56 protein-coding genes, 5 tRNA genes and 1 pseudogene (1 of these 62 running past the window's edge) are annotated in these 54,883 nt (G+C 72.3%); 38 read left to right on the top strand and 24 right to left on the bottom strand.

The features are described 5' to 3' along the window. Both OG247_RS09795 and OG247_RS09790 read left to right on the top strand, forming a co-directional pair. Positions 1-806, top strand: the 3' portion of a protein-coding gene (locus OG247_RS09795) for a transcriptional regulator (RefSeq protein ID WP_327251869.1). 532 nt of this gene lie to the left of the window's left edge; 806 of the gene's 1,338 nt are visible here — the last part of the coding sequence; its start codon lies off the left edge, out of view; it ends in the stop codon at positions 804-806. 109 nt (positions 807-915) lie between these two features. Then, positions 916-1,437 carry an NUDIX hydrolase gene (locus OG247_RS09790; protein WP_388503884.1) on the top strand — a complete coding sequence of 174 codons (522 nt, stop codon included), beginning with the start codon at positions 916-918 and terminating at the stop codon, positions 1,435-1,437. A gap of 24 nt (positions 1,438-1,461) precedes the next feature. Here the strand turns inward: OG247_RS09790 and OG247_RS09785 are convergent, their stop codons facing one another. After that, positions 1,462-2,358 (bottom strand): 3-hydroxybutyryl-CoA dehydrogenase, encoded by an 897-nt coding sequence (locus tag OG247_RS09785; RefSeq protein ID WP_327251867.1) that lies wholly within the window; start codon positions 2,356-2,358, stop codon positions 1,462-1,464. A gap of 151 nt (positions 2,359-2,509) precedes the next feature. On the opposite strand from OG247_RS09785, the gene OG247_RS09780 reads away from it, so the two are divergent. Then, positions 2,510-3,769, top strand: coding sequence for a glycoside hydrolase family 10 protein (locus tag OG247_RS09780; protein ID WP_327251866.1), 1,260 nt, complete (start codon positions 2,510-2,512; stop codon positions 3,767-3,769). Positions 3,770-3,860: 91 nt separating this feature from the next. Here OG247_RS09780 and OG247_RS09775 read toward each other — a convergent pair whose 3' ends face one another. Beyond that, positions 3,861-4,058, bottom strand: a complete 198-nt coding sequence (locus OG247_RS09775; protein ID WP_250744647.1) for a DUF1918 domain-containing protein — start codon at positions 4,056-4,058, stop codon at positions 3,861-3,863. 40 nt (positions 4,059-4,098) lie between these two features. Then, complete coding sequence (locus OG247_RS09770; RefSeq protein WP_327251865.1) at positions 4,099-5,049, bottom strand: DMT family transporter; 951 nt, start codon at positions 5,047-5,049, stop codon at positions 4,099-4,101. Here OG247_RS09770 and OG247_RS09765 point away from each other — a divergent pair. The 3 genes from OG247_RS09765 to OG247_RS09755 all read left to right on the top strand — a co-directional run bounded on the left by OG247_RS09765 (position 5,048) and on the right by OG247_RS09755 (position 7,962). After that, positions 5,048-6,481 carry an aminotransferase-like domain-containing protein gene (locus tag OG247_RS09765; RefSeq protein WP_327251864.1) on the top strand — a complete coding sequence of 478 codons (1,434 nt, stop codon included), beginning with the start codon at positions 5,048-5,050 and terminating at the stop codon, positions 6,479-6,481. The two genes, OG247_RS09770 and OG247_RS09765, sit on opposite strands and share 2 nt — an antisense overlap. 31 nt (positions 6,482-6,512) lie before the next feature. Then, entirely contained in the window at positions 6,513-7,088 is a 576-nt protein-coding gene (locus OG247_RS09760; protein ID WP_327251863.1) for a histidine phosphatase family protein, read from the top strand. A 169-nt stretch (positions 7,089-7,257) separates the two neighbouring features. After that, positions 7,258-7,962, top strand: coding sequence for an N-acetyltransferase (locus OG247_RS09755; RefSeq protein WP_327257402.1), 705 nt, complete (start codon positions 7,258-7,260; stop codon positions 7,960-7,962). On the opposite strand, the gene OG247_RS09750 is transcribed toward OG247_RS09755, so the two are convergent. Together OG247_RS09750 and OG247_RS09745 are read right to left on the bottom strand one after the other, a co-directional pair. Beyond that, positions 7,963-8,544, bottom strand: a complete 582-nt coding sequence (locus OG247_RS09750) for a carbohydrate-binding module family 14 protein (RefSeq protein WP_327251862.1) — start codon at positions 8,542-8,544, stop codon at positions 7,963-7,965. Between the two features lie 224 nt (positions 8,545-8,768). Then, positions 8,769-9,548 (bottom strand): LysR family substrate-binding domain-containing protein, encoded by a 780-nt coding sequence (locus OG247_RS09745; protein WP_327251861.1) that lies wholly within the window; start codon positions 9,546-9,548, stop codon positions 8,769-8,771. A 37-nt stretch (positions 9,549-9,585) separates the two neighbouring features. Between OG247_RS09745 and OG247_RS09740 the strand changes: the two genes are divergently transcribed. The 3 genes from OG247_RS09740 to OG247_RS09730 are packed head-to-tail and all read left to right on the top strand — an operon-like array spanning position 9,586 to position 10,915. Next, positions 9,586-10,011, top strand: coding sequence for a DUF5997 family protein (locus tag OG247_RS09740; RefSeq protein ID WP_442813244.1), 426 nt, complete (start codon positions 9,586-9,588; stop codon positions 10,009-10,011). 43 nt (positions 10,012-10,054) lie between these two features. Beyond that, positions 10,055-10,486 (top strand): helix-turn-helix transcriptional regulator, encoded by a 432-nt coding sequence (locus OG247_RS09735; protein WP_327251859.1) that lies wholly within the window; start codon positions 10,055-10,057, stop codon positions 10,484-10,486. 9 nt (positions 10,487-10,495) lie between these two features. Continuing rightward, positions 10,496-10,915: a VOC family protein gene (locus OG247_RS09730; protein WP_327251858.1), complete on the top strand. Its 420-nt coding sequence runs from the start codon at positions 10,496-10,498 to the stop codon at positions 10,913-10,915. A gap of 37 nt (positions 10,916-10,952) precedes the next feature. Here the strand turns inward: OG247_RS09730 and OG247_RS09725 are convergent, their stop codons facing one another. Beyond that, the gene (locus OG247_RS09725; RefSeq protein WP_327251857.1) at positions 10,953-11,663 is read right to left on the bottom strand and encodes a DUF6215 domain-containing protein; all 711 of its coding nucleotides are present in this window, start codon (positions 11,661-11,663) and stop codon (positions 10,953-10,955) included. 158 nt (positions 11,664-11,821) lie between these two features. On the opposite strand from OG247_RS09725, the gene argC reads away from it, so the two are divergent. From argC to OG247_RS09700, 5 genes are all read left to right on the top strand, one after another. Beyond that, the gene (argC, locus tag OG247_RS09720; RefSeq protein WP_327251856.1) at positions 11,822-12,850 is read left to right on the top strand and encodes an N-acetyl-gamma-glutamyl-phosphate reductase; all 1,029 of its coding nucleotides are present in this window, start codon (positions 11,822-11,824) and stop codon (positions 12,848-12,850) included. A 115-nt stretch (positions 12,851-12,965) separates the two neighbouring features. Continuing rightward, on the top strand, positions 12,966-14,138 hold the full coding sequence (argJ, locus tag OG247_RS09715) for a bifunctional glutamate N-acetyltransferase/amino-acid acetyltransferase ArgJ (RefSeq protein ID WP_327251855.1): 1,173 nt from the start codon (positions 12,966-12,968) through the stop codon (positions 14,136-14,138). Further along, positions 14,135-15,058 carry an acetylglutamate kinase gene (gene argB / locus OG247_RS09710; RefSeq protein ID WP_327251854.1) on the top strand — a complete coding sequence of 308 codons (924 nt, stop codon included), beginning with the start codon at positions 14,135-14,137 and terminating at the stop codon, positions 15,056-15,058. Before argJ ends, argB begins: the two co-directional genes overlap by 4 nt. Continuing rightward, positions 15,055-16,254, top strand: a complete 1,200-nt coding sequence (locus tag OG247_RS09705) for an acetylornithine transaminase (protein WP_327251853.1) — start codon at positions 15,055-15,057, stop codon at positions 16,252-16,254. Before argB ends, OG247_RS09705 begins: the two co-directional genes overlap by 4 nt. Before the next feature lie 22 nt (positions 16,255-16,276). Beyond that, positions 16,277-16,840: an arginine repressor gene (locus OG247_RS09700; RefSeq protein ID WP_327251852.1), complete on the top strand. Its 564-nt coding sequence runs from the start codon at positions 16,277-16,279 to the stop codon at positions 16,838-16,840. 40 nt (positions 16,841-16,880) lie between these two features. Here the strand turns inward: OG247_RS09700 and OG247_RS09695 are convergent, their stop codons facing one another. The 3 genes from OG247_RS09695 to OG247_RS09685 are packed head-to-tail and all read right to left on the bottom strand — an operon-like array spanning position 16,881 to position 19,176. Beyond that, positions 16,881-17,579, bottom strand: a complete 699-nt coding sequence (locus OG247_RS09695) for a L,D-transpeptidase family protein (protein WP_442813243.1) — start codon at positions 17,577-17,579, stop codon at positions 16,881-16,883. 3 nt (positions 17,580-17,582) lie between these two features. After that, positions 17,583-18,164: a pyridoxamine 5'-phosphate oxidase family protein gene (locus tag OG247_RS09690; protein WP_327251851.1), complete on the bottom strand. Its 582-nt coding sequence runs from the start codon at positions 18,162-18,164 to the stop codon at positions 17,583-17,585. Positions 18,165-18,207: 43 nt separating this feature from the next. Then, on the bottom strand, positions 18,208-19,176 hold the full coding sequence (locus OG247_RS09685) for a HEAT repeat domain-containing protein (RefSeq protein WP_327251850.1): 969 nt from the start codon (positions 19,174-19,176) through the stop codon (positions 18,208-18,210). Between the two features lie 133 nt (positions 19,177-19,309). Between OG247_RS09685 and OG247_RS09680 the strand changes: the two genes are divergently transcribed. Continuing rightward, complete coding sequence (locus OG247_RS09680) at positions 19,310-20,503, top strand: argininosuccinate synthase (protein ID WP_327251849.1); 1,194 nt, start codon at positions 19,310-19,312, stop codon at positions 20,501-20,503. Positions 20,504-20,637: 134 nt separating this feature from the next. After that, entirely contained in the window at positions 20,638-22,068 is a 1,431-nt protein-coding gene (gene argH, locus OG247_RS09675; RefSeq protein WP_327251848.1) for an argininosuccinate lyase, read from the top strand. Between the two features lie 65 nt (positions 22,069-22,133). Here the strand turns inward: argH and OG247_RS09670 are convergent, their stop codons facing one another. Then, positions 22,134-22,547, bottom strand: coding sequence for a hypothetical protein (locus tag OG247_RS09670; protein ID WP_327251847.1), 414 nt, complete (start codon positions 22,545-22,547; stop codon positions 22,134-22,136). A gap of 244 nt (positions 22,548-22,791) precedes the next feature. Further along, positions 22,792-23,307 carry an HAD domain-containing protein gene (locus tag OG247_RS09665; RefSeq protein ID WP_327251846.1) on the bottom strand — a complete coding sequence of 172 codons (516 nt, stop codon included), beginning with the start codon at positions 23,305-23,307 and terminating at the stop codon, positions 22,792-22,794. A gap of 97 nt (positions 23,308-23,404) precedes the next feature. Here OG247_RS09665 and OG247_RS09660 point away from each other — a divergent pair, with 97 nt between their 5' ends. The 3 genes from OG247_RS09660 to OG247_RS09650 all read left to right on the top strand — a co-directional run bounded on the left by OG247_RS09660 (position 23,405) and on the right by OG247_RS09650 (position 27,055). Beyond that, positions 23,405-23,956: a TetR/AcrR family transcriptional regulator gene (locus OG247_RS09660; protein ID WP_327251845.1), complete on the top strand. Its 552-nt coding sequence runs from the start codon at positions 23,405-23,407 to the stop codon at positions 23,954-23,956. After that, positions 23,953-25,497 carry an MFS transporter gene (locus OG247_RS09655; RefSeq protein ID WP_327251844.1) on the top strand — a complete coding sequence of 515 codons (1,545 nt, stop codon included), beginning with the start codon at positions 23,953-23,955 and terminating at the stop codon, positions 25,495-25,497. Before OG247_RS09660 ends, OG247_RS09655 begins: the two co-directional genes overlap by 4 nt. A gap of 79 nt (positions 25,498-25,576) precedes the next feature. After that, positions 25,577-27,055: a membrane-associated oxidoreductase gene (locus OG247_RS09650; protein ID WP_327251843.1), complete on the top strand. Its 1,479-nt coding sequence runs from the start codon at positions 25,577-25,579 to the stop codon at positions 27,053-27,055. 8 nt (positions 27,056-27,063) lie between these two features. Here OG247_RS09650 and OG247_RS09645 read toward each other — a convergent pair whose 3' ends face one another. Next, on the bottom strand, positions 27,064-27,693 hold the full coding sequence (locus OG247_RS09645) for a lysophospholipid acyltransferase family protein (RefSeq protein ID WP_250744673.1): 630 nt from the start codon (positions 27,691-27,693) through the stop codon (positions 27,064-27,066). Between the two features lie 306 nt (positions 27,694-27,999). Between OG247_RS09645 and OG247_RS09640 the strand changes: the two genes are divergently transcribed. The 3 genes from OG247_RS09640 (at position 28,000) to OG247_RS09630 (ending at position 30,362) form a co-directional block, all read left to right on the top strand. After that, positions 28,000-29,187: a glycerophosphodiester phosphodiesterase gene (locus OG247_RS09640; RefSeq protein ID WP_327251842.1), complete on the top strand. Its 1,188-nt coding sequence runs from the start codon at positions 28,000-28,002 to the stop codon at positions 29,185-29,187. A gap of 73 nt (positions 29,188-29,260) precedes the next feature. Next, entirely contained in the window at positions 29,261-29,818 is a 558-nt protein-coding gene (locus OG247_RS09635) for a sigma-70 family RNA polymerase sigma factor (RefSeq protein ID WP_327257400.1), read from the top strand. A 37-nt stretch (positions 29,819-29,855) separates the two neighbouring features. Next, a complete protein-coding gene (locus OG247_RS09630) occupies positions 29,856-30,362 on the top strand; it encodes a GNAT family N-acetyltransferase (protein ID WP_327251841.1) in 507 nt (168 codons plus the stop codon). A 52-nt stretch (positions 30,363-30,414) separates the two neighbouring features. On the opposite strand, the gene OG247_RS09625 is transcribed toward OG247_RS09630, so the two are convergent. Further along, positions 30,415-30,849, bottom strand: a complete 435-nt coding sequence (locus OG247_RS09625) for a hypothetical protein (protein WP_327251840.1) — start codon at positions 30,847-30,849, stop codon at positions 30,415-30,417. Further along, positions 30,842-31,210, bottom strand: a complete 369-nt coding sequence (locus OG247_RS09620) for a hypothetical protein (protein ID WP_327251839.1) — start codon at positions 31,208-31,210, stop codon at positions 30,842-30,844. The genes OG247_RS09625 and OG247_RS09620 overlap by 8 nt, the downstream gene beginning before the upstream one ends. Before the next feature lie 68 nt (positions 31,211-31,278). Between OG247_RS09620 and OG247_RS09615 the strand changes: the two are divergent. The 9 genes and pseudogenes from OG247_RS09615 to OG247_RS09575 all read left to right on the top strand — a co-directional run bounded on the left by OG247_RS09615 (position 31,279) and on the right by OG247_RS09575 (position 43,557). Continuing rightward, a pseudogene (locus OG247_RS09615) lies at positions 31,279-32,023 on the top strand (HAD-IA family hydrolase). A 374-nt stretch (positions 32,024-32,397) separates the two neighbouring features. Continuing rightward, entirely contained in the window at positions 32,398-33,453 is a 1,056-nt protein-coding gene (locus OG247_RS09610; RefSeq protein ID WP_327257399.1) for a methionine ABC transporter ATP-binding protein, read from the top strand. Next, positions 33,450-34,118, top strand: a complete 669-nt coding sequence (locus tag OG247_RS09605; RefSeq protein WP_327251838.1) for a methionine ABC transporter permease — start codon at positions 33,450-33,452, stop codon at positions 34,116-34,118. Before OG247_RS09610 ends, OG247_RS09605 begins: the two co-directional genes overlap by 4 nt. Positions 34,119-34,221: 103 nt before the next feature. Next, a complete protein-coding gene (locus tag OG247_RS09600; RefSeq protein ID WP_327251837.1) occupies positions 34,222-35,085 on the top strand; it encodes a MetQ/NlpA family ABC transporter substrate-binding protein in 864 nt (287 codons plus the stop codon). 242 nt (positions 35,086-35,327) lie between these two features. After that, entirely contained in the window at positions 35,328-36,077 is a 750-nt protein-coding gene (locus tag OG247_RS09595; protein WP_327251836.1) for a GNAT family N-acetyltransferase, read from the top strand. Positions 36,078-36,183: 106 nt separating this feature from the next. Next, positions 36,184-37,401 carry a precorrin-6y C5,15-methyltransferase (decarboxylating) subunit CbiE gene (cbiE, locus tag OG247_RS09590; RefSeq protein ID WP_327251835.1) on the top strand — a complete coding sequence of 406 codons (1,218 nt, stop codon included), beginning with the start codon at positions 36,184-36,186 and terminating at the stop codon, positions 37,399-37,401. A gap of 228 nt (positions 37,402-37,629) precedes the next feature. Then, the gene (gene cobT, locus OG247_RS09585) at positions 37,630-40,872 is read left to right on the top strand and encodes a nicotinate-nucleotide--dimethylbenzimidazole phosphoribosyltransferase (RefSeq protein ID WP_327251834.1); all 3,243 of its coding nucleotides are present in this window, start codon (positions 37,630-37,632) and stop codon (positions 40,870-40,872) included. A gap of 585 nt (positions 40,873-41,457) precedes the next feature. Beyond that, a complete protein-coding gene (cobA, locus tag OG247_RS09580) occupies positions 41,458-42,678 on the top strand; it encodes a uroporphyrinogen-III C-methyltransferase (RefSeq protein ID WP_327251833.1) in 1,221 nt (406 codons plus the stop codon). Between the two features lie 66 nt (positions 42,679-42,744). Beyond that, positions 42,745-43,557, top strand: coding sequence for a TrmH family RNA methyltransferase (locus OG247_RS09575; RefSeq protein ID WP_327251832.1), 813 nt, complete (start codon positions 42,745-42,747; stop codon positions 43,555-43,557). A 3-nt stretch (positions 43,558-43,560) separates the two neighbouring features. Here OG247_RS09575 and OG247_RS09570 read toward each other — a convergent pair whose 3' ends face one another. Next, positions 43,561-44,517 carry an IS481 family transposase gene (locus OG247_RS09570; RefSeq protein ID WP_327251831.1) on the bottom strand — a complete coding sequence of 319 codons (957 nt, stop codon included), beginning with the start codon at positions 44,515-44,517 and terminating at the stop codon, positions 43,561-43,563. Between the two features lie 106 nt (positions 44,518-44,623). Beyond that, positions 44,624-45,862, bottom strand: a complete 1,239-nt coding sequence (locus OG247_RS09565; RefSeq protein ID WP_327251830.1) for a serine/threonine-protein kinase — start codon at positions 45,860-45,862, stop codon at positions 44,624-44,626. Between the two features lie 554 nt (positions 45,863-46,416). Between OG247_RS09565 and OG247_RS09560 the strand changes: the two genes are divergently transcribed. The 3 genes from OG247_RS09560 to OG247_RS09550 all read left to right on the top strand — a co-directional run bounded on the left by OG247_RS09560 (position 46,417) and on the right by OG247_RS09550 (position 48,430). Next, positions 46,417-46,602 (top strand): hypothetical protein, encoded by a 186-nt coding sequence (locus OG247_RS09560; protein ID WP_266876567.1) that lies wholly within the window; start codon positions 46,417-46,419, stop codon positions 46,600-46,602. Positions 46,603-47,096: 494 nt separating this feature from the next. Beyond that, positions 47,097-48,050: a phosphotransferase family protein gene (locus OG247_RS09555; protein ID WP_442813593.1), complete on the top strand. Its 954-nt coding sequence runs from the start codon at positions 47,097-47,099 to the stop codon at positions 48,048-48,050. 65 nt (positions 48,051-48,115) lie between these two features. Then, a complete protein-coding gene (locus tag OG247_RS09550) occupies positions 48,116-48,430 on the top strand; it encodes a TFIIB-type zinc ribbon-containing protein (protein ID WP_327251828.1) in 315 nt (104 codons plus the stop codon). A gap of 56 nt (positions 48,431-48,486) precedes the next feature. Here the strand turns inward: OG247_RS09550 and OG247_RS09545 are convergent. The 5 genes from OG247_RS09545 to OG247_RS09525 form a co-directional block, all read right to left on the bottom strand. Continuing rightward, positions 48,487-48,561 (bottom strand) — tRNA-Val (locus OG247_RS09545). Between the two features lie 54 nt (positions 48,562-48,615). Then, positions 48,616-48,687 (bottom strand) — tRNA-Val (locus tag OG247_RS09540). Between the two features lie 19 nt (positions 48,688-48,706). Continuing rightward, positions 48,707-48,778 (bottom strand) — tRNA-Val (locus OG247_RS09535). 1 nt (position 48,779) lies between these two features. After that, positions 48,780-48,853: transfer RNA gene (locus OG247_RS09530), tRNA-Cys, on the bottom strand. A 46-nt stretch (positions 48,854-48,899) separates the two neighbouring features. Further along, positions 48,900-48,972, bottom strand: a tRNA-Gly gene (locus tag OG247_RS09525). Positions 48,973-49,152: 180 nt separating this feature from the next. Here OG247_RS09525 and OG247_RS09520 point away from each other — a divergent pair. From OG247_RS09520 to OG247_RS09510, 3 genes are read left to right on the top strand one after another with little or no spacing between them, the layout of a single operon-like run. Further along, entirely contained in the window at positions 49,153-50,292 is a 1,140-nt protein-coding gene (locus OG247_RS09520) for a chorismate-binding protein (protein ID WP_327251827.1), read from the top strand. Continuing rightward, on the top strand, positions 50,289-51,116 hold the full coding sequence (locus OG247_RS09515) for an aminotransferase class IV (protein WP_327251826.1): 828 nt from the start codon (positions 50,289-50,291) through the stop codon (positions 51,114-51,116). The genes OG247_RS09520 and OG247_RS09515 overlap by 4 nt, the downstream gene beginning before the upstream one ends. A gap of 56 nt (positions 51,117-51,172) precedes the next feature. Further along, positions 51,173-51,997 (top strand): GNAT family N-acetyltransferase, encoded by an 825-nt coding sequence (locus tag OG247_RS09510; protein ID WP_327251825.1) that lies wholly within the window; start codon positions 51,173-51,175, stop codon positions 51,995-51,997. 22 nt (positions 51,998-52,019) lie between these two features. Here OG247_RS09510 and OG247_RS09505 read toward each other — a convergent pair whose 3' ends face one another. Next, on the bottom strand, positions 52,020-52,520 hold the full coding sequence (locus OG247_RS09505) for a DsbA family protein (protein WP_327251824.1): 501 nt from the start codon (positions 52,518-52,520) through the stop codon (positions 52,020-52,022). 200 nt (positions 52,521-52,720) lie between these two features. On the opposite strand from OG247_RS09505, the gene OG247_RS09500 reads away from it, so the two are divergent. Next, a complete protein-coding gene (locus tag OG247_RS09500) occupies positions 52,721-53,170 on the top strand; it encodes a hypothetical protein (protein ID WP_327251823.1) in 450 nt (149 codons plus the stop codon). A gap of 337 nt (positions 53,171-53,507) precedes the next feature. On the opposite strand, the gene OG247_RS09495 is transcribed toward OG247_RS09500, so the two are convergent. Then, on the bottom strand, positions 53,508-54,134 hold the full coding sequence (locus OG247_RS09495; RefSeq protein ID WP_327251822.1) for a CGNR zinc finger domain-containing protein: 627 nt from the start codon (positions 54,132-54,134) through the stop codon (positions 53,508-53,510). Between the two features lie 231 nt (positions 54,135-54,365). After that, entirely contained in the window at positions 54,366-54,779 is a 414-nt protein-coding gene (locus tag OG247_RS09490; RefSeq protein WP_030011909.1) for an SsgA family sporulation/cell division regulator, read from the bottom strand. Between the last annotated feature and the right edge of the window lie 104 nt (positions 54,780-54,883).

Here is a 54,883-nt window from a genome sequence, read left to right as displayed (position 1 = left end):
GGGTCGTCCGCTTCCTCGGCACCGAGACCGCCCCGATGCTGCGCGGCAGTTACTCCGACGGACTCGGCCGCAGCCTGCACCGGGCCGGCGGCTCCCTGGTGGCCGTGGCGGGGATCTGCGCGTACGACTCGGACGCGCACGGGCTGGCCCAGCGGTACTTCCACCAGGCCCTGCGCCTCGCCAAGGCGAGCGGGGACCGGGGGCTGGGGGCCTACGTGATCGCGCTGATCGTCAACCAGTCCCTGCACCTACGGGAGTTCCGCCAGGCCGTGGCCTTCGCCGAGGCCGCCCTGCGCGCGGCCGGTCGGCACACGACCCCGGCGCTGGCCGCCGACCTGTACGCCATGCAGGCCAAGGCGTACGCCCAACTCGGAGATACAGGAGCCGCGTTGGCCTGCATCCGCAAGGCCGAGGCGGCGGCGGAGCGGATCCGTCCCGGCACGGAGCCGGACGAGACGGGGTACGTACAGCCCGGGCTGGTCAACGTACAGGTGGCGGAGGCGCTGCTCGGTCTGGGCGATCTGCGGGCTGCCCGGGAGCAGGCTTCGGCCGCCGTCGGCACCCCCGCGCACGACCGGGGCCGGGTGCACCGGCTCGCGATGCTGTGCGAGATCCAGCTGCGCCAGGGCGAGGCCGATCAGGCGGTGGCCTCGGCGGCCGAAATGGCCGAGCGGGCCAAGGGGATGGAGTCCCTGCGCCTGCGCGACCGGCTGCGCGCGGTCCGGGAACAGCTGCTGACCAGCGGTTGTTCGGGGGCCGGGGAGACGGCCGAGCTCATCGACGGGGCGCTGCGCGTTCCGCTGTGACATCCCCGTGGCGTTCTCTGCGCCGCCCTCTGCGCGTTCCCCTGAGGCGGGGTGAACTGCTGCCATGTTGCCACCTACTCGATCGGAAGGTGGCAGAACCGTGCAGTGGATGAACTTGAGTGAGCAAACCGTGTACACGAACCGCTGGTTCGATGTGAATCTCGCCGATGTGGAGCTCCCCGACGGCCGGCACCTGGACCACTTCGTCATCCGGCTGCGCCCGGTCGCCGTGGCCACGGCGGTGAACGAGGCCAACGAGGTGCTGCTGCTGTGGCGCCACCGCTTCATCACCGACAGCTGGGGCTGGGAACTGCCCGCCGGGGTCGTCGAGGACGGGGAGTCCGTGGAGCGGGCGGCCGCCCGGGAGATGGAGGAGGAGTCGGGCTGGCGGCCCGGCCCCCTGCACCACCTGATGACCGTCGAGCCGTCCAACGGGCTGACCGACGCCCGCCACCACCTCTACTGGGCGGAGGGGGCCACCTACACGGGTCACCCCGAGGACGACTTCGAGTCCTCGCGCCGCGAGTGGGTCCCGCTCAAGCTGGTCCCCGACATGATCGCGCGCGGCGAGATCCCGGCCGCCAACATGGCGGCCGGGCTCTTGCTGCTGCACCACCTGCGGCTCGGCTGAGCCGCGGTTGGCCGGCCGCAAGCGTCAGCTGTACGGGTAGAAGCCCGAGCCGGTCTTGCGGCCGAGGCGGCCGGCGTCGACCATGCGCTGGAGCAGCGGGGGAGCCGCGTACAGGGGCTCCTTGAACTCCGCGTACATCGAGTCGGCCACCGAGGCCACCGTGTCCAGACCGATGAGGTCCGCGAGCTTCAGCGGGCCCATCGGGTGGGCGCAGCCCAGCTCCATGCCGTTGTCGATGTCCTCGCGGCTCGCGATACCCGACTCGAACATCCGGATCGCGGACAGCAGGTACGGGATGAGGAGCGCGTTGACGACGAAGCCGGAGCGGTCCTGGGCGCGGATGGCGTGCTTGCCCAGCGCGCCCCCGACCAGGGCCTCGGCGCGCTTGATGGTCTCGTCGCTGGTGGTCAGCGCCGGGATCAGCTCGACGAGCTGCTGCACCGGGGCCGGGTTGAAGAAGTGGATGCCGATGACCTGGTCGGGACGGGAGGTCGCGACGGCCAGCTTGACCAGCGGAATCGAGGAGGTGTTGGAGGCGAGGATCGCGTCCGGGCGGGTGACCACCTGGTCGAGGACCTGGAAGATCTCCGTCTTGACCTGCTCGTTCTCGACGACCGCCTCGATGACGAGGTCGCGGTCGGCGAACTCGCCGAGATCGGTGGTGAACGACAGGCGGGCCAGGGTCGCGTCCCGCTCCTCCTCGCTGATCTTGCCGCGTTCGGCGGCCCTGGTCAGGGAGGTGTGCAGCCGGGTCCGCCCGAGTTCGAGGGCCTCGCCGGTGGTTTCGGCGACCATCACCTCGAGCCCGCTCCGGGCGAACACCTCCGCGATGCCCGCGCCCATCTGGCCACAGCCCACTACGCCGACGCGTGCGATGTCGTCTGGGAGGTCCGTCACATCGTGCCTTTCGCTGCTCTCCATCGCGGGTCCCCCGTACTCGTGCAGTGGTAACTGCGTTCCGGCGCCCGCCACGCCCCCCGACGTTACCCCCGTCCTTGCCCGGCGTGTCGGGCCGGGGCGGGCATGCTGGGCGGACACGAGGCAATGTCACGCAGCGGAACGGAGTCGTCACATGGCGTCCATTGGGAGGCGAGGGGTACTGGCCGCGGCGGCGGGGGTGCTGGCCGCCGTGGCGGCTGCCCCCGCGCGAGCGGTCGGGCCGGCGGAGGCGGGCGGGGCGCGGCGGGGGCGCGCAGCGGGCGAGGCCGCGTTCCGGGGGATGTGGGTCGCCTCCGTGCAGAACGTGGACTGGCCGTCGCAGAGCGGGCTTTCCGCGCGGGAGCAGCGCGCCGAACTGCTGGCCCTCCTCGACACGGCCGTCGCCCGCCGCCTCAACGCGGTGATCCTCCAGGTCCGGCCGACCGCCGACGCGATGTGGCCCTCGGCGCGCGAGCCCTGGTCGCAGTGGCTGACCGGGGAGCAGGGCGTCGACCCCGGCTGGGACCCGCTCGGCACGGCGGTCGCCGAAGCGCACGCCCGGGGGCTGGAACTGCACGCCTGGTTCAACCCGTACCGGGTGGCCAACCACACCGACCTGAGCCTCCTCGTCCCCGAGCACCCGGCCCGGCGCAACCGGGGCTGGACCGTGCCCTACGGCGGCAAGCTGTACTACAACCCCGGACTTCCGGAAGTCCGCCGGTTCGTGCAGGACGCCATGCTCGACGCCGTCGCCCGCTACCCCCTGGACGGGGTGCACTGGGACGACTACTTCTACCCGTACCCCGTCGAGGGCCGCGATTTCGACGACGACGCCGCCTACGAGCAGTACGGCCGGGCCTTCGCGACCCGCGCCGACTGGCGCCGCCACAACACCGACACCCTGGTCCGCGAGATGTCCGAGCGGCTGCGGGCGCTGCGCCCCGCGACGCGCTTCGGCATCAGCCCCTTCGCCGTCTGGCGCAACTCCGACCGCGATCCGCTCGGTTCGCCGACGCAGGCGGGCGTCGCCACGTACGACGACCTGTACGCGGACACCCGCAAGTGGGTGCGCGAGGGCTGGATCGACTACATCGTGCCGCAGGCCTACTGGCAGCTCGGCCACCCGGCGGCCGACTACGCCGCCATCGTCCCCTGGTGGGCGCGGACCGTCGCCGGCACCCGCGTCCAGCTCTACGTGGGGGAGGCGCTGTACCGCTGCGACGCGCAGAGCTCCACCGCCGCCTGGCGCGATCCGCGCGAGCTGTCCCGGCACCTGCGGTTCGCCGCCGGATACCCGGAGGTCCGCGGCCACGCCTACTTCTCCGCGAAGCAGGTGGTCGCGGACCCCAACGGGGCGATGGCCCGGGTGGTCGCCGACCACTACCCGACGGCGGTGGCCGTGCCACCGCGCTGACCCGGCCGTCTTCGGGGGCCCAGGGCCTGTCGTCAAACTCCCGTCTGCCTCGGGGCTACGACGGGAGTTTGACGCCTGGCCCTAGGCGGCCTCAGTGGTCGTGGTCGGCGGGGTGCTTCACGACGCAGTCGGGGCCGGGGGACATGACGGCCTCGTGTCCGTCCGTGAAGCGGACGCGGTAGGGAGGGGTGCCGTTCTCTCCCAGGACCTGGGTGATCTCTCCGACCTTGTCGTGCTGGCCCACGATCCTGCCGTGCTGAACCAGCTGGTCGCCCTCGGTCGCGCGCATGCTGACCTCCTCGGTGGCGGTCCGATCCGGTGCTAGCAGTTTAGGTCGTTCGGCCCCCTTTTGGCCCATCGGGCCGCTGCGTCACGACGATGCAGACGAGCACCGCGCAGGCGGCGACGGGCGCGGCCGGGGACAGGCGTTCGCCGAGCAGCAGCACCGACCACACGAGGGTCAGCAGCGGCTGCGCGAGCTGGAGCTGGCTGGCTCGGGCGGCGCCGATCTCGGCCATGCCCCGGTACCAGACGTAGAGGCCGAGGAAGGAGGAGCCGACCGCCACCCAGACGAGACCGGCCACCCCGTGGCCGGTCAGATCGACCGGTTCGTACGCGAGTCCGAGCGCGGAGCCGGCGACGCCGATGGGCAGGCACAGCACCAGCGCCCAGGCGATCACCTGCCAGCCGGGCAGCAGGCGGGCCAGGCGCCCGCCCTCGGTGTACCCGGCCGCGCAGACCAGGAGCGCGGCGAAGAGGAAGGCGTCGCCGGCCGAGAGGGCGCCGCCGCTCTGGGCCACGGTGAAGCCGAGGACGACGGTCGCGCCGGCGACGGCCGCGGCCCAGAACCGTCGCGAGGGCCGGGCGCCGGTGCGCAGCGAGGAGACGACCGCCGTGGTGAGCGGCAGCAGGCCGACCACCACGGCGGCGTGCGAGGTGGTGGAGGTCTGCAGGGCGAGGGTGGTGAGCAGGGGGAAGCCGACGACCACACCGCCCGCGACGACGGCCAGCCCCGCCCAGTGGGCGCGGGCGGGCACCGGGACGCGCAGGGCCAGCAGGAAGGCGCCGGCCGTCAGGCCCGCGAGCAGACAGCGCAGGCCGAAGAGGGACCACGGGCCGAAGCTCTCCAGGCCCCAGGCGGTGCCGGGGAAGGTCAGCGAGAAGGTGACGACACCGGCCGCCGCGAGGGTGGTGCCCCCGAGCGCGGGCCGGGGCCGACGGGCGGCGGTACCCCGAACTGCTATCGCGTTCGGGAGAGTAGCGCTATTCTGTGCTGTCATGTACGAGCGTAGCAGTGTGGCGGAACTGGCGGAATCCCTTCGAGTCGAGCTGAACCGCTACTCGGTGGGTGGAAAGCTCCCGTCGAGCCGGGTCCTGGTCGAGCAGTACCGGGTCAGTCCCGTCACCGTCTCCCGGGCCCTCGCCCAGCTCGCCGCCGAAGGCCTGGTGGTCACCCGCCCCGGCGCCGGGGTCTACCGCGCGCAGCCCCGCACGCACACCCAGGAGCCCGGCGACACCTCCTGGCAGGCCGTCGCCCTGAGCGCCGAGGACTCCGGCGAGGTGGTCCCGCGCTCCGTGGACGCCTCCGGAGTGCTGGTCACCCTGGCCGCCCCGCCCGCCGGGGTCATCCCGCTGCACAGCGGCTACCTGCACGAGGCGCTCCAGCCCGAGCGGGCCATGGCGGCCGCCCTCGCCCGGGCCGGCCGGCGGCCGGGGGTGTGGGGGAGGCCGCCGGTGGAGGGCCTGGCGGAGCTGCGGGACTGGTTCGCCCGCGAGATCGGCGGGGCCGTCGCGGCCGGGGACGTACTGGTGACCGCGGGCGGCCAGAGCGCGCTCGCCACCGCGCTGCGGGCGCTCGCCCCGCCCGGGGCGCCGATCCTCGTCGAATCCCCGACCTACCCGGGGCTGCTGGCCCTCGCGCGGGCCGCCGGATGCCGGCCGGTGCCCGTCCCGGTGGACGCGGACGGGGTCCGGCCGGAGCTGCTGGCGGCCGCCTTCGAAGCGACCGGGGCGCGGGTCTTCGTATGCCAGCCGCTGTTCCAGAACCCGACCGGGGCCGTGCTGTCGGGCGAGCGGCGGGGCGAGGTGCTGCGGATCGCGCGCGCCGCCGGGGCGTTCGTGCTGGAGGACGACTACGCGCGGTCCCTGGCCCACGAGGACTCGGGCCCGCTGCCCGCGCCGCTCGCCGCCGAGGACCCGGACGGGGTGGTCGTCCACGTGCGGTCGCTGACCAAGGTCACCTCGCCCAGCCTGCGGGTGGGCGCGCTGGCGGCCCGGGGCCCGGTCTTCGACCGGCTGCGCGCCATCCAGGTCGTGGACACCTTCTTCGTGCCCCGGCCCCTCCAGGAAGCCGCCCTGGAACTGGTCGGGGCACCCGCCTGGCCGCGCCACCTCAAGGCCGTCGCCGCCGAGCTGCGCCATCGCCGGGACGTCCTGACGGGGGCGCTGCGGCGGGAGCTGCCGGAGCTGGAGGTGCCCCATCCGCCGCGCGGCGGCTACCAGTTGTGGGCGCGGCCCGGCGGGGGCGGTGACGACGCCGCCTTCGTGGCGGCCGCCCTGCGGGCCGGGGTCGCGGTCGCGCCGGGACGGCCGTACTTCTGCGCGGAACCGCCCGGTCCGTTCGTCCGGCTGAGCTTCGCCGGGGTGTCCGGCGCGGGCGAACTGACCGAGGCCGTCCGGCGGCTGCGGTCCGGGCTTCGTCTCGACGCTTGACCCCGTGCGGCACGCGGATCACCATCGCCGCATGCATGTTCGGGTTTCGCTAGTCGCAGCAGCCCGCAGTACCTCGCTGCTCGCCGAGCGCTTCGACGACGACCGCCCCCTCGACGTGGACGGCTGGCGCGCGGTGGAATCCGCCGCGCGCGGGCTCGTACCGCTGGGCTCGGCCGAGCTCCGCTACTGTTCGCCGACCTCGCGCAGCCGGGCCACGGGGACCGCCCTCGGCTACGCCCCGATGGCACAACCCGCCCTGCGGGAGTGCGACATGGGCCGCTGGCGCGGGCTCACCCTGGCCGAGGTGGCGGCCCGGGACCCCGCGGCCGTGGACCTCTGGCTCAGCGATCCGTACGCCGCGCCGCACGGCGGGGAGTCCCTGCTCGCCTTCATCGCCCGGATCGGCGGCTGGCTCGACACCCGGCCGGCGGACGACGGGGGAGCGATCGTGGCGGTGGCGGAGCCGTCGGTGGTCCGGGCGGCCCTCGTGTACGCCCTGAACGCACCGCCGCTGACGTACTGGAACGTGGACGTCCGCCCCCTGTCCACGCTCACCCTCGCCGGCCGGCCGCGGAGCTGGCACCTCTCCCTCCAGGCTCCCGTCTGAACCGGAGCCAAATCGGTTGATGTGGCAGGTCGGGGGTGCCTAGCCTGCGGGCATGGACGACATCACAAACACGGGCGGCGCGGGCATCGGCGGCGAGGGCCTCGGCGGCGCGGGCATCCGGATCACCACGCTCGCGGAGCGGCCCGAACTGGCGGCCCGGCTGTGGGACATGAAGGACTCCTGGCCCGAGTTCGCCCAGCACGACTCACTGGCCTGGCTGCTGTATCCGCGGATGGTGGCCGAGTTCCCGGAGTACGTCCTGATCGCCACGGACGGCGACACGGTGGTCGCCCGGGGCTTCGGCGTGCCCTTCGCGCAGCACGCGCCGGGCCGCGGCGGCGAGCTGCCCGCACAGGGCTGGGACCGGATCCTGATGTGGGCCTTCTCCGACCTGCGGCGCGGGGTCGAGGCCGACACCGTGAGCGCGATCGAGATCAGCGTCGCCACCGGTCGGCAGGGGGAGGGGCTGTCCGGCCGGATGCTCGCGGCGATGCGGGAGAACGCCCGGGCGCGCGGTTTCGCCGAGGTGGTGGCGCCGGTCCGGCCCAGCGGAAAGCCGGCCGAGCCGGACGCCTCGATCCACGAGTACGCGTACCGCACCCGCGAGGACGGCCTCCCCCACGACCCGTGGCTACGGGTCCACGTGCGGGCGGGCGGCGTCATCGACTCGGTGGCCCCGCTGTCGATGACGATCACCGGCTCTCTCGCGCAGTGGCGCGAGTGGACCGGTCTGCCCTTCGACGCGGCCGGCCCGGTCCGTGTTCCCGGCGCCCTGTCCCCGGTCCACTGCGAACCGGAGCAGGGCTTCGCGGTCTACGTGGAGCCGAACGTCTGGGTCCGGCACGCGGTGGCGCTCCAGGGGCCGGGCGCCTAGCTAGAGGAGCGCGATGGGAGCGGTGGCGGAGGAGGGGAGGTAGATCCCGCCGATGCCCGGGTGGGTGGCCCGGTAGCCGCGCAGGAGTTCGTCCAGCGGGATCGTCAGCCGGGCCGGGGTGTCGCAGCGGGCGGCTCCGAACTGGTCGGTGACGGCGGTGCAGAGCGTCCGGCCGCCGACGGTGGTGAAGGTGACCGGTACGCCGTCCAGCCCGGCCGGAGCGTCCGTGATCCGCACGGTGGTGCTGAGGTTCTTGACCCCGAAGAGCAGCCCGTTCAGCTTCGCCGGACCGGCCGTGGTGACCGTGGCCACGGCGGGCCGGACCAGCTCGGGGGCCTCGCAGAGCTGCGGGCCGGGAGCGAAGACCTGCCCGGTGGGGCAGGCCACGACGGTGGCGACCCCGCCCGCGCACTGTACGTAGAAGCGGTGGTCCTGCAGCCGCGGCAGCCGCCCGGTGGCGCCGCCGGCGCACGAGCCCTCGGCCGCGACGGCGGGCGCCGCGCCCACTCCCAGGGCGAGGACCGTCCCGGCGGCCAGTGCGGCGAGGCCCTTGGAGACCCGTCCCTTGCCGATGCGTAACACCCTTGCCCCCAGCTCACTCAGTGTGACGAAATGAATACGAAGTGACTATAGGGACGGGCGTGTGGCGGGCGCAACGCTCTCGGGGCATCGCCAGGGAGTGCGAATATCAGCCGGCTTGAACGCGTTCAAGTCCAGTGGGTGCGGCCGAGGGGAGCGGGCATGGCGGGCATCGTCCACCTGCTCGGCGGCTGAGCCGAGCAGGTGGACGATGCTGGCGACAGGTCCTAGCGGCCGCGGGGCTTCCCTCGCTTGCCGGTGGGCTTCGCCGTGGCCTTGCCGCCCTTGGGGGCGCCGGCGCGCGGGTTCCTGGCGGCGGGCTTGCCCCCCGACTTGGGCGCCGGCTTCCGCGCCGGCTTCGCCTTCTTCTGCTCGGGCTCGGGCTGCGTACGGCCGCGCCCGCGCGAGCTGTTGACCGTCCGCCCGCGCACGATCCCGATGAACTCCTCGACCAGGTCGGGAGTGACGTCCGCCTCGGGCCACGACAGCGCGACACGCGACTCGGGGGCGTCCAGCAGGGTCCGGTAGGTGAGGTCCTTGCGGTGGTGCAGCCGCGCGAGCGACTGGGGCACGATCAGGACCCCGATGCCCGCCGCCACCAGCTCGATCGCGTCGGCCGTGGTCTCCGGGCGCTGGAGCGCGGCCTTGCCCGGCAGCTGCTCCCACTCGAGGGTGTCGTCCAGCGGGTGGAGCACGATGTCGTCGGCCAGCTCCGCGAGGGACAGCTCCTCGGCCGCGGCCATGAGGTGGTCCTTCGGGATCACGACGACCGTGGTCTCGGTGTAGAGCGGGATCGCGCTGAGATCCGTACGGTCGATCGGCAGCCGGACGAACCCCGCGTCGGCGCCGCCGCCGCGCAGCAGGGCGGGGGCTTCGGCCGGAGCGACCGGGACGAGGGTCAGCGGAACGTCGGGCAGCCGCTCCTTCCAGATCCGGACCCACTTCGTGGGAGTCACCCCGGGGACGTATGCGAGCTGGAACGACGGGGGGGTCCGGGAGTCTGTCACCCGGCCAGATTACCGGCCGTGGTCGGAGGTGGCGCACATGCTCGATACCCTTGACCCCATGACGTCGCACCAGACCACCCAGACCATGAAGCCCGCTACTGCGGCGAAGAAGCTGGGTGTGTACCTCGAGGCCACCCCCGCAGAGTTCCAGGAGGGTGTCGTCTCGCGCACCGAGCTGACCGCCCTCCAGGCCGAGCCGCCCCAGTGGCTGCAGGACCTGCGCACCAACGGCCCGCACCCCCGTCCGGTGGTCGCGGCGAAGCTCGGCGTCTCCATCGCCGGTCTGGCGCGCGGCGGCGTCACCGAGGCGCTCACCACGGAGCAGATCGAGGCCCTGAAGCAGGAGATGCCGGAGTGGCTCGCCAAGGAGCGCGCCACCCAGGCCGACGTCCGCAAGGAGACCGTCCGCATCAAGCAGATGCAGGCGGAGAAGGCCGCGAAGAGCGAGAAGTCCGAGAAGTAGTCGTCTCCCCTCGGCCCGTACCGGCCGTGAGATGCTGGTGCGCGTGACGATCGAGGACTTGGTGCGGCTGCGGCGCGCCCGGGACGTCATGGACCGCGACTACACCGAGCCGCTGGACGTACCGGCGCTGGCGGGCGTCGCCCTCATGTCGCCCGGGCACTTCTCCCGCAGCTTCCGGGCGGCCTTCGGGGAGACCCCGTACAGCTACCTGATGACCCGCCGCGTCGAGCGGGCGAAGGCGCTGCTGCGCCGGGGCGACCTGAGCGTGACCGAGGTCTGCTTCGCGGTCGGATGCACCTCGCTCGGGTCGTTCAGCTCGCGCTTCACGGAGCTGGTCGGCGAGACCCCCAGCGCTTACCGGGCCCGGCGGCACGAGGCCGGTGCCGCCATCCCGGCGTGTGTCGCCAAGGTCTTCACCCGGCCCGTCCGGAACCCCGCGGGCAGCGGGAGAGCGGGAACCGCGGCCGCGTCGTAGCGTCGGAGCATGACCATCAGGCTCTCGCAGTGCTTCATCGCCGTCGACGACCACGACAAGGCCCTCGCCTTCTACCGCGACGCCCTCGGCATGGAAGTCCGCAACGACGTCGCGTTCGAGGGGATGCGCTGGGTGACCGTCGGCTCGCCCGAGCAGCCCGACGTGGAGATCGTCCTCGAACCCCCGCTCGCCGACCCCGGCTCCTCGCCGGCCGACCGGCAGGCGATGGCGCAACTGCTGGCCAAGGGCATGCTCCGCGGGGTGATCTTCTCGACGGACGACGTGGACGCCACCTTCGAGCGCATCCGGGCCGCCGGCGCCGAGGTGCTCCAGGAGCCCGTCGACCAGCCGTACGGGGTCCGCGACTGCGCCTTCCGCGATCCGGCCGGCAACATGCTCCGCTTCAACCAGCCCAGCCGCCCCCGCTGACCGCGGCCCCCGAAGCGGCCGCCCCCGTAACGCGCCCTCACCCGGCGGCGGCCCACCCCGGGACCGTCGGCAGCACCTGCTCGGCCACGCGCAGCAGGACGGCATCGTCGGGCACCGCGCCGTCGGAGCGCCACAGGGTCAGCTCGTAGTAGCCGCCGCCGTCCGCCGCGTCCCGGGCCACCACGAGGGAGCGGGTGGGGACGCCGGAGCCGCTGCTGGCATCACTGCCGTCCAGGCGGAAGCTGATGCTGATGGTGCGGTCCGAGTAGAAGGCGGCCGGGCGGCCCAGGACCGTCTGCGGCAAAGTGCCGTCCCCCAGGAGCTTGCCCAGGGTGGCGACGGTCAGCTGGTTGTACGCGGCCGTCAGGTGCGCCGTGTAGGTCTCGAACTCGACCTCGCCCGAGGGGGTGTGGATCTCCTTGTCGCCTCCGACGGGCTTGAAGGTGCTGCCGCTGCCGTTCGCGTTCTTCGCGACCTCCCCCGGAGTGCCGAGCAGATCGGCGAGATCGGGGCGGTGCAGCGCCGTGCACAGCTGGGCCCCGGAGACGTGCCCCGGCTCGTCCGTGGACTCCGCGGGCGTCTTCTCGGGCTGCCCGTGCGAGCAGGTGACGGGCTTCGGCTCAGGGCTCGAATTCGCCGACTCCCCGGCCATCCAGAGGCCGGCCCCCATGGCTCCGATCAAGCCCACGGCCAGGATGCCCTGGCCTATCGCCCCGCGCGTCGTGATCGTGCCGACGTCTTCGGTCATGTCCCCCACCTGCTGTGATCCCCCGATATGTGCCCGGGGACCCTAACCCGTGATCATCAGGCGGACAAGGGAGTAACACTGGGGGAGCAGGGCCGGATGACTGCTTTGCATAAACGTGCGGCCTTACGTATAGTCATGCCATCGAGGAGGAGGGTCCGATGGTGGTACGTGTAGCGGTGGCCGGTGCGAGCGGATACGCGGGCGGGGAGGTGCTGCGCCTGCTGCTGGCCCACCCCGAGGTCGAGATCGGCGCGCTGACCGCGAACTCCAACGCCGGGCAGCCGCTCGGCACGCTCCAGCCGCACCTGGTGCCACTGGCCGGCCGCATCCTGGAGCCGACCACGCCCGAGGTGCTCTCCGGCCATGATGTCGTCTTCCTGGCCCTTCCGCACGGGCAGTCCGCCGCCGTGGCCGCCCAGCTCGGCGAGGAGGTCCTCGTCGTCGACATGGGCGCCGACCACCGGCTCCGGGACTCCGCCGACTGGGACACCTTCTACGGCGCCCCGCACGCCGGTACCTGGCCCTACGGCCTCCCCGAGCTGCCCGGCGCCCGCGCCGCCCTGGCCGGCACCAAGCGGATCGCCGTCCCCGGCTGCTACCCGACCGCCGTCTCGCTCGCCCTGTTCCCGGCCTACGCCGCTCAGCTCGCCGAGCCCGAGGCGGTGATCGTCGCCGCCTCCGGCACCTCCGGCGCGGGCAAGGCCCTCAAGCCGAACCTGCTCGGCTCCGAGGTCATGGGCTCCATGAGCCCGTACGGGGTCGGCGGCGGCCACCGCCACACCCCCGAGATGGTGCAGAACCTCAGCCCGGTCGCCGGGCAGCGGGTCTCCGTCTCCTTCACGCCCACGCTGGCGCCGATGCCCCGCGGCATCCTGGCCACCTGCTCCGCCAAGGCGCTGCCGGGGACCACGGCCGACGCGGTCCGTGCCGCGTACGAGAAGGCCTACGCGGACGAGCCCTTCGTGCACCTGCTGCCCGAGGGGCAGTGGCCGGCGACGGCGTCCGTCTACGGTTCCAACGCCGTTCAGATCCAGGTCGCGTACGACGAGGCCGCGCAGCGGATCATCGCGATCAGCGCCATCGACAACCTCACCAAGGGCACCGCCGGCGGCGCGGTCCAGAGCATGAACATCGCCCTCGGGCTCCCCGAGGCGCTGGGTCTTTCCACGATCGGAGTCGCACCGTGAGCAGGGGGCACCTCCCAGCGGTAGCTGGGGGAGCGCGGGCAGCCACCCGGCTGCAGGCGACGACGATGGCCGCAGGGGCGCCCTGCTCGGGCGGAGAAGCGAACGAGGAGATGCAGTGAGCGTCACGGCAGCACAGGGGTTCACGGCGGCGGGCATCGCCGCCGGGATCAAGGCGAACGGCAATCCCGACCTGGCCCTCGTGGTCAACAACGGGCCGCGCCTGGCCGCGGCGGGCGTCTTCACCTCCAACCGGGTCAAGGCCGCGCCCGTCCACTGGTCCGAGCAGGTGCTGCGCGGCGCCACCGTCAGCGCGGTGGTCCTCAACTCCGGCGGCGCCAACGCGTGCACCGGCCCCAAGGGCTTCCAGGACACCCACGCCACCGCCGAGAAGGTCGCCGAGGCCCTGAACGGACTCGGCGCGGGCGGCGAGGTCAACGCCGGCGAGGTCGCCGTCGCGTCCACCGGCCTGATCGGCGTCCTGCTCCCCATGGACAAGCTGCTCCCCGGCATCGACACCGCGGCCGCCGCGCTCTCCGCCGACGGCGGCGAGGCTGCAGCGATCGCCATCAAGACCACCGACACCGTGCACAAGACGGCCACCGTCTCCCAGGACGGCTGGACCGTCGGCGGCATGGCCAAGGGCGCGGGCATGCTCGCCCCGGGCCTGGCCACCATGCTCGTCGTCCTCACCACCGACGCCGACGTGGACAGCGCCACCCTCGACAAGGCGCTGCGCGGCGCGACCCGCACCACCTTCGACCGGGTCGACTCCGACGGGTGCATGTCCACCAACGACACGGTGCTGCTGCTCGCCTCGGGCGCGTCCGGCCGGGTGCCGGCGTACGAGGCGTTCGCGGAGGCCGTACGCACGGTCTGCGACGACCTGGCCCGCCAGCTGATCGGTGACGCCGAGGGCGCCAGCAAGGACATCCGCATCGAGGTCATCGGCGCGGCCACCGAGGAGGACGCGGTCGAGGTCGGCCGGTCCATCGCCCGGAACAACCTGCTCAAGTGCGCCATCCACGGCGAGGACCCGAACTGGGGTCGCGTCCTGTCCGCGATCGGCACCACGAAGGCCGCCTTCGACCCCGACCGGCTGAACGTCGCCATCAACGACGTCTGGGTCTGCAAGAACGGCTCGGTCGGCGAGAACCGCGACCTGGTGAGCATGAAGGGCCGCGAGGTCCGCATCACCGCGGACCTGTCCACCGGTGCGCAGTCGGCGGTCATCTGGGCCAACGACCTGACCGCCGAGTACGTCCACGAGAACAGCGCGTACTCCTCATGAGCACTGCACGCAGGCACACCGCGCTGCCCAAGGCCGAGATCCTCATCGAGGCCCTGCCCTGGCTGACCCGGCACAACGGCAAGATCGTCGTCATCAAGTTCGGCGGCAACGCCATGATCGACGAGGATCTGAAGGCCGCCTTCGCGCAGGACGTCGTCTTCCTGCGGCAGGCCGGCCTGAAGCCGGTCGTCGTGCACGGCGGCGGCCCGCAGATCAACGCCCAGCTCGACAAGCAGGGCCTGGTCAGCGAGTTCAAGGCGGGCCTGCGCGTCACCACGCCCGAGGCGATGGACGTCGTACGGATGGTCCTGGCCGGGCAGGTCCAGCGCGAGCTGGTCGGGCTGCTCAACCAGCACGGGCCGCTGGCCGTCGGCATGACCGGCGAGGACGCCCACACGATCACCGCCACCAAGCACACGCCCGAGATCGACGGCGAGAGCGTCGACATCGGGCGGGTCGGCGAGATCACCGCCATCGACACCGGCGCGATCGAAGCGCTGCTGGCCGACGGCAGGATCCCGGTCATCTCCTCCATCGCGCGCAGCGCCGACGACCACCACGTGTACAACGTGAACGCGGACACGGCCGCCGCGGCGCTCGCCGCCGCACTCGGCGCCGAGACGCTGATGGTCCTGACCGACGTGGAGGGGCTCTACGCGGACTGGCCCAACAGCGACGAGGTCATCAGCAGGCTCACCGTCAGCCAGCTGGAGAAGCTGCTGCCCGAGCTGTCCAGCGGCATGGTCCCGAAGATGGAGGGCTGCCTGCACGCCGTCCGCAACGGGGTGACCACCGCCCGCGTGATCGACGGGCGGGTCCAGCACTCGATCCTGCTGGAGATCTTCACGGACGAGGGCATCGGCACGATGGTCGTGCTCGATGCCCAGGCAATCGACACACAGGGAGGGGACCCCGCATGACCGGCAACCAGGAGTTCGCCGCCCGCTGGCAGGGCGCGCTGACCAACAATTACGGCACCCCCGCGCTGGCGCTCGTACGCGGCGAAGGTGCACAGGTCTGGGACGCGGACGGCAAGCAGTACACCGACTTCGTCGGCGGCATCGCGGTCAACGCGCTCGGCCACGCGCACCCGGCCATCGTCACCGCGGTGACCGAGCAGATCTCCACCCTGGGGCACGTCTCCAACCTCTACGCCTCCGAGCCGGTCCTCGCGCTCGGCGAGCGGCTGCTCCAGCTCTTCGGCCGCCCCGGCAAGATTTTCTTCTGCAACTCCGGCGCCGAGGCCGTCGAGGCCGCCTTCAAGATCGGTCGGCTGACCGGGCGGACCCACATGGTCGCCACCGACGGCGGCTTCCACGGCCGCACCATGGGCGCCCTGGCGCTCACCGGCCAGCCCAAGAAGCAGGGCCCCTTCCTGCCGCTGCCCGGAGACGTCACGCACGTTCCGTACGGCGACGTGGAGGCCCTGCGGGCAGCCGTCACCGAAGAGACCGCGTTCGTGATCATCGAGCCGATCCAGGGCGAGAACGGTGTGGTCGTCCCCCCGGCCGGATACCTGACGGCCGCCCGCGAGATCACCCGGGCCACCGGCACCCTGCTCGTCCTCGACGAGGTGCAGACCGGCATCGGGCGCTGCGGCCAGTGGTTCGAGCACCAGGCCCACGAGGGCGTGGAGCCCGATGTCGTCACACTCGCGAAGGGGCTCGGCGGAGGTCTGCCGATCGGCGCCGTCGCCGCCTTCGGACCCGTGGCCGACCTGCTCCAGCCCGGCCAGCACGGCACCACCTTCGGCGGCAACCCGATCGCGTGCGCCGCCGGCCTCGCGGTGATCGACACCATCGCCGCCGACGGACTCCTCGACCAGGTCAAGGAGCGCGGCGAGCGGTTGCGGGCCGGAATCGAAGGATTCGCACACCCGCTCGTCTCGCACGTCCGCGGCGCAGGCCTTCTGCTGGGTATCGTGCTGACCGAGCCGCTCGCACCGCAGGTGCAGCGCGCGGCTCAGGACGCCGGCTTCCTGGTCAACGCGCCCGCCCCCGACGTCGTACGGCTCATGCCTCCGTACGTGCTCTCCGAGGCCGAGGTGGACGCGTTCCTGCAGGCCCTGCCCGGTGTGCTGGACGCGGCGAAGTCCGCCGCGGACGTGGACGGATGATCAATCGGGGAATGGGACGACGATGAGTCAGGCGCAGGAACACGAGCCCTGGGGGTCCCCCCAGACGGAGTCTGGGGGTGGCCAGTCCGTCCCGCAGACCCGCACCGCCCGCCACCGCCGGATCGTGGACATCCTCAACCGGCAGCCGGTCCGCTCACAGAGCCAGCTGGCCAAGCTGCTCGCCGACGACGGGCTGAGCGTCACCCAGGCGACGCTCAGCCGCGACCTCGACGAGCTCGGCGCCGTGAAGATCCGCAACACCGGCGGAGAGCTGATCTACGCGGTCCCCAGCGAGGGCGGCTTCCGCACCCCGCAGGCACCGCTCGGCGAATCGGCGAAGGAGGAGCGCATGCGCCGCCTCTCCGGCGAACTGCTGATCTCGGCGGAGGCCTCCGCGAACCTCGTGGTCCTGCGCACCCCGCCGGGTGCGGCCCAGTTCCTCGCCTCCGCGATCGACCAGGCCGAACTCCGGGCCATCCTCGGCACCATCGCGGGCGACGACACCCTGATGCTGATCAGCCGTGACCCGGCGGGCGGCCAGGCCCTCGCCGACCACCTGCTGAGGCTGGCCCAGAAGGAGAGCTGAGCCGCCGCCGAGGGGGACAGGACAGGCCCCGGGGCCCTTCCTAGTAGCGGGTGACGGCGAGCCGGCCCGACTCCGTGCCGATCGCGATGTGGGGGCTCCTGCGCGGGTTCGCCCAGCGCAGCACCGCGCGCATCGCGTCCTCGGGGACCGAGACGCAGCCGGCCGTCGCGCCCTTGCCGTTCACGTGCAGGAAGATGCCCGCGCCCCGGCCCCGTACCGGGTGCTCGTAGTTGAAGGCGATGACCAGGGCGTGCGCGTACTGCTTCGCGTACGTGGTCAGGTGCTCGGCCTCGCCGGGGGCGCAGTCCGCGGGCAGCGGCTCCACCCAGCGGTTGTAGCTCTCCGAGCCATTGTCCTGGCACCACCAGGAGTCGGGGGTCACCCGCCGGTAGCGGTACGCGGTACCGGCCGGGGCGTGCGCGATGCCGAAGGCGTAGGGCAGTGCGTACAGGCCGGCCGGGGTGGTGTTGGTGCCCTGGGTCCGGGTCCCGCCCTCCGTCAGCCCGTTCGCACCGAAGCGGGCCGGCGCGCTGCCCGCCTCGTACCAGCGCCCCGCCCACCGGTCCCACCAGGTCAGGCGCCCGGTCGTGGAGCCGGGGGCCGGAGCCACGGCCGTGATCAGCTGGCTGCCGCCGCCGGTGTCGGCGAGCAGGGCGGGCAGCGGCGGATCACCGTGGGGGCCTTGGACCAGCAGGCTGGTGACGATCAGCGAGGCGGCGAGGAACGCGGTACGCAGCACATGTCAGACGGTACGGGGCGGCAGGGGCAGCGGCAGTGCAGGCAGGCCGTCGACGCTCACGCCGATGAACTCCTTCTTCTCGCAGTACTCGTTGAACTCCTCGTCCGTCTTGCGGCCGAAGTACTCCGCGTGCAGCGTGCGCTCGCTCTGGTACTCCATCAAGGGGACGGCGAACCCGCACACGGTCGCGATCCGCCGCGTCTTCACCAGGATGACGGCGCGCGCCGAGGGCCCGTCGGCGTCCCCGAACCGCTCGATCAGCCCGTCCCAGCGCGGGTCGTCACGGAAGACCGCCTCGCCGTCGCCGTGGATGCGCACGATGTTCGGCGGCCCGCTGAACGCGCACCACATCAGCGTGATCCGGCCGTTCTCGCGGACGTGCGCGATGGTCTCGGCGCCGCTGCCGCCGAAGTCCAGGTACGCGAGGGTGGTTTCGTCGATGACGACGAGGGTCCCGGCGCGGCCCTTGGGGGAGAGGTTCACGTGGCCGTCGCCGGAGAGCGGCGCGGTGGCGGTGAAGAAGATCGGCTGCTCCTCGATGAAGGTGCGCATGCGGCTGTCAATGCGGTCGTAGAGCTTTCCCATGATCCGATTATCGGCGTGCCGGGGGCGGGGCCGGACCACATTTTCACCAGGTGAGACGGACCCTTCGCATCTCGGCCCGGTGCCGCCTGTACAGGGTCCGCAGCTGCGCCGGTTCGAACGTCTCCCGTCGGGCCGTCGCCTGCCAGTCCCATCCCCGCAGCAGGTCCAGCGCGATGCGGCGCAGTGCCGGGTCGGGGTCGTCCAGTGCGGAGGTCAGAGCCGGCAGCCCCTCGTCGTCGCCCTGGGCGGCCGGCAGTCGCAGAGCGGCCCTGCGCAGGTGCGCGGGGTGGTTCCGCGCGGTGCGTGCCACCAGCGGGCCCGTTGCCAGCCGGTCGGCGATGCGGTCCGCCGGGAGCAGCCCGTGGGCCAGCGCGGCCCGGACGGCGGCGAAGCGCGTCCCCGCGTCCGGGTCCCGCGTCAGCTCGACGATCAGTGCGGCGGGCGGCGAGCCGAGCCGTTCCAGCCACAGCTCCCAGGCCCGGGCACCGTACCGGCGCGTGCTCAGGAGCAGGGCGAGGGGTGTCAGCGCGTGCACGGGGCCGGCCGGGGCCGCGTCCAGTTCCGCGGTCAACACCGCCCGCGCCCGCTCCCGTACGGGCTCCTCCGTGTCGGCGCACCGGATCAGCACCAGCGCAAGGACCTCGGGCCGGCCGGCCGCGCGCCCGAGGGCGGCCTCGCGCACCCGGGGGTCGGCGTGGCACAGGCAGAGCGCGAGCTCGGGGGCGGCCGGGGGCGTGGCGGCCCAGGTCACCCCGTGCCCGTCGTGCCAGTGCGGGGCGGTGCTCCAGTCGGCGATCTCCCGGGCGTCGAACCGGTGCGGGCCCACCCGGACGGTGCCGGAGGAGGTCCACCCCTTGGAGCGCTCGAAGGTGGACCGGTCGACGCTCGCGTCGAGCTCCGCCCATGCCTGCGGGCCGCCGCCGTCGAGGGCGCGCGCGGGGCTGTTGCCGTGCAGCAGGCGTGCGGCGGGTGAGCGGAATATGGTCCGGGACAGGGGCGGCAGCATCTCCACCCGCGCACATTAGGCACTTGGTACCCGCGGTGACCTCCTGTTATTCCGTCGATTGACGAAACATGCAGAGCAGTGCATAGTTATGCCTACCGCTGCTGATGTAACGGCGGATGCAACGTGTAAGGAGAATCCCGTGGCCGAGCGTGTCGTACTCGCCTATTCAGGCGGTCTGGACACCTCCGTCGCCATCGGCTGGATCGCCGAGGAGACGGGCGCCGAGGTCATCGCCGTCGCGGTGGACGTCGGTCAGGGCGGCGAGGACCTGGACGTCATCCGCAAGCGGGCGCTCGCCTGCGGTGCGGTCGAGGCCGAGGTCGCCGATGCCAGGGACGAGTTCGCCGAGGAGTACTGCCTCCCGGCGATCAAGGCGAACGCCCTCTACATGGACCGCTACCCGCTGGTCTCCGCCCTCTCGCGGCCGGCCATCGTCAAGCACCTCGTGGCCGCCGCCCGCAAGCACGGCGCGACGACCGTCGCCCACGGCTGCACCGGCAAGGGCAACGACCAGGTCCGCTTCGAGGCCGGCATCGCCGCCCTCGGCCCCGACCTCACGTGCATCGCCCCGGTCCGCGACTACGCGATGACCCGCGACAAGGCCATCGCCTTCGCCGAGAAGGCGGACCTGCCGATCGCGACCACCAAGAAGTCCCCGTACTCCATCGACCAGAACGTCTTCGGGCGCGCCGTCGAGACGGGTTTCCTGGAGGACATCTGGAACGCGCCGATCGAGGACATCTACGAGTACACCGCGGACCCGGCGCTCCCGCGCGAGGCCGACGAGGTCGTCATCTCCTTCAAGGAAGGCGTCCCGGTCGCCATCGACGGAAAGCCCGTCACCGTGCTCCAGGCCATCCAGCAGCTCAACGAGCGCGCCGGGGCCCAGGGCATCGGCCGGATCGACATCGTCGAGGACCGGCTCGTGGGCATCAAGTCCCGCGAGGTGTACGAGGCCCCGGGCGCGATCGCGCTGATCACCGCACACCAGGAGCTGGAGAACGTCACCGTCGAGCGCGAGCTGGCCCGCTACAAGCGGCAGGTCGAGCAGCGCTGGGGCGAGATGGTCTACGACGGCCTGTGGTTCTCCCCGCTGAAGCGGGCGCTGGACGGTTTCGTCAACGAGGCCAACCAGCACGTCAGCGGCGACATCCGGATGACCCTGCACGGCGGCCGCGCGGTCGTCACCGGCCGGAAGTCCGACGAGTCGCTGTACGACTTCAACCTCGCGACCTACGACTCGGGCGACACCTTCGACCAGTCGAAGGCCCAGGGCTTCATCGAGATCTTCGGCCTGTCCTCGAAGATCGCGGCCCGTCGCGACCTCGCCTGATCGACGCGCCTGATCGACGCGCCTGGTCGACTCGTCTGATTCGACACCGCAGTACGGACCGCCTCCCCGTTACCTCCGCGGCGGGGAGGCGGTTGCACATCCGAAGCCATGCACGTTCTTGAGGAGCAGTAGCTGTGAGCAGCAACAACGGTGGTGACGTCCGGCTCTGGGGCGCCCGGTTCGCCGACGGTCCCGCCGAGGCCCTCGCGAAGCTGTCCGCGTCGGTCCACTTCGACTGGCGCCTGGCCCCGTACGACATCGCGGGCTCCAAGGCCCACGCCCGCGTCCTCGCCAAGGCGGGCCTGCTCACGGCCGACGAGCTCGGCCGCATGATCGCCGGGCTGGACCAGCTCGCGGTCGACGTGGAGAGCGGCTCCTTCACCGGCACCATCGCCGACGAAGACGTCCACACCGCGCTGGAGCGGGGCCTGCTGGAGCGGCTCGGCGCCGACCTCGGCGGCAAGCTGCGCGCCGGCCGGTCGCGCAACGACCAGATCGCCACCCTCTTCCGCATGTACCTGCGCGACCACGCCCGGATCATCGGCGGCCTCGTCGCCGAGCTCCAGGACGCGCTGGTCGGCCTCGCCGAGGCGCACGCCGACGTGGCCATGCCGGGCCGGACCCACCTCCAGCACGCGCAGCCGGTGCTCTTCGCCCACCACGTACTGGCCCACGTGCAGGCCCTGTCCCGGGACGCGGAGCGGCTGCGCCAGTGGGACACCCGGACCGCCGTCTCCCCGTACGGCTCGGGCGCCCTCGCGGGCTCCTCGCTCGGCCTGGACCCGGAGGCGGTCGCCGCCGAACTGGGCTTCGAGCGGGGTTCGGTCGGCAACTCCATCGACGGCACGGCCTCGCGCGACTTCGTCGCCGAGTTCGCCTTCGTCACCGCGATGATCGGGATCAACCTGTCCCGGATCGCGGAAGAGATCATCATCTGGAACACGAAGGAGTTCTCCTTCGTCACCCTGCACGACGCCTTCTCCACCGGGTCGTCGATCATGCCGCAGAAGAAGAACCCGGACATCGCCGAGCTGGCGCGCGGCAAGTCGGGCCGCCTCATCGGCAACCTGACGGGCTTGCTCGCCACCCTCAAGGCCCTTCCCCTGGCCTACAACCGGGACCTCCAGGAGGACAAGGAGCCGGTCTTCGACTCCTGCGACACCCTCGAGGTCCTGCTGCCGGCCTTCACCGGGATGATGGCCACCCTCACGATCAACCGGGAGCGGATGGAGGAGCTGGCCCCGGCCGGCTTCTCGCTCGCCACCGACATCGCGGAGTGGCTGGTCAAGCAGGGCGTGCCGTTCCGGGTCGCGCACGAGGTGGCCGGCGGGTGCGTCAAGGAGTGCGAGGGGCTCGGCATCGAGCTCGACGAGCTGACGGACGAGCAGTTCGCGAAGATCTCGGAGCACCTGACGCCGGAGGTCCGTTCGGTCCTCAACGTCAAGGGCGCGCTGGCCTCCCGCGACGGCCGCGGCGGCACCGCCCCGTCGGCGGTGGCGATCCAGCTCACGGAGCTGAAGGCCGACCTGGTCATCCAGCACGCCTGGGCGGCGCACAAGAACTGACGTCGTGCCCGGAGGGGCGGTCGGAGTCCTTTCGGGCCCCGGCCGCCCCTCCGGTGCGCCTGGGGTCAGACGCAGACGACGCTGACCGAGAAGGGCCGGTCACTGTCCACGGCGGCGGTGCCGCCGCTGGACGGTGTCGCGGTGCGGATGAAGAGGGTGTTCCCGTTCACCTGGCCGACCAGGATGGACGAGTTGCCCGGCCCGGGGTCGTTCCCGCCGTTGGTGTTGATGGTGCCCAGGAGGGCGCATCCGTTCAGGCCGGAGCTGGTGGTGATGTTGTAGCGGCCGATGCCGAACTTGTTGATCCCGGTGATGCCCTGCCCACCCAGGATCTGTCCGTTCGCGGCGACCTTGGCCCAGGCGGTGGTGGTCACCGCGGCCCGGTGCGGCTCGGCGGACGCCGATGACACCGCGACGGCGCCGCCGATGGTGAGGGCCAGCGCGGCGGCCCCGAGGGTCAGCTTCTTGGACGCGTTCATGGTTCTCTCCCTGCGAAGACGGAAATCGATGCAGGTGAACCCGCCCCGGGTAAGGGCTCACGAGAGATGAGGTTCCTCCCTGCCCGGCCGCTCGGGGAAGGGTTCGCGGGCTCGGTCACTCCAAATGATCAAGCCGTGCAGAGTGAGCGCATTCGTTCGATGGGGGAGTCTTCCCCGAAGGTCGTTGACGTTTCCGCATCGTCACGACGAACACGGGTAGTAGTGACTGAATCACCTTTCGTCGTCATCTCGCCCACTCCGCCAGTGCGTCGAAGTCGGCCCGGACCAGCCCGATCCGCTCGTCGATCCGCAGCAGCAGGGCGTGCGCGGGGTGGCGCTGCTCCACGTACGCGCGGTCCATGTCCGTGATGTCGTCGTCGATCCAGGCGAAGGGCCGCCCGCCCGCGTACTCCAGGACGTACTGGGTCTTCCAGAAGGTCCCGCGCGGCGCGCGCCCGTGCATTTGCGGCCAGTCGATCCAGGGGAGTTCGGGCAGGTCCAGGCGCGGGGATATCCACTCGTTCGCCTCGCCCTTCCAGGTGGTCGCCCAGACGAGCTCGTACGCCTCCGCGAGTGCGCGCAGCTCCGCCCCGTGGTCCGGATTCAGCCAGACCCGCAGCGGCTTCGCGCTCTCGGCGCCGGTCCAGCCCGTCGGGCGCATCCGGTGCGTGCGGTAGCCCTCGGGGCGCCGCTGGGGCTTGGCCGCGTAGGGGTTCAGCGGGCCGTCCACGTCGATCAGCAGCAGGGGCTTCGGGTTCATCTCGGCATGCTTCCTTCCGGCGCCCGAAGGGGCACCTCATTTATTGAGCGAGGCCCTCAATGAGACGTCAACGTCTCATTCGGGTTATGGTTGTCTCATGGCCATGGATCGTGATCAGGTGCTCCGCGCCGCCGCCGCCCTGCTCTCCCGCAAATCGACCGCGACGATGGACGAGGTCGCGAGGGCCGCCGGCATCGGCCGCGCGACCCTCCACCGGCACTTCGCCGGGCGCGACGCCCTCGTACGGGCGCTCGAAGAGCTCGGGATCCGGGAGTTCGAGGTGGCCTTCGACAACGCCCGCCTCGGCGAGGGCACGGCGATCGACGCGCTCCGCAGGCTCGTCGCCGAAGCGGAGCCCAACGCCGAGCTGCTGGCCTTCCTCGTCACCGAGAACCAGCTCTTCGAGGGGGACCAGGTCAACGAGGGCTGGGCCCGGCTCGACGCCCGCGTCGGCGACCTCTTCCGGCGCGGCCAGCACGAGGGCGACATCCGGATCGACCTGAGCCCCGCCTGGCTCACCGAGGCCCTCTACGGGCTCATCGGCACCTGCGCCTGGGCCGTCATGGACGGCCGGGTCGCGGCCAAGGACTTTCAGTACATGATCATCGAGTTGCTGCTCGGTGGCGCACGACGGAGTGTGGAGAAATGAGCCGTACCGAACAGCTGACCCGGACCAAGGGGGCGGAGGGCCGGAGCCCCGGGCGCTGGCTCGCGCTCTCCGTGCTCGTCCTGGCCGTCCTGCTGGTCGCGGTCGACGCCACCGTACTCGGTCTCGCCACGCCCGCCCTCAGCGAGGACCTGAAGCCCTCGGGCACCCAGCTCCTGTGGATCGGCGACATCTACTCCTTCGTCATCGCCGGCCTGCTCGTCTCCATGGGCTCCCTCGGCGACCGGATCGGCCGCAAGAAGCTCCTCCTCGTCGGCGCCACCGCCTTCGGCGCCGTCTCCGTCCTCAACGCCTACGCCACCAGCCCCGAAATGATGATCGTCGCCCGGGCCCTGCTCGGCGTGGCCGGCGCGACCCTGATGCCCTCCACCCTCGCGCTGATCCGCAACATCTTCCACGACCCCAAGGAGCGCAGCCTCGCCATCGGCATCTGGGGCGCCACCGCCTCGGCCGGCGCGGCCGTCGGCCCCGTGGTCGGCGGAGCCCTGCTCCAGCACTTCTGGTGGGGCTCGGTCTTCCTCATCAACCTCCCCGTGATGATCGTCCTGGTCATCGTCGGCATCAAGCTGCTGCCCGAATCCAAGAACCCGGTCGCCGGCCCCTGGGACCTGATCAGCGTCGGCCTCTCCCTCGTCGGCATCATCGGCGTGGTCTACGCCGTCAAGCAGGTCGCCACCCACGGCATGGGCTGGGAGGTGTGGGCGGCCGCCGTCATCGGAGGCGGCGCGCTCTACGCCTTCGTACGCCGCCAGTTCACGCTGCCGGCCCCGCTCCTCGACATGCGGCTCTTCAAGCACCGCGGGTTCTCCGGCGCGGTCCTCGCCGACCTGCTCACCGTCTTCGGCCTGTCCGGACTGGTCTTCTTCCTCTCCCAGTTCCTCCAGCTCGTCCAGGGCCGCGAACCGCTCGAAGCCGGCCTCGCCGAACTGCCCGCCGCCGTCGGCGCCGTGGTCACCGGCCTGGTCGCGGGCAGCTACGCCCGCAAGTACGGGGTACGGGTCATCGTGACCGGAGGCCTCGCCGCCATCGGCATCGCGCTGGCCGCGCTGACCGTGATCCACAAGGAGACCGGCTACCCGCTGCTCGGCGCGGCCCTGCTCATCGTCGGCCTCGGCGCAGGCTTCTCCTTCACCGTCACCGCCGACGTGATCCTCTCCAGCGTGCCCAAGGAGCAGGCCGGATCCGCCTCGGCCGTCTCCGAGACCGCCTACGAACTGGGCGCCGCCCTCGGCATCGCCCTGCTCGGCTCCGTCGTCACCGGCGTCTACCAGGGCTTCACCGCCCCGGCCTCCGTCAGCGGCCCCGTCGCCGACGCCGCCCACGAATCCCTCGGCGGCGCCGTCGAAGCGGCCAAGTCACTGGACCCGCAGACCGCCCAGCAGATGGTCGGCGCCGCCCAGGAAGCCTTCGTCGACGGCCTGCGGCTGGCCTCCGGGGTGGGCGCGGCCGTCCTGCTGGCCACCGCCGTGGCCGCCTGGTTCCTGCTCAAGGGGCAGGAACTCCAGGACGGCATCGAGCACTGACGCCACGCGGCGGCTCGTCAAGGGATGCGGTCCCGCGCGGAGTTGACAGTCCGTGGAACCGCGGGACACCATCCCGGCGATGGAGATCACCGACTTGACCCCGGCGGAGCGCCGCGTATGGGACGCCTTCCCCCGCGGGGAAGGCGTCGATTTCCGGGAGGACCGGGCCGAGGAGGCCACCGACGGCGCCTCGTGGGGACCCGACCGGACCGTACGCGCCGAAGTCCTCGCCCACCTGCTGCTGCGCGGCGCGGTCCCCCTCGACGGGCAGGTCCCCGGGCTCAACGTCCGCGGCGCCCGGATCATCGGCAAGCTCAACCTCAAGTACGCCGACATCGACCACGCGATCCGGCTGCGGGCCTGCTGGTTCGAGCGCAAACCCCTCCTGTACGGGGCCCGGTTGAGGATCGTGTCACTGAGCGACTCGGCCCTGCCCGGCCTGACCGCCTCCACCGTCAGCGTCGACATCGCGCTCAAGCTGTCCTGCTGCCGCATCACCGGGCCGGTACGCCTCGCCGGCGCCCGGATAGCAGGCGGACTCTTCCTCCGGAAGGCGGTCATCGGCACGGCGGGCCCGGCCGAGGAGGGCCAGGAGGCGGCGCTCCAGTTCAACCACGCCGACATCGGCACCGACGTCATCGCCATGGAGCTCACCGTCCACGGCCAGACCCGCATCAACGGCGCCACCGTCGGCGGCCAGATCAACTTCGACGACGCCCGGCTCCTCGCCCCCGGCGCGACCGCCCTGCACGCCGAGATCCTCAACGTCGGCACCGACCTGCGCGCCATGCGGCTGGAGGCCCGCGGCCGGGTCAACCTCACCGGCTCCCGGATACCGGGCCAGCTCAACTTCGCCTACGCCCGCCTCATCAACCCCGGCGGGGTCGCGCTGCGCGCCTCCAGCTGTGTCGCCGGCGAGGTGTGGCTGCGCAACTGCCCGACCGTCCAGGGCGGTGTGAACCTGCGCCGCTCCCAGTTCGACCTGCTCCACATCGCGCCCGAGACCTGGCCGGAGCAGGTCCGCATCGCGGGACTCGGCTACCGCGCCCTCAGCCCGCACGTTCCCGCCGAGCAGAGACTGCCCGTCCTGGAGCGCGAGGAGTCGGGCTACCTCCCGCACGCCTACGAACAGCTCGCCACGGCCTACCGCACGGCGGGCGACGAGGCTGCGGCGCGGACCGTCCTGCTCGCCAAACTGCGCCGGCACCGCCGCACCCTGCCCCGGATCGCCCGATTCTGGGGGCTGCTCCAGGACGCCACCGTGGGCTACGGGTTCCGGCCGCTGCGCGCCGCGGGCTGGCTGCTGGCGCTGCTGATCACGGGGACCGTCGCGTACGGGCTCCATCCGCCCCGGGAGCTGAAGCAGGGGGAGGCGCCGGACTTCAACCCGGTCTTCTACACGATCGACCTGATGCTGCCGATCATCGGCTTCGGGCAGGAAGCGCCCTTCGCGCCGGACGGCTGGTACCAGTGGCTGTCGTACCTGCTGATCGTGACCGGCTGGGTCCTCGCCACGACGACCGCGGCGGGCGTCAGCCGGTCACTGCAACGGCAGTAGCCCGGCCGTCAGGCCGCCTTGGCCTTGGTCGCGTACATGTCCACGTACTCCTGGCCGGAGAGCCGCATGACCTCGGCCATCACCGAGTCGGTGACGGCGCGCAGCACGTAGCGGTCGCGGTCCATGCCCTCGTACCGGGAGAACTCCATCGCCTCGCCGAACCGGACGGTGACCCGGCCCGGGCGCGGCATGCCGGCGCCGCCGGGCTGGAGCTTGTCGGTGCCGATCATCGCGAAGGGGACGACGGGCGCGCCGGTCATCAGGGTCAGGCGGGCGATGCCGGTGCGGCCCCGGTAGAGGCGGCCGTCGGGGGAGCGGGTGCCCTCGGGGTAGATGCCGAAGATCTTGCCCTCTTCGAGGATCCGCCGACCGGTCATCAGGGCGGCGACTCCGCCGTTGGCCCCGTCGCGGTCCACGGGGATCATGCCGGCGCCGGTGAAGAACCAGGCCATGGCCCGGCCCTTGATGCCCTTGCCGGTCACGTACTCGTCCTTGCCGATGAAGTGGACCGTGCGGTCGCACACCAGCGGCAGGATCATCGAGTCGATGAAGGTGAGGTGGTTGCCCGCGAGGATCACCGGCCCGGTGCCCGGAATGTTCTCGATGCCCTCGACGCGGGTGCGGAACATCAGGCGCATGACGGGTCCGACAGTGGCTTTGATCAGGCGCGTACGGAACAACGTGGGCCCTCCGGCATCGAAAAGCTAGGGTTCTCGCACCCACCACGCGGCGGTAGTGCAGGTGAGGACGATACTCGTGGGTCCGGTCTGATCGCACATCGGGTTCACGAGGTGGATACGCAGTGTTGACGCACGTTTCCGCCGTGTTCCGCCCGCGCACCCCCGCCCGCCACCGTCGCTTGCCTACCATCGGCACGCGGATTCGGGCCGTTGGCCCCGGAGATCCCGGGACGCCCGCCCCTTGTCCGATGGGGAGTGGCACTGATGACACAGGGTGGGGCAGCGCGGCGCACGGTACTGGGCGCGGCCGTCGTCGCGGCGGGCGGAGCCTTCGGCGGAATCGTGGCGGGCGGCGGTCCGGCCGCGGCGGCGGAGAGCGGCCACGGGGGAGGCGCGGGAGGCGGTCGGGGCGGCGGCTACCGGGACCTTCCGGTGCCGACGGTCATCGGGCACCGCGGAGCCAGCGGCTACCGGCCCGAGCACACGCTCGGGTCCTACCAGCTCGCGCTCGACCTCGGCGCCGACGTCGTCGAACAGGACCTCGTGCCCACCAAGGACGGCCACCTGGTGTGCCGCCACGAGAACGAGATCGGCGGCACGACGGACGTCGCCGACCACCCCGGGTTCGCCGCCCGCAAGACGACCAAGACGATCGACGGGGTCGCCGTCACGGGCTGGTTCACCGAGGACTTCACCCTCGCCGAGCTGAAGACCCTGCGCGCGAAGGAACGCATCCCCGCCCTCCGGCAGCGCAACACGCTCTACGACGGCCGCTGGGACGTCCCCACCTTCGAGGAGGTGCTCCGCTGGGCCGACCGCGAGGGCCGGCGGCGCGGTAAGCGCGTGTGGCTGCACGTGGAGACCAAGCACCCCAGCTACTTCCGCGGCCTGGGCCTCGGCCTGGAGGAGCCCCTCGCCAGGCTGCTGCGCCGCTACGGGCGCGACGGCCGGGGCGCCCCGCTCTTCCTGCAGTCCTTCGAACCCTCCAGCATCCAGCGGCTCTCCCGGCTGGTCTCCAGCCCGCGCGTGGTGCTCCTCTCGGCGGCGGGCACCCGCCCGTGGGACTTCGAGCTGGCCAAGGATCCCCGGACGGTCGCCGATCTGGTCAGGCCCGACGGGCTGCGCTGGATCGCCGGCTTCGCCCAGGGCATCGGACCGACCATGGACCTGATCCTGCCGCGCGACGCCGCCGGCAAGCTCGGCGCCCCGACCACCCTGGTCGCGGACGCCCACGCGCAGGGGCTGATCCTGCACCCCTACACCGCGCGGAACGAGAACAACTTCCTGCCGGCCGACTACCGCAAGGGCACCGACCCGACGGCCTACGGGGACGCCTTCGGCGCCTTCAAGACCTACTTCGAACAGGGCATCGACGGCATCTTCACCGACCATCCCGACACCGGGTTGCTCGCGGCGGAGGCCTTCCGCCCGGGCCGCGGCGTCAACGCCTGACCGGAGCTTCTCGTACGAGTGGGCCGTGCCCGGCGGGGAAACCGCCCGGCACGGCCTTCGCGTCCCGCCCGGCATGGACCTGCTGAAGGCTGACCTCCCCGACCTGTTCGAAACGCTCCGCCCGCTGCTCGCGGCCGAAGCGGCCGCCGAGACCGCGGGCACCGGGGTGGACGCCGCCGACCTGGAGCAAGCCGTCTGGGTCAGGCTGCTGGAGCACCGCCGCATCCCCGCCGAACCCGCCGACTGGCTGCGCCGGGCGGTGCGCGGAGAGGCCCGCCGGGCGCGGCGCCGGGCCCGGCACGAAGTCCCGTACGGCCACCGCCAGCACTCGGCGGACGGCGGGTCCGGCGCGGGGGCCCGTACCAGCACGGGCGCAGAACCGGAAGACGCCCTACTGCACGGCGAGGAGAACCGGGCCCTCCGATCGGCGGTCGCCCGATTGCCCGGAAGGTGTCCGGAGCTCATGAGGGCACTTCTTTCGCCCAGGGACCTCACTTACCGTGAAATCGCAGGAGAGTTGGGTATCTCACAAGGAAGTTTGGGGCCCGTCCGTTCCCGTTGCCTGGGATGTCTGCGCAGAATGCTGGCCGTAGAGGTTGCGGCTCCCGCCCTGCGGGGAATGGAGCGGTAGACCAACAGGCCACCAGGTGAGCGGGAGGCATGCGCACATGGGCATGAGCGTGACGATTTCGGCGGCAGACGCCGAGGATGCCGAGCAGATCATCAAGCTGCAGTATCTGGCGTTCCAGAGCGAGGCCGAGCTGTACGGCAACTACCGCATCCAGCCGCTCACCCAGTCCCTGGACTCCCTCAAGGCCGAACTGGCCTCGGACACCGTCCTGGTGGCCCGGCTCGGCGAGGAGATCGTCGGGGCCGTGCGCGGCACCGTCGACGAGGAGGGCACCGGCAAGATCGCCAAGCTCTGCGTGCACCCCCGGCTCCAGGGCCACGGCCTCGGCGCCCGGCTGCTGAGCGCGGTCGAGGCGGCCCTGTCCGGCGACGACGCGACCACCCGCTTCCGGCTGCACACCGGCCACAAGAGCGAGTCGAACCTGCGGCTCTACCGCAAGGCCGGCTACACCCAGGTCGGCGGGCGCACCGCGTCCGACGGCGTCCGTCTGGTGATCCTGGAGAAGGAGGCCAAGGAGGCCACCGACTTCGCGGTCAGCGCCTGACGGCCAACGCCGAAGGCCTGACGCCTGACGCCTGACGCCTGACGCCTGACGCCTAGCGCTTCGCGCGGAGCCAGAGCATCCCGGTGATCGGCAGGATCACCGGGATGAACAGGTAGCCCATTCCGAAGTCCGACCACACGGTCGCGTCGGGGAAGGCCTCGGGCCGCGCCAGGGTCCAGGTGCCCACGACGAGCACGCCGGCCAGCTCGGCGGCGCAGCAGATCCGCGCCGCCTTGCGGGCCGTCTCCCCGCCGCGCACCAGCGAGTACGTGATGAAGGCATAGACCAGCGCGGCCACGGCCGACAGCGAGTACGCGAGCGGCGCCCGGTCGAACTCGGTGGAGATCTGGTAGATCGAGCGCGAGACCGCGCCGACGGTGATCACTCCGTAGAACCAGACCAGCAGCACCCCCGGCCCGGTGACCAGGCGCTTGTGCCCGCCCGCCGGGGTGGCGCCGGCCGTGGTGTCCGTGTCGGTATCAGGCACCGGTGTTTCCCCAGATGTCGTAGAGCCGTACTTCGAGCACGGCGAGGACGACCGCTCCGGCGGCCACCGTCACCGAACCCCATTTGGTCCGCTCGCTCAGCGAGAGCAGCCCCGCGGCCGGGATGGTCGCGAAGGCTCCCACCAGGTAGGCCAGGAAGAGCACCGTGCCCTGGCCGGGCTTCTCGCCACGGGCGAGCTGGACCAGGCCGATCACCAGCTGGGCCAGGACCAGTACGGTCACCACGGCCATGCCGATGAAGTGCCAGTCCTTGGTCGGCTGGTCCCGCCAGGCGGCGAAACCGCACCAGGCGGCGAGAGCGAGTGCGGCCACGCCGATGGCGACCGTCAGGGCGTCGAGCATGCAGCGAGGGTATTACGGGCCGAAAGGCCCGATGCGCTCACCCCTGCCGCGGGGCTTTCCTTGAAGACATGAAGCTGCTGCGAGGGAAGCTCGGCCCGCAATTCGAAGCGCTGCTGTTCGACAACGACGGCACGCTCATCTCCTCGGTGGAGTCGGTGCACCGCTGCTGGACCGTCCCCCAGACTCCGTCCGGGGGGACCCCCGGGGCCCGGGAGCACGGGGTCACCGAGGAGGCCTTCGCCGCGGTGGAACTCCACGGCCGCCCGGCCGCGGAGATCATCGCCGATCTCCTGCCCGAGGACGTACGGGCCGGGGCGCACGCCCGGATCGAGGTGCTGGAGACAGAGGACGTGGCGGGCGGCGTGGTCCTGCTGCCCGGAACCAAGGAACTGCTCTCGGCCCTTCCCGTCGGCCGCTGGGCCGTGGTCACCTCCGCGACCCTCCCCCAGCTACCGCTGGGAGGTGCCCCCCGGGCTGGCCGAGGCCCGGCTGCGGGAGGTCGGCATCGCCGTCTGGGAGGAGGGGGGCCCGGAGATGGTGGCCGCCGACGACATCACCCGCGGCAAGCCCGACCCGGAGCCCTTCCTGCTGGCGGCCGCCCGGCTCGGCGTGGACCCGGCCCGCTGCGCGGTCTTCGAGGACGTCCCCGCCGGCCTGGCCGCGGGCCGCGCCGCCGGGATGACCACCGTGGCCTTGACCACAACGCACCCCGCCGGCGAACTCGACGCGGACGTGGTCGTACGGGACCTCTCGGCCGTGTCCGTGCTGGTCGGAGCCGATGGTGTGACGATCGAGACGGACGATCGGCCCTGACCATTGGTGTCCGGTATGCGGCCGAAATCCGTCCGCTATTCGGACGGCTTTGATCGGTGACGGGGAACGTCTGGTTTACTGGGCCCATGACCACGACGAGCAGCCGCACCCTTGCGACCGAGGCGACGATGACGCCCGGTGCTCGTTGTATGTGTCGAATGCGCGCCTTCTGAGGGCCCCTGCCCCAGGTCTCACGCCCCGAAGCGAGACCGGCCGAGCAGCTCCCGGCACCCCCGTGTGAACCCGGACCGCTCCTGCCCCGCGCATGCGCCGAAGCCGTCGATTTCCGATGGTTCGACCCGTATCGCGTCCCAGATGTTCGCCCCGTGCCCGGCACCCCGCTGCGCCGCGCACTCGACAGCGACGGAAATCCTGTGATCACCACATCGGGCCTCACGAAGGTCTACCCATCCCGTGGCCGCGAGGTCACCGCCCTGGACGGCGTCGACCTGCACGTCCGCCAGGGCGAGGTCTACGGAGTCATCGGCCAGAGCGGCGCCGGAAAGTCCTCCCTGATCCGCTGCGTGAACCTGCTGGAGCGCCCCACCGCCGGCACGGTGTCCGTCGACGGGGTCGACCTCACCGCCCTCGCCGGCCGGGGGCGCCGCGCGGGCAAGGAGCTCCGCGAGGCCCGCAGCCGCATCGGCATGGTCTTCCAGCACTTCAACCTGCTGTCCTCGCGCACCGTGCAGGGCAACATCGAACTGCCCCTGGAGATCCTCGGGATCTCCGGCCGCGAGCGCTCCCGCAAGGCCGCCGAACTGCTGGACCTCGTCGGCCTCGCCGACAAGGCCAAGTCCTACCCCGGTCAGCTCTCCGGCGGCCAGAAGCAGCGCGTCGGCATCGCCCGCGCCCTGGCCGGCGACCCCAAGGTGCTGCTCTCCGACGAGGCCACCAGCGCCCTGGACCCCGAGACCACCCGCCAGATCCTCCAGCTGCTGCGCGACCTCAACCGGCAGCTGGGCCTGACCGTCCTGCTCATCACGCACGAGATGGACGTGGTCAAGTCCGTCTGCGACTCGGCCGCCCTCATGCGTCAGGGCCGGATCGTCGAGGCCGGCAAGGTCACCGAGCTGCTGGCCACCCCCGGCTCAGAGCTCGCCCACGAACTGTTCCCGCTGACCGGGTCCGCGACCACCGCGGAGCACACGGTCATCGACGTCACCTTCCACGGCGAGACCGCGACCCAGCCGGTCATCTCCCAGCTGGCCCGCACCTACAACATCGACATATCGATCCTCGGCGCCGCGATGGACACCGTCGCCGGCCGGCAGATCGGCCGCATGCGCATCGAGCTGCCCGGCCGCTACGAGGACAACGTCGTACCCGTCGGCTTCCTGCGCGAGCAGGGTCTGCAGGTGGATGTCGTAGAGGCGGAGACGGACGTCGACGGCGAACTGGCCGAGCTGGTCAAGGACGGTGCGAAGTGACCTGGTCCGAAATGCAGCCGCTGCTCACGCAGGGCACCTTCGACACCCTCTACATGGTGTTGTGGTCCGCCCTGGTGACCATCCTGGGCGGACTGCCCATCGGCATCCTGCTCGTCCTCACGGACAAGGGCGGCCTGCTCCAGAACCGCGCGGTCAACAAGGTCCTCGGCGTGATCGTGAACATGGGCCGCTCGCTGCCGTTCATCATCCTGCTGATCTTCCTGATCCCGGTCACCACGGCGATCGTCGGCACCTTCATCGGCCCCACCGCCATGATCGTCCCGCTCGCCATCGGAGCCATCCCCTTCTTCGCCCGGCTCGTCGAGACCGCAGTCCGCGAGGTGGACCACGGCCTGATCGAAGCCGTCGAGTCCATGGGCGGCGGCATCCCGACCCTGGTCGGCAAGGTGCTCCTCCCGCAGGCGCTGCCCTCGCTGATCGCGGCCGTCACCACCACCGTGATCACCCTGATCGGCTACTCGGCCATGGCCGGCGCCGTCGGCGGCGAAGGCCTCGGCTCCAAGGCCATCACGTACGGCTTCCAGCGCTTCGAGACCGGCTTCATGATCGCCACCGTCGTGGTGCTGATCGTGCTCGTCACGGTGATCCAGCTCATCGGCGACGGCGTGGTACGCCTCCTCGCGCGGCGCGGTCGGACAGCCTGATCCGGGCCTGAGCCCGGCCCTTCGCCAACTTTTCCCCAGAAAGCCCGCACTTGTCGTGCTTGGGCCGTCATCCACACAGCAAGACGCAAGAAAGGCACTCTTCGTGCGCAAGAACATCAAGCTCACCGCCCTGGCCGCCACCGTTTCGGCGCTCGCCCTCGGCCTCACCGCCTGCGGCAGCTCCTCGGACCCGTCCTCCACCAAGGCCGACGGCGGCAAGACCGATGAGAGCAAGCCCCTGGTCGTCGCGGCGTCCCCGTCCCCGCACGCCGACATCCTGAACTTCGTGAAGGACAAGCTGGCGGCCAAGGAAGGCCTCAAGCTGGAGGTCAAGGAGTTCACGGACTACGTCCTGCCGAACACCGCCACCCAGCAGGGCCAGGTCGACGCCAACTTCTTCCAGCACAAGCCGTACCTCGACGACTTCAACAAGAAGAACGGCACCGACGTCGTGCCCGTCGTGAACGTGCACCTGGAGCCCCTGGGGCTGTACTCCAAGAAGGCCAAGGGCCTGAACGACATCAAGGCGGGCCAGACCATCGCCGTCCCCAACGACCCCACCAACGAGGGCCGCGCGCTCCAGCTGCTCGCCGCGAACAACCTGATCACCCTCAAGGAGGGCGTCGGCACGGCCGCCAAGCTGTCCGACATCACCGACAAGAAGGGCCTCGAGTTCAAGGAGCTGGAGGCCGCCACGGTCCCGCGCGCCCTGAACGACGTGGACGCCGCCGTCATCAACGGCAACTACGCCATCGAGGCCAAGCTCGTCCCGGCCAAGGACGCGCTCGTCCTGGAGAAGGCCGAGGGCAACCCGTACGCCAACATCCTGGCGGTCAAGAACGGCAACCAGGACGACCCGCGGATCCAGAAGCTCGCCAAGCTCCTGAACACCGACGAGGTCAAGAAGTTCATCGAGGACAAGTACCAGGGCTCGGTCATCCCGGCCTTCGGCAAGCCGGCCGCCTAGCTCCGGCCAGTGGCACCGGGCCGGCCCGATCCGGCCGGCCCGCCCGGCCCCGTACGCCCCACCGGTGTACGGGGCCGGCCTCTGCCCGCTTCCGGGCAGCCCGGCCCTGCACATCCCCAGGCCGATGCTGCATGCTGTGGCCTAAGACCCGCGGCCGCGGACCGCATACCCCGTGTATACCGTCCCGCGCCCCGGTCGCCTCGCACCACGGTCGCACCACGGTCTCAGGCTTGGAGCTGCGCATGACTACCACCTTCCCGGACGTCACCATCAGCACGGACCGGCTGGTGCTGCGCCCCTTCGAGGAAGAAGACGTCACCGCGCTCGCCGAGATGATGAACGACGAACACGTCACCGCCTGGACCTCCGTGCCGCACCCCTACACCTACGCCGACGCGGTCACCTGGGCCACGCGGACCGCCCACACGGAGCGCACCGAGGGCCGCGGCATCGTCTTCGCCGTCACCGAGTTCCTCACCCAGCGGCTGGTCGGCATCGTCCACCTGCAGGACACCGACTGGCGGACCCGCGCCACCGAGGTCGGCTACGTCACCGCCCCCTGGGCCCGCGGCGAGGGCTACGCCAGCGAGTCCGTCCGCGCCGTGGCCCGCTGGCTCTTCACCGACCAGGGCTTCGAGCGCCTCGAACTGCGCACCGCCGCCGACAACACCGCCTCCCAGCAGGTGGCCCAGAAGACCGGTTGCATCAGTGAAGGCGTCCTGCGCAACGCGTGCATAGTGCGCACCCAGAACCCCGACGGCTCCTGGGCCGACACCCGCAGCGACCTCATCGTCTGGGGCCTGGTCCCCGAGGACCTGGACGAGGACGAAGACGGGTACTCCGACTACTCCGACGGTTACGGGGACGGATACTCCGACGGCTACTCCGTCGGCTACGCGGAGCCCCGCGACGACGCCCCCGACGGCTACCGCATCCCCACCGCCCGCGCGAACGACGCGAACGGCTACGCCATCTTCTCGGACCGGAACTGACCGGATGACCGGGTAGTCTCACCAAGCCCGCCCCCCTCGACGAAGCTTCGCCCTGCCCCGGCCACCACCGGAAAGGGCCCCCTCCCACATCAGGAGACTGACGACGATGGCCGACCGGGTCACGGTGATCGGCTGGGACGGCTCCCCCCTGACCGCGGCAGCCCGGTCCGCGCTCTCCGCCGCCACCCTGGTGGCCGGCGCCGCCCACCACCTCGCACTCCCCGAAGTCCCGCCCACCGCCGAACGCGTGCGCCTGGGCAGCCTGGCCCTCGCGGCCACCCGCATCGCCGGCCACCGCGGCACCGCCGTCGTCCTCGCCGACGGGGACCCCGGCTTCTTCGGCGTCGTACGGGCCCTGCGCGCCCCGGAACACGGCCTGGAAGTGGAGGTCGTACCGGCCGTCTCCGCCGTCGCCGCCGCCTTCGCCCGCGCCGGGATGCCCTGGGACGACGCCCAGGTCGTCGTCGCCCACCGCCGCACCCTGCGCCGGGCCGTCAACGTCTGCCGCGCCCACTCCAAGGTCGCCGTCATCACCTCGCCCGGCGCCGGCCCCGCCGAACTCGCCCTGCTGCTCGAAGGAGTCCACCGCACCTTCGTCATCTGCGAGGAACTCGGCACAGACAAGGAACAAGTCACCGTCCTCACCTCCGACAAGGCCGCCGACCACAGCTGGCGCGACCCCAACGTGGTCATCGTCATCGGCGGTACGGGACCCGCCGCGGCCGCCGCCGAACCGGCCTGGCTGCTCGGCCGGAGCGCGGCACCGGCCGCCGGACGCGGCTGGGCACGCCCGCAGATCGACGTGGGAGAAGGGGAGGCCACGCAGCTGCGCGCGGCCCAGCTCGCCCGGCTCGGCCCGCGCACCGGGGACCTCGTCTGGGACATCGGCTCCGGCTCCGGAGCACTCGCCGTGGACGCCGCCGCCCTCGGCGCCGCCGTCATCGCCGTCGACGCCGACCGACACGCTTGCGAACGCACAACCACCGCCGCCCGCGCCCGGGGTGTGCAGCTCCAGGTCGTCAACGGCCGCGCCCCGCACGTCCTGGAGACCCTGCCCGAACCCGACGTCGTCCGCGTCGGCGGCGGCGGGGCCGCGGTCGTCGCCGCCGTCGCCGACCGGCGCCCCGAACGGATCGTCAGCCACGCCGCCACGCGCGACGAAGCGGAGGCCATCGGCCGGGTCCTGACCGAGGGCGGGTACGCCGTCGAGTGCGCGCTGCTCCAGTCCGTCGCCCTGGACACCCGTACCTGGACCGAACAACAGCGCTCCGTGGTGTTCCTGCTCGCCGCCGAACGCCCCGTTAACCGCCCGGACCGTCCCTAGCCGCAGGGCCGGGGTAGGCTGGCCGATCGTCGCACCGCCCGGACGATTCGGGCACGCGGCTCCGGCTGGACGCGCGACGTGGCGCAGTCCACAGAGGACCGTGGCGGTTATGGCCGACACGGTGACGAACGGGCAGGACAATACTTACTGGTTGTCGTGCGGCCGTACGTGAGGCCTCGTGGGCGACCGGGCAGTCGAAGAGGCAACACCGATGGGCGAGGGGTACGCATGACTGACACCGGCCAGGTTCCGGGCGAGGGTCTCCCGGACAGCACGGGCATGGTGGATCAGCAGGGCGTCCCCGCCCCGGTTCCCATGTCTTCCCCGGCGACCGGGAACTACGCCTTCCAGGACCTCGTGGACAACCCGGCCGAGCCGGAGGACGAGGAACTGCTGCTGATGCCGAGCAGCCAGGGCGCGTGGAGCGACCCCCAGGTCGTCCCGCCGGTGCCCGCCTTCCCCGACTTCCCCGAGCCCTCCGCGTACGCGGACGCCCCGTACGCCGATTTCGGCGGGGCCCCCGAGTACCAGCAGCCTCACCCGCCACAGCTCCCGGTCCCCGGGTCACCCCTCGGCTACGAGCCGGCCGGGTACCCGCAGCAGCCCTTCGAGGGGCAGCCGTTCGAGGCGCAGATGCAGGCGCAGGCGCAGGCGCAGGCGTTCGCGGAGCAGCCTTCCTTCGCCGACGCCTCCTACGGCGCCGGTGTGCACGAGGCCGGCGGCCGGGATTCCGGCGCCCTGGACCTCGGCGGCCTCATGGCCCCGCAGCCCCAGTCCCCGATCGCCCCCGTAGTGGCGGCCCCGGTGCGGCGGCCGCTGCACATGGGCCCGCCCGTCCCCGAGGCCACCGGCGGAGTCGTACGGTCCCTCGCGGACCGCGGCCCGGCCGCGGCGCCGGCCACGGCCCCCGTACAGTCCCCGGCCCAGACTCCGCTGACGCCGGCCGTGCCCGTTCCCGTACCGGTCGCCTCCGTGCCCTCCCTCTCCGAGCCCGTGTCGCCGGATCTGAGCACGCCGGCCACGCCCGTCCCGGTGCGCCAGTCCGGCCCGCCGACCGCCGGGCCCGAGTACCTCGACTTCACGCGGGCCGAGGCCGAGCACGTGCCGGTCCCGGCGCAGCAGCCGGTCGAGATCCCGGTCCAAGCCGGGACGCCGTGGCCCGCCGAGCCGGCTCCGGAAGCCCCGGCGCAGCCCGTCGTGGAGGCCGTCGCCGAGCCCGTCGCGGAGCCTTCGGCCGAGCCGGTCGCGGTGCCCGTCGCGGCCCCCGTCGCCTTCGCCGAGCCCCAGGCGGTCCTCGTGCCCGAGCCGGAGTCCGTGCCGGTGGCGGAGCCGCTGCCGGTCGCCGTGGCCGAGCCCGTCCTCGCGGAGCACGCGCCGGAGCCCGTCGCCGAGCCCCTCGCCGAGCCCGTCGTCTTCGCGGTGCCCGAGGCCGCCGCCGTGCCGGCATCCGAGCCCGTCGCGGTGCCCCAGGCCGAGGCCGGGGTTCCGGCCGAGGTGCTCGCCGTCGTGGAGCCCGAGCCCGAGGCCGCGCCGGTCGTGGAGCCCGAGCCGCAGCCCGCAGAAACGGTGGTTCAGGCCGAGGAGCCGGAGCCCCTGCCCGAGCCCGCCGCCGTCGTGGTCCCCGAGCCCGAGCCGGCCGCCGTCGCGCAGGCCGACGTACCGCTGGAGGCCGGACCGGCCCCCGAGGCCGGAACCGAGCCGCGGCCCGAGCCGGAAACCGAGCCCGAGGCCCCCGTCACCGAGGCGGCCCCCGGATACGCCGACGCCGAGCGCGAGGCCGTCCTGCGCGTCATGCGCGAGCGCCGTGACATCCGCAAGGGCTTCCGCCGCGACCCCATCCCGCACGAGGTGCTGCTGCGCGTCCTGGAAGCGGCCCACACCGCGCCCAGCGTCGGCCACTCCCAGCCGTGGGACTTCGTCGTCATCAAGTCCGCCGAGACCCGCCGGACGATGCACGAGCTCGCCGAGCGCCAGCGCGAGGCCTACGCGAAGTCGCTGCCCAAGGGCCGCGCCAAGCAGTTCAAGGAAATCAAGATCGAGGCCATCCTCGACACCCCGGTGAACATCGTGGTCACCGCCGACCCCACCCGCGGCGGCCGCCACACCCTGGGCCGGCACACCCAGCCGCAGATGGCTCCGTACTCCTCGGCCCTCGCCGTGGAGAACCTCTGGCTCGCCGCGCGCGCCGAAGGTCTCGGCGTCGGCTGGGTCAGCTTCTTCGACGAGCGCGAGATGGTCCGTGAGCTCGGCCTGCCGGAGCACCTGGAGGTCGTCGCCTACCTGTGCATCGGGTACGTGGACGAGTTCCCCGACGAGCCCGAGCTCGCGCAGGCCGGCTGGTCGCAGCGGCGGCCCCTCGCCTGGGTCGTGCACGAGGAGACGTACGGGCGCCGCGCGCTGCCCGGCGAGGAGCCGCACGACCTGCTCTCCGAGACCGTCGCCAGCATCCGCCCGCTCGACGCGAAGGCGCTCGGCGAGGCGTGGGAGCGGCAGAAGCGCATGACCAAGCCCGCCGGGGCCCTGGGCATGCTCGAGATCATCTCCGCCCAGCTGTCCGGCCTCTCGCGGGTCTGCCCGCCGCCGATCCCGGAGCCCGCCGCGGTGGCGATCTTCGCGGGCGACCACGGCGTGCACGCCCAGGGGGTCACCCCGTGGCCCCAGGAGGTCACCATGCAGATGGTGGCCAACTTCCTGGGCGGCGGCGCGGTGTGCAACGCGTTCGCCAACCAGGTGGGCGCCGAGGTCTGCGTGATCGACGTGGGCGTCGCCGGCGACCTCCCGGCCACGCCGGGGCTGCTGCCGCGCAAGGTCCGCCCGGGCACGGCCGACCTCTCGGTCGGGCCCGCGATGACCCGCGAAGAGGCTGTCGCGGCCATCGAGGTGGGCATCGAGACCGCCCGCGACCTGGTCGCGGCGGGGAACAAGGCTCTGCTTACTGGAGAGATGGGCATCGCCAACACCACGGTGTCGGCGGCGCTGATCTCGGTCTTCACCGGGGTGGACCCGGGTGAGGTCACGGGCCGGGGCACGGGCATCAACGACGAGACGCACGCCCGCAAGGTCGAGGTCGTGCGGCGCGCGCTGGAGCTCCATCAGCCGGACCCGGCGGACCCGATCGGCGTCCTGGCGGCCATCGGCGGCCTGGAGCACGCGGCGATCGTGGGCCTCCTCCTCGGCGGAGCCTCCCTGCGCACCCCGGTGATCCTCGACGGCGTCAGCGCCGGCGCGGCCGCCCTGGTGGCCCGGGCCATCGCGCCGGAGTCGCTGTCGGCGTGCATCGCCGGACACCGCAGCGCGGAGCCGGGCCACGTGGCCGCCCTGAACAAGCTCGGCCTGCGCCCCCTGGTCGACCTGGACCTCCGCCTCGGCGAGGGCACGGGGGCGCTGCTGGCGCTGCCGCTGGTGCAGAGCGCTGCGCGGGCCATGCATGAGGTGGCGACCTTCGACTCGGCGGGTGTCACGGAGAAGTAGCGGGGGCTGCGGGGCCGGTGCCGGGGACGGGGTGGGGTGTCGTCCGGGACTCATGATTTATGGCGCCCTGTGCCGCGCTGCGTCCCGGATGGCTTCTTTCGCGCCAACACATCACGTTTTACGTCCCGGACGACACCCCACCCCGTCCCCGTCCCGTCCCCGTCACTGGCGGGCATCCAGCCCCGCCGGGCCACACCCAGCCCCTAGGCCACACCCAGCCCCTCCGGGCCACATCCAGCCCCTCCGGCGTTTGAGGAGCGGGGTCCGGGGCGGAGCCCCGGTTTCGGGAAGGGGCGGGGTGGGGGAGAGCCCCGCAGGGCTTCCGTCGAGCCGCGTCGGCCAGGCGCCGCGCAGCCGACCCGGGACGGGAGCCCGCGTACGGGCCCGGGATCATGGGGCGGGAGCCCCGTGGCCTGGGGCGGAGCCGGGGCACCGGCGGGCCGGGGCAGCCGCCCCCCGGGGCGACCACCGCGCAGGTGGGTCGTATCGTGGACCCCGGACGGGCCACCGCACGTCACCGCCCGATCAGCCGCTCCAGCGACGCAGCGGCCCGCCGTCACCGCCGCATCAGGAGCCGCAACCGCCATGGGACACCCGGCACACCCCGCCTACCCCGTCGGACTCCGTCTCACGGGCCGCCGAGTCGTCGTGATCGGCGGTGGCCAGGTCGCCCAGCGCCGACTGCCCGCGCTCATCGCGGCCGGCGCCGACATCGTCCTGATCTCGCCCTCCGCCACCCCCTCCGTGGATGCCATGGCGGAGACCGGCGAGATCCGCTGGGAGCGCCGCCGCTACGAGGACGGCGACCTCGCCGGAGCCTGGTACGCCCTGGTCGCCACCCGGGACCGTGCCGCCAACGACGCCGCCTCCGCCGAAGCCGAGCGCGAGCGGATCTGGTGCGTCCGCGCCGACGACGCCGAGGCCGCGAGCGCCTGGACCCCGGCCACCGGCCGGGTGGAGGGCGTCACCGTCGCCGTACTGAGCGGCAACGACCCCCGCCGCTCCGCCGCCGTCCGCGACGCGGTCGTCGAGGGACTGCGGGACGGTTCCCTGACCGCCGCCCGCCCGCACACCCCCGGTGTGTCCCTGGTCGGCGGAGGCCCCGGCGACCCGGACCTGATCACGGTCCGCGGCCGCCGCCTGCTCGCCGAGGCCGACGTGGTCATCGCCGACCGGCTGGGCCCCCGTGACCTCCTCGACGAGCTCCCGCCGCACGTCGAGGTCATCGACGCCGCGAAGATCCCGTACGGCCGTTTCATGGCTCAGGAAGCCATCAACGACGCCCTGATCACGCACGCCAGGGCCGGCAAGGCCGTGGTCCGGCTCAAGGGCGGGGACCCGTACGTCTTCGGCCGCGGCATGGAGGAGCTCCAGGCCCTCGCCGAGGCAGGCATCCCCTGCACGGTCGTGCCCGGCATCTCCAGCTCGATCTCCGTGCCCGGCGCGGCCGGCATCCCGGTCACCCACCGGGGCGTGGCCCACGAGTTCACCGTGGTCAGCGGCCACGTCGGCCCCGACGATCCGCGCTCCCTGGTGGACTGGGCCTCCCTCGCCAAGCTCACCGGCACCCTGGTCATCCTCATGGGCGTCGACAAGATCGGCCTGATCGCCGAGGCGCTGGTGCGCCACGGCCGCCCCGCCGACACCGCCGTCGCCGTCATCCAGGAGGGCACCACCGCCTCCCAGCGCCGCGTGGACGCCACCCTGGCCACGGTCGGGGAGACCGTCAAGGCCCAGGAGGTCAGGCCGCCCGCCGTCATCGTGATCGGCGACGTGGTGAAGGTCCACCGGCCCGCGGCCGAGTGACACCCCGCGTTCGCGCAACCCCGCAGAGCCGTTGGCACCGCACCCAGGACAAGGCAGTATCACCCTGTGGCTGATCTCATCACCGTCGAGGACCCCGACGACCCGCGCCTGCGCGATTACACGGGCCTGACCGACGTCGAACTCCGGCGCAGGCGCGAGCCCGCGGAAGGTCTCTTCATCGCCGAGGGCGAGAAGGTGATCAGACGCGCCAAGGACGCCGGGTACGAGATGCGCTCGATGCTGCTCTCCGCGAAGTGGGTCGACGTCATGCGCGACGTCATCGACGAGCTCCCGGCCCCGGTGTACGCCGTCAGCCCGGAGCTCGCCGAGCGCGTCACCGGCTACCACGTGCACCGCGGCGCCCTCGCCTCCATGCAGCGCAAGCCGCTGCCCACGGCCGAGGAACTGCTCGCCACCACCCGGCGCGTGGTCATCATGGAAGCGGTCAACGACCACACCAACATCGGGGCCATCTTCCGCAGCGCGGCCGCCCTCGGCATGGACGCGGTGCTGCTCTCGCCCGACTGCGCGGACCCGCTGTACCGGCGCTCCGTCAAGGTCTCCATGGGCGCGGTGTTCTCCGTCCCGTACGCCCGGCTCGAAGCCTGGCCCAAGGGCCTGGACTCGGTGCGCGAGGCGGGATTCAAGCTGCTCGCCCTCACCCCGCACCAGAAGGCCTCGCCGATCGACGAGGCGGCCCCCCAGGACCTGGAGCGGGTCGCGCTGATGCTGGGCGCGGAGGGGGACGGACTGTCGACGCAGGCACTGGTCGCGGCCGACGAGTGGGTACGGATCCCGATGGCGCACGGGGTGGACTCGCTGAACGTGGGCGCGGCCGCGGCCGTCGCCTTCTACGCGGTGGCCAGCGGCCGCCCGTAGGCCCTAGATGTATTGACCTGCAGGGTTGTTGACGCGGCTGATGGGTGGTTTGCCGTCGAGTGCGGTGTGGCAGCGGTGGTGGTTGTAGGTGTGGAGGAAGTCTGTCAGGGCTGCTGTCCGTTCGTCGTTTGAGGTGTAGGGCCGTAGGTAGGCCCATTCGTCCAGCAGGGTGCGGTTGAAGCGTTCGACTTTGCCGTTGGTCTGGGGCCGGTAGGGGCGGGTGAGTTTGCCGCTCGCGCCGAGGTCGGCCAGGACGTTCTTCCAGGCCAGGCCTTTGCGGTAGGCCCAGGCGTTGTCGGTCAGGACCCGTTCGATGCGGGTGATGCCCTGGGAGAGGAGGAACGCGGCCGCGCGGGTGAGGAAGGCCGCGCAGGTGGCGGCTTTCTCGTCTGGGTGGATCTCGCTGTAGGCGAGGCGGGAGTGGTCGTCGACGGTGGAGTGGACGTAGTCGAAGCCCATGGCGGAGCGGGTGGTGCGGCCGGCCTGGCGGCCCAGGACTTTGTGGCCGCCGCCGTCGGGGATCCGGCCGAGTTTCTTCACGTCGATGTGGACCAGCTCGCCCGGGCGGTCGCGTTCGTAGCGGCGGATCACGGTGCCGGTGGGGCGGTCGAACCAGGCGAGCCGGTTCAGGCCGTGGCGGGTCAGGATCCGGTGGACGGTCGAGGCGGGCAGGCCCGGGACCGGGCCGATCCTCGCGGGGCCCAGCTTGCGGGTCCGACGCAGGTCGCAGACCTTCGCCTCGATGGCGGCCGGGGTCCGGTGCGGCGTCCTGTGAGGCCGGCTGGACCGGTCGTGAAGACCCGCCTCGCCCTCGGCCCGCCACCGGCGCACCCACTTGTGGGCAGTGGCCCGCGATATGCCCATCTCGGCTGCTACGTGGGCGACCGGACGTCCCGATGCGACCCGATCGACCAGCAGGCGCCTACCGAAGACAGTCAGCCGGGCATTACGGTGGGACACGAAGACCTCCGTTGTGCAATGGGTTCCTAGACAGCTCCCACCACACCGGAGGTCTTCGCCATGTTCAAGACCTGCCAGGTGTCAACAACGCTCGTGATCAATACACCTAGAGCTTCTGGGCCAGTGCGATGCCCAGCGCCACGAGCAACGTCACCACGACGAAGACGATCAGGCGCTGGCGCATCAGCCTGGGGTCCGGCCGGGACGGCCGCCGCCCCGTGCCCGTCGTACGGGGAGCCGGGCGGCCGCCCGTACGCCCGGCGGTGGAGCCGGGGCCCCGCGAGCCGGTGCTCCGGGGCGAGGAAGGCCGCGAGTCGGGCCCGCCGCGCGGTCCCTGACCCTTGGCCGGCGTCTTCGCCTGGCCCGCTCCGGTTCCCGTACCCGCTCGTCCCGGCACGGGGGTGCCGGCGCCGCGGCGCTCCGTGCGCTGCTCGGCGTACCCCTCGGCGTAGTCCTCGGGCAGTCGCCCCGTCGGCCGCTCGGTCCGCGCCCGCTGCGCCGGCGGACGGCTCTCGCCCATTCCGTGCGCCTCGCGGGCCGCGATCTCCTTGAGCCGCATCGACAGCTGGAGGGTGGTCGGCCGCTCGTCGGGATCCTTCGCCAGGCAGGCCCGTACGAGGGGGGCGAGCGCGTCCGGAACACCCTGGAGGTGGGGCTCCTCGTGCACCACGCGGTAGAGCATGACCTCGGAACTGCCGTGCCCGAAGGGCGAGTCGGCGGTGGCCGCGTAGGCGAGGGTGGCGCCGAGGGAGAAGACGTCGGTGGCGGGCGTCACGGCGGCTCCGCGGACCTGCTCGGGCGCCAGGAAGCCGGGGGAGCCGACGGCTGTTCCCACGTGGGTGAGGGTGCTGGCGCCGGTGGCCCAGGCGATGCCGAAGTCGATGATGCGGGGGCCCTTGGGCGACAGCAGGATGTTCGAGGGCTTGAGGTCGCGGTGGACCACCCCGGCCTCGTGTACGGCGACCAGTCCCTCGGAGAGCGCGGCGCCGATGGCGGCGATGGCCACGGCCGTCAGGGGGCCCTCCTCGGCCACCTTGTCGTGCAGGGAGGGGCCGGGCACGTACTGCGTGGCGAACCAGGGGCGCTCCGCCTCCAGGTCCGCGGCCACCAGGCGCGCGGTGCACCCGCCGCGGATCCGCCGGGCGGCGGAGACCTCTCGGGCGAAGCGCGAGCGGAACTCCTGGTCCTCGGCGAGGTCCGGCCGAATCACCTTGAGCGCGACGCGCTGTCCGCGCCGGTCGGAGCCCAGATAGACGACGCCCATGCCGCCGGCGCCGAGGCGCCGGTGCAGCCTGAACGAGCCGACGACACGCGGGTCCTCGCGCCGGAGCCGCATCATCGCCATGTCCACCCCGCTGACCGGTCGTCCTGTTGACGTGGCACAGCTTACGGACCATCCGGCATGCGCGCTCAGAGGCCGCGCCCTCGCCGGGGGATTCGATTGTCAGTACGGGGCAGTCCACTTGGGGATTCACCGAACCACCGGTAGGACGCATGTGCGGACCGGGGTGGTTCGGTCAAGCCGGGCTGGAGACAAGGGAATTGGGGTCCGGGGCGGGGTGGAGGGGGAGCGGCGGCCGCGGGGGCGGCCGGCCCCGCGCGGTTGATCTTGGGAGTGCCTGGTCGGCGGCCGGACGTGTGCGGTGAGTGACGGAAGTGAGCGAAGTCACTACGCTCCGGTGATCCCCTCCGGGATGACCCTCAGAGCGGGGGACCGGTCTCCACCCAGGGGAGTACGCGCGGGGTGCACGGGTCATCCTCCTGGAGGCCAGGCAATGGGTACGAAGGCATGAGGCCAGGAGCCTTCCCCGCACCTAGTGTTGAAGACAAGCGGCGGGTGGAGAGCACTCGTCCCCCGAGGTCATAAACCCGCCGCTGCCAAACGACAGGGAGAGGACCATGGCGGACATCGCACGGCAGGGACGCAAGGCATTCGCGTTCAACAGCCATGAGTCCGGTCGTCGCCACCCACTGGTGGCCGCGGCCATGGTGCTCCCCCTGGCCGCCCTCCTGCTCTTCCTCTTCGGAGGCTTCGACCAGGTGGTGGCACAGGCGTCGTCCGTAAGCGTGATGTTGGGGCGCTGAGCGGCGCCCCGGGCCCAGGAGAGCGGCCTGGGCCGGGACTGTCACCGGCCGAACCCCGTGGGGACGGGGGAGCGGTCGACGGACGGCAGGTGAAGGGTGCTGCGCGTACGGCTGGGGAGCCGGACGCGCAGCACCCTTTCTCATGCCCGCGCACGCCCTCATGACGCGCCCCGTCCCGCGCGCCTTCGCGATCCACCCCCCGACGCCCCCCGGCGCGCCCCAGTTCAGCGCTGGCGCGCCGCCCGGGCTTGGGGCCGCTGCGCCGGACTCCGTCCGGCGGTATCCGTCCGGAGTACCGCCACTGCCGCCCGGCCCCGTGCTGCGTACTCTCGTCCCGAGGAGCACCCGCCCGGGGTGCGGGGCACGGGGAGAGCCGAGGCGTGGTTCGGCTGGAGCGAGTGAGCGCGGCCGCGCTCGCCGCGTACGCGGGCGCGGCGGAGTACGTACTCCTCGCGGACCGCGACGACGGCACCGTGGTCCGCTGCGGGGACGTCGTGGCCAAGGCACACGCGGGCGACAGCGATCCCGACGCCCTGGCGGTACGCATCCGCGTGGCCGGGGACCCGGCGCTGGCCGGAGTGCTGCTGCCCCCGCTGCACACCGGGCTCGGCCTGGTCGGTTCCCGGCCCGTCTCCCTGTGGCCCTACGGTGCTCCGGTCGCTCCGGACCGCCCCGAGGAGGCCCCCTGGGAGCCGGCCGCCGAGCTCCTGGCGGCCCTCCACCGGACCCCGCTCCACCACCTTCCGTACCCGGTCCCCCCGATGCGCGGCCCGGCGAAGCTCGCCCGCGCCCTCCACCGGCTCGACGTGGCGCACCCGCCCCGGGTCCGCGCCCGCGTACGCGCGTCCGCCGGGCAGGGCCGGCCGGCGGATCCTGCTCCGCCGGCCGGTGCGGGGCCCGGGGGCCGGCAGGCCGGGGTCAGGATCCCGGGGTGCCCGGCCGGGGACGTGGACGCCGACGCCGCGCGGATGGCGGGTCTCGTCCGGGTCGCCGCGGCCACGCTCCCCGGGTGGGCCCGGGGGGAGGGGGCGGCGCCATCGGGCGGGGCGCTGTGCCACGGTGACCTGCACCTCGGGCAGCTGGTCCGGAGCCCGGCCGGGGGCTGGCTGCTGATCGACGTGGACGACCTGGGACTCGGCACGCCCGCCTGGGACCTCGCCCGGCCCGCCGCCTGGTACGCCGCCGGGCTGCTGGACACGGAGACCTGGCTGCGCTTCCTCGACGCCTACCGGGGCGCCGGCGGTCCCGCGGCCGGTGCTCCGGGCAGCGATCCCTGGCCGGAACTCGATCTCGCCGCCCGCGCGCTCACCGTGCAGACGGCCGCGCTGGCCCTCGCCAAGGCCGCCCGCGAGCGGCGCCGACTCGACGACATGGAGCGGCTGATGGTGGAGGCCTGTGCCCGAATTGCCTCCCTCCCGCCCGACTTGGAGCCGGAGGCTCCGTCGTAGGGTGAGCCTCACGCCACCGGGTACGCATCCGGTGTCGAAGCGAACGGCGAGGAGTTGATCCGGTCATGCAGTGTCCGAAGTGTCACGCGATGATGCACACCTACAACCGCAACGGTGTCCAGATAGAGCAGTGCAGCGGTTGCCGCGGCATCTTCCTCGACTACGGCGAGCTCGAGGCGCTGACCCGTCTGGAGTCCCAGTACACCTCCCAGTACGGCCAGGTCCCGCCCCCGGCCGCCCCGCCGGCCCCGGCGCCTGCCGCGTACCCGCAGCAGCACGCCGCGCCCGCGCCCGCCTGGGGCGCCCCGCAGCACGGCGGCTACGGTCACGGCCACGGCCACCGCAAGGGCGGCCTCGGCCGGATGCTCTTCTCCTCCTGAGCCGGCGCAACACGCGAAAGCCCCGGCCGTGGAAACGGCCGGGGCTTGGCGACTACTGGTGCGCGATACTGGGATTGAACCAGTGACCTCTTCCGTGTCAGGGAAGCGCTCTCCCGCTGAGCTAATCGCGCGGGACCACGTTCACGGTGCGAACACCGCAGGTGGTAGGTGTGAAGCGTACTGCGTGCGCGATACTGGGATTGAACCAGTGACCTCTTCCGTGTCAGGGAAGCGCTCTCCCGCTGAGCTAATCGCGCGGGGGTCCTTGCGGACCAGTGGACGATACTGGGATTGAACCAGTGACCTCTTCCGTGTCAGGGAAGCGCTCTCCCGCTGAGCTAATCGTCCTTGGAGGTGGAGACGGGATTTGAACCCGTGTAGACGGCTTTGCAGGCCGTTGCCTCGCCTCTCGGCCACTCCACCATGGAGCAAGCAGGGGGTCCTCGGGAAAGATGATCCCCCACCTCAGAGCGGACGACGAGACTCGAACTCGCGACATCCACCTTGGCAAGGTGGTGCTCTACCAACTGAGCTACGTCCGCAGGTCACCGTGTTCGCTCCGGGGTTTTGCCCCTTCGCTCCCTGGCGACGTGTTGAACTCTAGCGGATTCCCGGGCCAGCTCAAAAACGCGTTTCCGCAGCGTGCTGCCGCCCGATCACCGCCGGTCACCCGGCAGACGCCTCACCGGCGCCCGGGCGTCACCGGTCATAGACTCGCAGCCGTGCACGACCTGCCTCCTCTCGCCCGCTTCGGCGGCCTTCTCGCGACCGATCTCCGAGATGTCACCAGTGATCCCGCCGCCCTGGACTCCACCGGCTTCTGGGCGGTGACGGCCGATTTCGAAGGCCGTCTCGTCTGCGCGCGCTTCGGAGACATACGCCCCGACCCGGTGCCGGCCCCCGTCCCAGGGGCCTGGCGCGGCCCCGACGCGGACGAGTGGACCTCCTCCCTCGACCGGGCCGCGTACACCGCGGGCGTACGCCGCATCCGCGAGCACATCGAGGCGGGCGAGGTCTACCAGGCCAACCTCTGCCGCGTGATGTCCGCGCCGCTTCCCGATCCGGCGGGTGCCGATGTGGACGCCCTCACGGCGCTGCTCGCGCGCGGCAACCCGGCCCCCTATGCAGGAACGATTCGGCTACCGGCGCACGGCGTCGAGATCGCCACCGCGTCCCCCGAGCTCTACCTGCGCCGCAGCGGCCGCCGCGTCGAGTCGGGCCCGATCAAGGGCACCGGCCGCACCGCCGCCGATCTGCTGCCCAAGGACCACGCCGAGAACGTGATGATCGTGGACCTCGTACGCAACGACCTCGGCCGCGTCTGCGCCACCGGCTCGGTGACCGTCCCCGAACTGTGCGCGCTCGAAGAACACCCGGGCCTCGTCCACCTCGTCTCCACCGTCGCCGGGGAACTCGCCGACGGCGCCGGCTGGCCCGAGCTGCTCGCCGCCACCTTCCCGCCCGGCTCCGTCACCGGAGCCCCCAAATCCTCGGCCCTGCGGATCATCGAGGCCCTGGAGACCGCCCCGCGCGGCCCCTACTGCGGGGGCATCGGCTGGGTCGACGCGGACCGGGGCACCGCCGAGCTCGCCGTCGGCATCCGGACCTTCTGGATCGACCGCACGGCCCCCGGCGGCCCCCGGCTGCTCTTCGGAACCGGCGCCGGGATCACCTGGGGCTCCGACCCCGACCGCGAGTGGGCGGAGACCGAACTGAAGGCCGCCCGGCTGCTGCGGGTAGCGTCGGGAGCGATCGAAGCGCACGCGACCGGCGCGGGCGGGGCGATCGGCGCGATCAGCGAGATCGGCGCCGTCGGCGCGATCGATGCACAGACGGACGAAAGCGGGAGGACCGTACGGTGAGGATCTGGCTCGACGGAGCACTGAGGGACGCCGACGAAGCGAAGGTGTCCGTGTTCGACCACGGCCTCACCGTCGGCGACGGGGTCTTCGAGACGCTCAAGGCGGAGGGCGGGACCACCTTCGCGCTCACCCGGCACCTCGAGCGGCTGACCCGCTCGGCCCGCGGCCTCGGCCTGCCGGACCCCGACCTGGACGAGGTGCGCCGCGCGTGCGCCGCCGTACTGGCGGCCAACCCGCTGCCGCTCGGCCGGCTGCGCGTCACCTACACCGGGGGCGTCTCGCCGCTCGGCTCCGACCGGGGCGAGGCCGGACCGACGCTGATCGTCGCCCTCGCGGGGGCCACCCGCCGTCCCGACACCACCGCCGTGGTCACCGTCCCCTGGGTGCGCAACGAACGCTCCGCCGTGGTGGGCCTGAAGACCACCTCGTACGCCGAGAACGTGGTGGCGCTCGCCGCCGCCCACCGGGCGGGCGCCTCCGAGGCCCTCTTCGCCAACACCGTCGGGCGGCTCTGCGAGGGCACCGGCTCCAACGTGTTCGTCGTCCTCGACGGGCAGCTGCACACCCCGCCCGTGGCCTCCGGCTGCCTCGCGGGCATCACCCGGGCCCTCGTCGCCGAATGGTGCGGGGCCAAGGAGACGGACCTGCCCTTCGAAGCCCTGGAACAGGCCGAGGAGGTCTTCCTGACCTCCTCCCTGCGCGACGTCCAGGCCGTCGTACGGATCGACGGGCGCGAGCTGGGCTCCGCCCCCGGCCCCGTCACGGCGGAGGCCATGCGGATCTTCGACGCCCGCTCCGCCGAGGACGCCGACCCCCGCTCCTGACCGGGACCGGACCTATTCGCTGTCCATCGGGCCGCAGGGCGGGTAGAACTCGATTGATGACCACCACCCTGCGGCCGAGCGGGCCGCTTCAGCAGAGCACCGGCGGGGCGCGTTCGCGCCCGTACGAGATCCGCGTCAACAGCAGGCGCGTCGGCGCCCTGCTGCTCGCCGCCGACACCCCCTTCGGGCCGACGGTCGCCGAGATCCGCGAGCTCGCCGTCGAGGAGCCCGACCGCCGGCGCGGCCGCGCCACGGTCGCCGCGCTCGCCGCCGAGGAGGTGCTGCGCGGCTGGGGCTGCCGGCGGGTCCGCGTCTCGGTCCCGGCCGGTTCGGCGGGCGGCCTGCGCCTGGCGGCCGCCCTCGGGTACGCGGAGTACAGCCGCAACATGGCCAAGGAACTCCCGGCCGAGCCGCCCGCGCTGTCCGAGGGGGTGGCCGGCCGCCCGATGACGGAGGCCGAGTTCGAGACCTGGCACGCGGCGGGACTGGAGGAGTACGCGCAGAACTGGATCAGCCGGGGCATGCCGGCCGCCGCCGCGCACGTGAAGTCGGCGAACGACCACGCGGCCATGCTGCCCCTGGGCCTGGCCACCCCCGACGTCAGCTTCTCCGTGCTGGAGGCGGCCGGCGTCCCCGTGGGCACCGTGTGGGTCGCGCCGAGCGGCGGGGCGTCCTACGTCTACGACGTCGCGGTCGCCGAGGAGCACCGCGGCCGCGGCTACGGCCGGGACCTGATGCTCCTCGCGGAACGCACCGCCCTCGCCGCCGGCCACCGGGTGCTCGCACTGCACGTCTTCAGCGACAACGTCCCGGCCGTGCGGCTCTACGAGTCCCTCGGCTACCGGACGACCGACGTCAACTACACCAAGGACCTGATCTAGGAACCTCAGGACCGGAGGAGACCTAGGCGTCCGCGGCGAGCAGTCGGTCGGCGATCTCCTCGATGCGCTCGCGCAGGCCGTCCTGGCTCTTGCCGCCGTCGAGGCGCTCGCCGTCGATCACGTACGTCGGGGTGCCGGTCACGCCGATCGCCTTGCCCTCGGCCTGGTCGGCGTCCACGATCAGGATGTGCCGGCCGTCGATCAGGGCGGTGTCGAACTCCTCGGCGTCCAGGCCCAGTTCACGCGCGACCTCGACGAGTACCGATTCGCCCGCCTTGCCGAGCTCCGCGGTACGAGCCAGTACGGCTTCCACGTACGGCCAGCCCTGGCCCTGCTCGGCGGCCTCCTCCGCGGCCTGGGCGGCGGCGAAGGCGTGCTTGTGCTTCTCCAGCGGGAAGTGGCGCAGCCGGATGTCCAGCCGGTCGCCGTAGCGGGCCCGCAGGGCGCGCACGTCGTCCAGAGCGCTGTGGCAGTCCGGGCACTGGAGTTCGCACCAGACGTCGAGGATCACGGAATCGGTCATACGGACAGTCTCCCAGCCCGCGGGGACGAGCACGGACCGGGACCTGGGGAGGAGACGGGACCCGGAGATGTCCCGGAGATCCGCCCGCGCGGGGCTCCGGCCGTGGCCAGGGCGAGGGTCACCGGTGCAGGATGGATGGGGACAGAACGCCCGGCTCGCCGGCCGGGTGCGACCGACCGATCCGCCCCTGGAGGCCCCGCATGCTCGCCGAGACCATTTGCTCCGCGGTGTCCGCGGCGGGCCTGGGCATCGCCGCGCTGACCGCCTACCGCAAGCGATTCCTCGCGGCCGCGCGGATCGCGGCGTACTCGCTGGTGCCCGTCGGCCTGGTGATGACGGGCGTCGTGGCCTGGGCGACCGGAATCGTCTTCAAGCCGACCGTCTGGGCCGGGTTCGCCGTGCTGGGGCTGGCCTGGCTGCTCTTCATCACCACCCGCGCGATAGAGCGGCGCGGACTGGGCGCGGGGGAGGGCGAGGGGAAGCAGAAGAGGCCGAAGGCCGCCAAGGGCCGCCCGGCCCCGGAGGCCGTCGCCCCGGCCGCTTCCGCGCCCTCGCTGGGTGACGGTGCCCGCCCGCGGCCGGCTCCGGCCGCCGCGCCCGCCGAGGACTTCTCCGACATCGAGGCGATCCTCAAGAAGCACGGCATATGATCCCGGCCGCTGTATGAACCGGGCTGCTGTATGAACCGGGCTGCTGTACGAACCGGGCCGCTGCATGGCCCCGGCCGCTCCGTGACCGTGGCCGCAGTGGTCCCGGTCGTCGGGGCGATCCGGTCCGGGAACCACCTGATCTGACGGGATCCGGTGAACTCGCGGGTTCCGTTTGGCGTGTTGAGCGGTGCGCGCGGGTTCGCTGGGCCATCATCGCCCCGACATGCTCGACACATCACCGGGTGAGCCGGCTGTTCCCGCGCCGGCCACCGTCCCCGTCGCCGAGGAGCCGAGAGGCTGCCTCTTCGCGCTCTCCCAGCCGCCCCTGATGATCTTCCTAGGTGTGATCGGCGGCTTGCTGCTCCTCGCCGCCGTGCACGATCTCTTCCTGCTCTGAGCCCGGCTCCGTGCCCAGCTCCGATTTGCGCCGGGCCCGGTACGCCGCCACGTGCAGCCGGTTCCCGCAGGTACGGCTGTCGCAGTAGCGCCGGGAGCGGTTGCGGGAGAGGTCGACGAAGGCCCGCCGGCAGTCCGGGGCCTCGCAGCGGCGCAGCCGCTCCTGCTCGCCCGAGACCACGATGAAGGCCAGCGCCATGCCGCCGTCGGCCGCCAGGTGGTCGCCCACCGAGGCGCCCGGGGCGAAGTAGTGCACGTGCCAGTCATAGCCGTCGTGGTTGGTCAGCTGCGGGGTGGTGCCGGCCGTCGCGACCAGCTCGTTGATCAGCACGGAGGCGATGCGGGAGTTCGGCGCCGCGAAGACCTGGGCGAATTTGCCGCGCACCGTGCGCACGCCGGCGAGGTCGCGGGCGCTGAGCTCGCCGACGTCGCTGATCGCGTACTCGTGGACGAAAGCGCGCAGCGCGTTCACGTCCGCCAGCGCGTCGGGCTGCTCCGTCTCGGCAGAGGTGTTCACCAGCGCGACGACGACGTCGAGCGCGCGACGGGTGTCGTGGGGGATCTGCACGGGGTCTCCCTGAAGGGCCGGGCCTGCGGTGACGGTCTGCTGCCGCCGCCGCTGGCCGACTCTAGCGGGTCGCCCCCCAAGCGCACCGGCGCCGTCCGCGCGGGTGGCTTCCGCGTGAACAGCGCCGGCACTTCCGTATGTGGTTGTCCGCCGTGCACCGTCGCCCCGAGTCGGACGGTGTCGTACGGCCCCCGGACTCAGCCGGGGGAGGGTTCCCTCTGTAGGCCTGGCTCAGGATTCGGCCAGGATGTGGGAGAGCTCCTTGTCGAGGTCGAAGTGCCGGTGTTCGGTTCCTGGTGGAACCGCGGCGTCCGTCCGCTTGAGGAACGACTCCAGTGCTCGGGCGGGTGCTTCGAGCAGCGCTTCTCCCTCCGGTGAGCTCAGGGCGATGCAGACGACCCCCTGACCGTGGCTGCGGGACGGCCAGACACGGACGTCGCCGGTACCGGTGGGCCGGTGAAGGCCCTCGGCGAGGAGGTCGCGGGCGAATACCCATTCGACCGTCTCCTCGGCGCCGGTGTGGAAGGTGGCGTGCACGGCGTAGGGATCGGCCGTGTCATACCGCAGGCCCGCGGGAACAGGCAGTGAGGACTCGCTCGACACAACGAGGCGCAGGTGCAGCTCGCAGCTGACCGTGGTGTTCATAAGCGCCAGGGCCTTTCGCTCAGTGTGCGCTCGGGGATTCGCACGTCGGCGAAATCGACATGCCACCTACGGTGCCGTTGTAAACCCCTCTGACCGTTTTGCGG

It is taken from the genome of Streptomyces sp. NBC_01244 (genome assembly GCF_035987325.1).
Lineage (GTDB): Bacteria > Actinomycetota > Actinomycetes > Streptomycetales > Streptomycetaceae > Streptomyces.
The sequence above is the reverse complement of the archived record's forward strand: the minus strand, read 5'-3'. Positions and strand labels throughout refer to the sequence as shown.

Excerpts from the sequence above, each read along its gene's own strand:
- OG247_RS09790 (WP_388503884.1), top strand. The coding sequence starts at position 916 with ATGAACTTGAGTGAGCAAACCGTGTACACGAACCGCTGGTTCGATGTG.
- OG247_RS09785 (WP_327251867.1), bottom strand. The coding sequence starts at position 2,358 with ATGGAGAGCAGCGAAAGGCACGATGTGACGGACCTCCCAGACGACATC.
- OG247_RS09780 (WP_327251866.1), top strand. The coding sequence starts at position 2,510 with ATGGCGTCCATTGGGAGGCGAGGGGTACTGGCCGCGGCGGCGGGGGTG.
- OG247_RS09775 (WP_250744647.1), bottom strand. The coding sequence starts at position 4,058 with ATGCGCGCGACCGAGGGCGACCAGCTGGTTCAGCACGGCAGGATCGTG.
- OG247_RS09765 (WP_327251864.1), top strand. The coding sequence starts at position 5,048 with ATGTACGAGCGTAGCAGTGTGGCGGAACTGGCGGAATCCCTTCGAGTC.
- OG247_RS09770 (WP_327251865.1), bottom strand. The coding sequence starts at position 5,049 with ATGACAGCACAGAATAGCGCTACTCTCCCGAACGCGATAGCAGTTCGG.
- OG247_RS09760 (WP_327251863.1), top strand. The coding sequence starts at position 6,513 with ATGCATGTTCGGGTTTCGCTAGTCGCAGCAGCCCGCAGTACCTCGCTG.
- OG247_RS09755 (WP_327257402.1), top strand. The coding sequence starts at position 7,258 with ATGAAGGACTCCTGGCCCGAGTTCGCCCAGCACGACTCACTGGCCTGG.
- OG247_RS09740 (WP_442813244.1), top strand. The coding sequence starts at position 9,586 with ATGCTCGATACCCTTGACCCCATGACGTCGCACCAGACCACCCAGACC.
- OG247_RS09730 (WP_327251858.1), top strand. The coding sequence starts at position 10,496 with ATGACCATCAGGCTCTCGCAGTGCTTCATCGCCGTCGACGACCACGAC.
- OG247_RS09725 (WP_327251857.1), bottom strand. The coding sequence starts at position 11,663 with ATGACCGAAGACGTCGGCACGATCACGACGCGCGGGGCGATAGGCCAG.
- argC (WP_327251856.1), top strand. The coding sequence starts at position 11,822 with ATGGTGGTACGTGTAGCGGTGGCCGGTGCGAGCGGATACGCGGGCGGG.
- argB (WP_327251854.1), top strand. The coding sequence starts at position 14,135 with ATGAGCACTGCACGCAGGCACACCGCGCTGCCCAAGGCCGAGATCCTC.
- OG247_RS09705 (WP_327251853.1), top strand. The coding sequence starts at position 15,055 with ATGACCGGCAACCAGGAGTTCGCCGCCCGCTGGCAGGGCGCGCTGACC.
- OG247_RS09700 (WP_327251852.1), top strand. The coding sequence starts at position 16,277 with ATGAGTCAGGCGCAGGAACACGAGCCCTGGGGGTCCCCCCAGACGGAG.
- OG247_RS09690 (WP_327251851.1), bottom strand. The coding sequence starts at position 18,164 with ATGGGAAAGCTCTACGACCGCATTGACAGCCGCATGCGCACCTTCATC.
- OG247_RS09670 (WP_327251847.1), bottom strand. The coding sequence starts at position 22,547 with ATGAACGCGTCCAAGAAGCTGACCCTCGGGGCCGCCGCGCTGGCCCTC.
- OG247_RS09665 (WP_327251846.1), bottom strand. The coding sequence starts at position 23,307 with ATGAACCCGAAGCCCCTGCTGCTGATCGACGTGGACGGCCCGCTGAAC.
- OG247_RS09660 (WP_327251845.1), top strand. The coding sequence starts at position 23,405 with ATGGCCATGGATCGTGATCAGGTGCTCCGCGCCGCCGCCGCCCTGCTC.
- OG247_RS09655 (WP_327251844.1), top strand. The coding sequence starts at position 23,953 with ATGAGCCGTACCGAACAGCTGACCCGGACCAAGGGGGCGGAGGGCCGG.
- OG247_RS09650 (WP_327251843.1), top strand. The coding sequence starts at position 25,577 with ATGGAGATCACCGACTTGACCCCGGCGGAGCGCCGCGTATGGGACGCC.
- OG247_RS09645 (WP_250744673.1), bottom strand. The coding sequence starts at position 27,693 with ATGCGCCTGATGTTCCGCACCCGCGTCGAGGGCATCGAGAACATTCCG.
- OG247_RS09640 (WP_327251842.1), top strand. The coding sequence starts at position 28,000 with ATGACACAGGGTGGGGCAGCGCGGCGCACGGTACTGGGCGCGGCCGTC.
- OG247_RS09635 (WP_327257400.1), top strand. The coding sequence starts at position 29,261 with ATGGACCTGCTGAAGGCTGACCTCCCCGACCTGTTCGAAACGCTCCGC.
- OG247_RS09630 (WP_327251841.1), top strand. The coding sequence starts at position 29,856 with ATGGGCATGAGCGTGACGATTTCGGCGGCAGACGCCGAGGATGCCGAG.
- OG247_RS09620 (WP_327251839.1), bottom strand. The coding sequence starts at position 31,210 with ATGCTCGACGCCCTGACGGTCGCCATCGGCGTGGCCGCACTCGCTCTC.
- OG247_RS09595 (WP_327251836.1), top strand. The coding sequence starts at position 35,328 with ATGACTACCACCTTCCCGGACGTCACCATCAGCACGGACCGGCTGGTG.
- cbiE (WP_327251835.1), top strand. The coding sequence starts at position 36,184 with ATGGCCGACCGGGTCACGGTGATCGGCTGGGACGGCTCCCCCCTGACC.
- cobT (WP_327251834.1), top strand. The coding sequence starts at position 37,630 with ATGACTGACACCGGCCAGGTTCCGGGCGAGGGTCTCCCGGACAGCACG.
- cobA (WP_327251833.1), top strand. The coding sequence starts at position 41,458 with ATGGGACACCCGGCACACCCCGCCTACCCCGTCGGACTCCGTCTCACG.
- OG247_RS09565 (WP_327251830.1), bottom strand. The coding sequence starts at position 45,862 with ATGGCGATGATGCGGCTCCGGCGCGAGGACCCGCGTGTCGTCGGCTCG.
- OG247_RS09560 (WP_266876567.1), top strand. The coding sequence starts at position 46,417 with ATGGCGGACATCGCACGGCAGGGACGCAAGGCATTCGCGTTCAACAGC.
- OG247_RS09550 (WP_327251828.1), top strand. The coding sequence starts at position 48,116 with ATGCAGTGTCCGAAGTGTCACGCGATGATGCACACCTACAACCGCAAC.
- OG247_RS09510 (WP_327251825.1), top strand. The coding sequence starts at position 51,173 with ATGACCACCACCCTGCGGCCGAGCGGGCCGCTTCAGCAGAGCACCGGC.
- OG247_RS09505 (WP_327251824.1), bottom strand. The coding sequence starts at position 52,520 with ATGACCGATTCCGTGATCCTCGACGTCTGGTGCGAACTCCAGTGCCCG.
- OG247_RS09500 (WP_327251823.1), top strand. The coding sequence starts at position 52,721 with ATGCTCGCCGAGACCATTTGCTCCGCGGTGTCCGCGGCGGGCCTGGGC.
- OG247_RS09490 (WP_030011909.1), bottom strand. The coding sequence starts at position 54,779 with ATGAACACCACGGTCAGCTGCGAGCTGCACCTGCGCCTCGTTGTGTCG.